Genomic DNA, 54955 nt, shown 5'->3' with positions numbered 1-54955 from the left:
CTGGCTGGTTCCTGACAAGCAGCGCCCGGACTGGGTGACGGGCGCAAAATCCCGCGTGGTGCTGCAAGGAACCGGGGATTGGCTGATGTCGCTCTTGCCTGATGACCCCGAGAACACCATCTTAAAGCGGTTCAAGAAAAACAAACCGGAAGACGATCAGACTGACGCCGAACCCACCGCGCCGGCGTCGGGCGATGGCTATAGTAAACCTGCCCGCGACAGCCTTAAAAAGCTGATCGAAAAACCCGCGGGCCGTTAAACCTTGACTTAGGCCCGCTGGGCTAAACTCAGCACAGGCCACAAAGAAAGGCGATGAACGCGATGCAATCCCCTTCCGATCACGCCGAGCAGCTTGACCCGTATTCTTCCGGGCCCATCGAATTGCAGGATGATCTCGAAGGCGACACGCTACGCGAAGAGTGCGGCGTGTTCGGCATTTTCGGTCACCCCGAAGCCGCCACCATCACGGCGCTCGGATTGCACGCCCTCCAGCATCGCGGCCAGGAAGCTTGCGGCATCGTCACCTTCGACGGCAGCCGCTTCCACTCTGAGCGACGGCTCGGCCTGGTCGGCGACACCTTCTCCCGCCGCGAAGTGATCGAACGCCTGCCCGGCTCGACCGCAGTCGGCCATGTCCGCTATTCCACCACCGGCGCCACCATCCTGCGCAACGTGCAGCCGCTGTTCGCCGAGCTCAACGCCGGCGGCTTTGCGGTCGGCCATAACGGCAACCTCACCAACGGGCTGTCGCTGCGCCGCGAGCTCGTCAAGAACGGCGCGATGATGCAGTCGACCACCGACACCGAGGTGATCCTGCACCTGGTGGCGCAGTCCAAGCGCAGCCATTTTGTCGATCGCTTCATCGAGGCGCTGCGCGCGATCGAGGGCGCCTATTCGCTGGTCGCGCTGACCAACAAGAAGCTGGTCGGCGCGCGCGATCCGCTCGGCATCCGGCCGCTGGTGCTCGGCGACCTCGACGGCCGGCCGATCCTGACCTCGGAGACCTGCGCGCTCGACATGATCGGCGCCAAATATGTCCGCGATATCGAGCCGGGCGAGATCATCGTGTTCGATGAGGAAGGCGCGCACACGCACAAGCCGTTCCCGCCGAAGCCGCCACGGCCCTGCATCTTCGAGTACATCTATTTCTCGCGGCCCGACTCGATCGTCGGCGGCCGTTCGGTCTACGAGGTCCGCAAGGCGTTCGGCGCGCAGCTTGCGCGCGAGAACCATCCGGATATCGACGTCGTGGTGCCGGTGCCGGATTCCGGCGTGCCCGCCGCGGTCGGCTACAGTCAGTATTCCGGCGTGCCGTTCGAGCTTGGCATCATCCGCAACCACTATGTCGGCCGCACCTTCATCCAGCCGACCCAGAGCGTGCGCGAGCTCGGCGTACGCATGAAGCATTCGGCCAACCGCGCCGCCATCGAGGGCAAGCGCATCCTCCTGATCGACGACTCGCTGGTGCGCGGCACCACCTCCAAGAAGATCGTGCGCATGATGCGCGACGCCGGCGCCCTCGAAGTGCATTTCCGCCTCGCTTCGCCGCCGATCCTCTATCCCGACTATTACGGCATCGACCTGCCCGACCGCGGCGGCCTCTTGGCGGCGACGCATACGCTGGAGGAAATGCGCGACATCATCGGCGCGGACTCGCTGGCCTTCCTGTCGATCGACGGCATGTATCGCGCCATGGGCTATCCCGACGGCCGCGATCCCGCCAACCCGAAATTCGCCGACCACTGCTTCACGGGCGCTTACCCCACCCACCTCACCGACCACAGCGAAACCGAGCCGCAGCCGCGGCAATTGTCGCTGCTGGCGGAGGCGAGCTGAGAGACTATCGCTCCTGCACCCCCATGGCCGGGCTTGTCCCGGCCATCCACGTCTGTAATACCGCGCCAAGAACACGTGGACGCCCGGGACAAGCCCGGCCATGACGAACACTTGGACAACCATGACAAAACCCCTCGCCTCCCGCATCGCCCTCGTCACCGGCGCCTCGCGCGGCATCGGCTATGCCACCGCGCTCGCGCTGGCCAAAGCCGGCGCGCATATCGTGGCGGTGGCGCGGACGCAAGGAGGGCTCGAGGAGCTCGACGACGAGATCCGGCAAAGCGGCGGCAGCGCCACGCTGGTGCCGCTCAGCCTCACCGATTCCGACGGCATCGCCCGCTTGGGCGCAGCGCTGCATGAGCGCCACGGCAAGCTCGACATCCTCGTCGGCAATGCCGGCGTCGCCGGCCCTTCCTCGCCGCTCGGCCACATCGATCTGAAATCGTGGAACGACGTGATGGCGGTCAACGTCACCGCGAACTTCCAGCTCATCCGCTGCATGGAGCCACTCTTGAAAGTGTCGGATGCCGGACGCGCGGTGTTCATCACCTCGGGTGCAGCCAACAAGGCACTCGCCTATCTCGGCCCCTATGCGGCGTCGAAGGCCGCGCTGGAAACGCTGGTGCGCGTCTGGGCCAACGAGACCGCGACCTTGAGGCTGCGCATCAACCTGTTCAGCCCGGGCCCGATCCGCACCCGCATGCGCGCCGCGGTGTTTCCGGGCGAAGACCCGATGGATATCGATACGCCTGAGCAGGCGGCGGAGTTCATCGTGCCGATGTGTTCGCCGGAGTGGACGGAGACCGGCAAGTTCTACGATTATCCCTCGCGCAAGCTGATGAGCTTCCATCCGCCGGCGTGATTTTCTCGATCATTGCGAGGAGCGCAGCGACGAAGCAATCCGCGCCTCCACTTGTGGCGCTATGGATTGCTTCGCTCCGCTCGCAATGACGGGCGATTGACTCAACTCCCTCGGCGCGATTGACTGCTACCTGAGCGGGCAAACCGCCAAGAAAAATCTCGGGAGGCAACCATGACGGCGAGGCTCAATCGCGCGCGCACCCTTTTCGGATTCATCTTAAGCTGCATCGCCTGCTTCTGCCTGTCGGCGCCGTCGCATGCCGGCGACATTCCGACCTTCGCGGTCGATGCAGCCTGGCCGAAGCCGTTGCCGAACAATTGGATCCTCGGACAGGTCGGCGGCATCACCGTGGATTGGCAGGGCCATATCTGGGTGATCCATCGCCCGCGCTCGCTGACCGATGACGAGAAAGGCGCAACGCTCAATCCGCCGCGTTCGAAATGCTGCGTCCCCGCACCGCCGGTGCTCGAGTTCGACGCCGACGGCAATCTGTTGCGCGCCTGGGGCGGGCCCGGCGAAGGCTATGAATGGGTCGGCCGCGAGCACGGCATCGAGGTCGACGAGCGCGGCTTCGTCTGGGTCGGCGGCAATGCCGACAATGACAACGCGATCCTGAAATTCACGCTCGACGGCAAGTTCGTCTCCCAGATCGGCAAGATCGCGCCGAGCAAAGGCTCTAACGACACCACCCAGCTCGGCAAGCCCGCGGAGACCGCGATCGACAAGGCGGCCAACGAGATCTACGTCGCCGATGGTTACGGCAACCGCCGCGTGATCGTGTTCGACGCCACGAGCGGCGCCTACAAGCGGCACTGGGGCGCCTATGGCAACAAGCCGGATGACGACAAGCAGGCCGCCTATGATCCCAAGGCGCCGGTTGCCCAACAATTCGGCAATCCCGTGCATTGCGTGAAGCTCGCGGGTGACGGGCTGGTCTATGTATGCGACCGCATCAACAACCGTATCCAGGTATTCAAGAAGGACGGCACTTTCGTCAAAGAGTGGTTCTTTGAAAAGAACACGCTCGGCAACGGCGCGGTATGGGACATCGCGCTCTGGCCCGATCCGAACCAAACCTATCTCTTGAGCGCCGACGGCGAGAACAACGAGATCCGGATCATCAGGCGCGACGATGGCACGGTCGTCGGCAGTTTCGGCCGCAGCGGCCGCAATGCCGGGCAATTCCACTGGGTCCACGCCATGGCCGTCGACGCCAAGGGCAACGTCTATACGGCCGAGGTCGACAACGCCAAGCGCATCCAGAAATTCAAACTGAGCTCCGATGCGCTACGATAAGCGCATTGCCGGAAGGCGCGAGACAGGATAAGCGGGAACCCGAGGATCGGGTCACCCCCGACCGCGCCGCTGGTGAAAGGCCCCAAAAAAGAGGGCCGCGCCGGCATTAACAGGAGGGAACACATGAAAACGACGCGCGCGCGGCGCTACGCCGCGCTATTCGCTTGCGCCGGATTGGGTCTTGCGACCCCGGCTTTCGCCCAAGACAAAACTCAAGACAAAACCGTCAAGATCGGCGTGTTGAACGACATGTCGAGCCTTTACGCCGACATCGGCGGCGCCAATTCGGTCGCCGCGGTCAACATGGCGGTCGAGGATTCCGGCCTGCGCAACAAGGGCTGGAAGATCGAGGTGCTGAGCGGCGATCACCAGAACAAGCCTGATGTCGGCGTCAACATCGCCCGGCAGTGGATCGACAATGAGAAGGTCGACGTCATCGTCGACACGCCGAACTCGGGCGTCGCGCTCGCGGTCAGCAACCTCGTCAAGGAGAAGAACGCGGTGCTGCTCAACTCGGGCGCGGCCACCGCCGATCTCACCGGCAAGGCGTGCACGCCGAACACCATCTCCTATACCTACGACACCTACATGCTCGCCAACGGCACCGGCAAGGCGCTGACCAAGGCCGGCGGCGACAGCTGGTTCTTCCTGACCGCCGACTACGCCTTCGGCCATGCGCTGGAGCGCGACACCACCGCGGTCGTTCTCGCCAATGGTGGCAAGGTGCTCGGCAGCGTGAAGCATCCGCTCAACACCTCCGACTTCTCCTCCTTCCTGCTGCAGGCGCAGTCGTCGAAGGCGAAGGTGGTCGGGCTCGCGAATGCCGGCGGTGACACCACGAACTCGATCAAGCAGGCGTCGGAATTCGGCATCGTCTCCGGCGGCCAGAAGCTTGCGGCACTCCTGCTGTTCATCACCGACGTGCATTCGCTCGGCCTGAAGACCGCGCAGGGCCTGACGTTTACGGAATCCTTCTACTGGGATTTGAACGACAAGACCCGCGAATGGTCGAAGCGTTTCGCCAAGGTGTCGCCGAAGGGCATGATGCCGTCGATGACGGTCGCCGGCAATTACGCGGCCACCCTGCATTATCTGAAGGCGCTGGAAGCGATGGGCGGCAACCCGCATGACGGCGCCAAGACCGTCGTCAAGATGAAGGAACTGCCGACCGACGATCCCCTGTTCGGCAAGGGCCCGCTGCGCATCGACGGCCGCCGCATCATCCCGGCCTATCTGTTCGAGGTGAAGAAGCCGGAAGAGTCCAAATATCCCTGGGACTATTACAAGCTGATCGCCACCATCGCGCCGGAAGACGCGGCCAAGCCGCTCGAAGCCAGCGAGTGCCCGCTGGTGAAGAAGTAATGGCGTGATGCGTAGGGTAGGCAAAGGCGCGAAGCGCCGTGCCCACCATCGCCTGCTGTGCTCGCGATGGTGGGCACGCTGCGCTTTGCCCACCCTACGAAGCCTGCGCTTTCCTCGCGAGCGTCAGCGACGCAACCAATAGCGCCAGCAGCAACAATGCTGCTGCGAGGAAGAACGGCGCGCCCGGCAATTTGAACGGCGCGCTTGTGCCGATGAAATACGCGAATGTCAGCGTGAACAGGAAGGGACCCACGAGCTGGGACACGCTCTGCACGCTGGTGGTGGCGCCCTGGAGCTGGCCCTGCTGGTCGGGCGCAACAAGCTGCGTCATCAACGCCTGGATTGCCGCGCCCGCGACGCCCCACAGCGCCATCACGGGAATGCCGAACCAGGACAGCGCTCCGGTCGGCGCGCTCGCGAAAATCAGAAAGCCGATCGCGCCACAGGCGAGGCCGAACAACAGTGCCCGCCGCTCGCCGAAGCGCTTGACGATCGGGCCGATCGCCGCGCCCTGCACGATCATCTGGCAGAGGCCGACCAGCGCGAGCGTCGCGCCGACGGTGGCGGTGTCCCAGCCGTAGCGATAGGTCGCATAGAGCACGTAGGTCGAGGGCAGCACGACATGGGCGAGCTGCGCGAAGAAATTCGCCAGCGAGAGCCCTGCGAGCACGCGGTCCGAGCCCAATAGATGCAACGCGCCGACCGGATTGGCGCTCTTCCAGCGGAACGGCGAACGCCGCTCTCGCGGCAGCGACTCCGGCAGGATCAAGAGGCCATAGAGTCCGTTGGCAAAGCTCAAGCCCGCCGCAACCCAGAACGGCAATCGCGGATCGAAGCCGCCGAGCAGACCGCCAAGCGCCGGCCCCAGGATGAAACCGGCACCGAAGGCGACGCCGATCTTGCCGAACATGGTGGCGCGCTGCTCCGGCGCGGTGACGTCGGTGATGTAGGCAAAGGCGGTCGAGACGCTCGCCGAGGTGATGCCCGAAATCAGGCGGCCGATGAACAGCCAGACCAGCGATGGCGCCAGCGCCATCAGCACATAGTCGGCGGCGAGACCGAAGTTCGACAATAGCACCACCGGACGCCGCCCGAACCTGTCGGACAATCCGCCGAGGATCGGCGAGAAGAGTAATTGCATCAACGCCCAGGCGGTGCCGAACAGGCCGAAGATGCGCGCGGCGCTCGCGGTATCATTATCGACGAAACCCTCGATCAGTTTCGGCAGGATCGGAATGACAACGCCGAGCGCCAGCATGTCGAGCAGGACGGTGCCGAAGATGAAGATCGCGGCGCCGCTCCGCCTCGGCGGAGCATCGATGACGGCCGCCTCTTCGCTCATGACGGCCGCTTGCGCTTGTGGGCGAACGGATTGGCTTTTTCGCGCAGCGTGATCCGCACCGGCGTGCCCGGCAGGTCAAAGGTCTCGCGCAGCGAGTTGGTGAGATAGCGCAAATAGGATTGCGGCACGGCGTCGGCGCGCGAGCAGAACAGCACGAAGCTTGGCGGCCGCGCCTTGTTCTGGGTGATGTAGTTCAGCTTCAACCTGCGGCCGGAGACGGCGGGCGGCGGGTTGGCCGCGATCGCCTGCTCGAACCAGCGATTGAGCGCGGCGGTGGGAACGCGCTTGTTCCAGGTGGCATAGGCCTCCTCGATCGCCTTCATCAGGCGATCGACGCCCTCGCCCATCAGCCCGGACACCGCAACGATGGGCACGCCCTTCACCTGCGGCAGCCAATGATCAGCATCGGCGCGGAGGCCCGAGATCAGGTTCGGCTTACGCTCGACCAGGTCCCATTTGTTGACCGCGAGCACGATCGCGCGGCCCTCGCGCTCGACCAGATCGGCGATGCGCAGGTCCTGCTCCTCGAACTTGTTCTGCGCGTCCATCATCAGCACGACGACTTCGGCGAAGCGCACTGCGCGCAACGCGTCGGCGACTGAGAGCTTCTCAAGCTTCTCTTCGATCCGCGACCGCCGCCGCAAGCCCGCGGTATCGAACAGGCGGAAGTCGCGGCCCTGCCAGTTGATCTCGACCGCAATGGAGTCCCGCGTTGTGCCGGCTTCCGGACTGGTCAAGAGCCGCTCCTCGCCAAGGAGATGATTGATCAGCGTCGACTTGCCGGCGTTGGGGCGGCCGACGATGGCGACGCGGATCGGACGTTTGGCGACGTCCTCCTCGGTTTCAGGCGCATCATCCTCGAGGTCGTCGTCTTCAGCGGGCGCCGGCATCAGCACGCTCAGCGCGTCATAAAGCTCGCCCATGCCCTCGCCGTGCTCGGCGGAAATCTGCACGGGATCGCCAAGGCCCAGCGCGTAGGATTCCATCGCGCCGAGCTCGCCATGTTTGCCCTCGGCCTTGTTGGCGACAAGCACCACGGGCTTGTTGGCGCGGCGGGCGAAATCGGCGAAGGCGCGGTCGGTCGGCGTCAGCCCCACCCGCGCGTCGATCACGAACATCAGCGCGTCAGCAAGGCCGATCGCGGTTTCGGTCTGCTCCTGCATGCGCGCAGTCAGCGAGCCCTTGGCGCCCTCGTCGAGACCGGCGGTATCGATGATGGTGAATTCGAGATCGCCAAGCCGCGCCTGCCCCTCGCGGCGGTCGCGCGTTACGCCGGGCTCGTCATCGACCAGCGCGAGCTTCTGCCCGACCAGACGGTTGAACAGCGTCGACTTTCCGACATTGGGCCGGCCGATGATGGCGATCGTAAAGGACATGGATCATCAAAGCGCTGTTCGCGGAAACGCGTGTCGGTCAATAGAGTCTAGCAGGAACTAGCGCGTAAAACTGCCGCTCGGCATTGGAGCCGGGAATGGTGCGGAGGATTGCTGCGTGGGCTGTGCGGGTTCCGGCTGAGCGGCCGGTTGGGCCGTCGTCTGATCGGGCGGCGGCGCGGTGGTGCGCTTGCGCGCCATCCTCTTCGCCTTCGGCTCCGGCGGCAGCGCAGCGGATGCGCCCTCCTCGGACGGTGCGGCATTGGGATCGGCGGCGGCCGGCTCGGCTGCGGGCGCCGTGCTCGCGGCAGCCGCCCTGCCCTTGGCCGACCGCTTCGACTTCGCCTGCTCCGGCGGAGGCTGTGGCGGCGGAGCAGCGGCGGCGGCAGCCTGCGCGTTCTGCTCATCGATCTGCTGTTGCTGCGAGCCCTTGTAGAGCTCCTTCGGCACGCCCTGCTCAAGGCCCGGCACGCCATCCGGAAACACCGGCTTGCGCTCACCCGGCAGCTTCTTCTTGGTGTCGAGGAAATCGAGCAGGTCCGACGGGTCGAAATTGGAGAGGCCGCCGCCCCCGCAGCCGGCCAGCACGCTGCAAAGCGCAATGGCGACAGCGGCTGCGATCAGACGTTGCGAGCGGCGCATGGGCAATCCCTCACTCAACTCGTTAGCCTCTCAATCAGCTCTTGGCGACAGGCGGCAAGAGCGCCTGCAGCGCCTCGGCGCGCGAGCGCAGGCTCGGCGGCGTCTCGGCATCGTTGGCAATCAGGTCGAGCCACTGCCGCGCCGCGGCCGCATCATTGGCGCGGTAGGCCGACAATGCCAGCAATTCGCGCGCGGTGTGACGGAAGGTCGAGTTCGCCGCGGTGGCGGGCTCGAGCCGCTGCAGCATGTTCTGGTAGGTCGCGGTTTCCAGCAGCAATTGCGCGGCCCGGATCCGCGCCAGGTCCTGATCCGCCACACCGACGCTGCGGTCGGCCGCGATCTCGTCATACATCTTCGCGGCCGCCTGCGGGTCGCGGGCTGCGATTTCGGCAGCCAGCCGCAGTCGCGCCAGCACCCGGTAACCGGCCGGCGCCTTCGCAGCCAGGTCGGCGAAAGCGGCCTCCGCCTCGGCGCGCTTGTTCTGTTCGGACAGCTCGACAGCCCGGTCGAATGCGGCCCCCGCCTCGGCCGCCTTCTGGCCCTGGAGGTATTCGTAGCCGCGCCAGCCGCCGACGCCGGCGACGATCAGAATCGCGACCGCAATGATCAGAAGCGAATACTTGTCCCACAGCTTCTTGAGCTGCTCGCGACGTAGTTCCTCGTCGACTTCACTAAATAATTCAGACACTTAAGGCTATCCCATCCCCGGAGGGCGAAGCAAAACGCTCAGGCGGCAGGCGCGCCCGATCCCCACATCGCGGCGGCGTTACCTTAATGATATGGCGGTGGCAAGGCAAAGCGAGGCGGATCAAAGCGTTAACGGTGGAAGGCTGCCTGCTCCCGGAGAGCCTAGAGCGTGATGATTTTTCTTCGAATCATCATCTCGCTCTATCTTTTTGTTTGAGCATGATCTCCGCGCAAACGCTTCGCGTTTGTCGCGAGGGAAAACCGGTACCCACTTTTCCGGATCATGCTCTAAAGCCGGGCAGATCGGTTACGGTGAAGGATTGAGCGCGAGCAGCGGCGGGTCTGCACTCGCCGCAGTTGTCCGCTTCAACGTTCCCCCGTGAAGGAGCTTGCCATCCGGCGCCGCAACCTCGATCAGTTCTGCCGCAAGGAAAGCGTGTTGATCGGGTTTGAATTGGAAACTGTGGTTGCCGCTTCCAAGATCGGCGTTTTCGAGATCCTGTCGATAGCGGTCGGCCAGAACGCTACCGACCAGCCTGCCGTCAAAATAGAGTTCCACGCGAAGCGGGATTTCGGGATAGTCGACGCACTGAGCCCAGCCAGCAATGGTGTGAGGCTTTATATGATCGACGTAACCTCGCAGCGTGCCACCCTTCAAGATATCCTGGACGCCGTCTTCGATCGCGGCGAGATCCTGCCGGCACAGATCACGTGATAGCGCGAGGCTGAACTGATCCGTGTCAAGCGCCCGAGAGAGCAGTTCCTTTCGGTGAGCCTTCATCTCCAACAGCGCCGTCACATTCTTCAGTCTGACATAGGCGCCAACGACCTGCTGGATTCCCTGGTTCATCGCCTTGCGAAATCCCTTAAAAATCGTTGGGGAAATATGCCTTGGCTGCCAGGCTGGGTAAAGGTTGTCCTGACAGCCACAGCGCATTCGCAGGGCAGCGATGTGACCGTGGTAGCGATGGAACCCATTGATCTCGGATACCTGCGTTAAGGGAGGTTTGTCGTGACGCCGCAATATCTCTCCAAAGTCTATCGAGACTACATCACCTGCTTGAACGCGCAGGACTGGACGAATTTGGGACGGTTCGTCAACGATGACGTACGCCACAATGGCCGGCAGATTGGATTGTCAGGCTATCGCCAGATGCTCGAAAATGACTTTCAGCAGATCCCGGACCTCTCGTTCAATATCCAGCTCTTGATCGCGGAGCCGCCTTACGTGTCGAGCCGCCTGCTCTTCGACTGCACGCCGAAAGGAGAATTTCTCGGGCTCAAGATCGACGGGAAACGAGTTTCGTTCGCCGAGAACGTTATTTACGAATTTCGGGAAGGTAAGATCGTCGAGGTTTGGTCGGTCATAGACAAGCCGGCCATCGAAGCCCAGTTGCGACGCTCGCAATGACGCCCATCACTACCGTCGCTTGTGATGTGCTCCGCCGCAACCGCTTGCTCGCGCCGCAACGCCTCCCTGTGGTTATGGGTACCTGCTTTCGCAGGACGACGGGAGAGGTTGGGCGTCCGCCAGCGCTTCGCGTAACTGTCGCTTGATCACCTTGCCGTTGGCATTGCGCGGCAACGGGTCGCGCGTGATCGCCATTGTTTCCGGCACCTTGTAGTCGGACAACCGCTCGGCGCACCAGGCGCGCAAAACTTCTGCGCCAACCTCGTCGCGGGTCACCACCACCGCATGGACGCGCTCGCCCAGCACCGGACAGGGCTTGGCGATGATCGCGCTCTCCACGACTGCGGGATGGCCTGCCAGCACCGACTCGACTTCGGCGGAATAGATCTTCAGGCCGCCGCGGTTGATCATGTCCTTGGCGCGATCGAGCACGCGGACAAAATCGCGCTCGTCGATTGAGCCGAGATCGCCGGAGTGCCAGAAGCCGGCGGTGAAGCTCTCAGTGGTCGCCTGCGGATTGTTCCAGTAGCCTTTGATGACCGAGCCGCTGCGGATCCAGATCTCGCCGATCTCGCCGCGCGGCAGCTCGCGGTGATTGCCGTCCATCACGATGATCTCCGCGCCGGGGCACGGCAGGCCGACGCTGTCGATATGCGCAGCCGTCAATTCGCCCGGCATCAGGGTCGAGGGCGATGTGGTCTCGGTGGCGCCGTAGCAGTTCGCGAGCTTCAGTCCGGGCAATTTCGCGTCCAATCGCTCGATCGTCGCAACCGGCATCGGGGCGCCGCCGAAGCCGCCGATGCGCCAGCTCGAGAGATCGTAACTGTCGAAATCCGGCTGCAGCAGGCAGAGATTGTACATCGCCGGCACCATCACGGTGTAGGTGACGCGCTCGCGGGAGGCGACCTTCAGATATTCCGCCGCCTTGAACTCGGGCATGATGATCAGCGCGCCGCCGCAGCAAGCCATGGTCGTGATATTGGCGACCGCGCCGGTGACATGCGCCAGCGGCACGGCCGCGATCGAACGATCCGCCGCTGTGAGTTTCAGGGTGGACACGAACACCATCGAGGAATGGATGACGTTGCAATGCGCGAGCATCGCGCCTTTCGGCCGTCCCGTGGTGCCTGATGTGTAGAGGATCATCGCGATATCCTCTTCGCCGACCATTGCGGGCGCTTCGGATGGCGCATTGTCCAGCAGCGCCGCGAATTGCGAGGTGCTGTCATCGCTGACCGAAATCCGATGCTCCAGCGCGGGGACATCGGCCGCGTCCGGCACACGCGCGGCAAGCGTCGCCTCGTGGATCAGGAGCCTGGCGCCGCAGTCGCCCAGGACATAGGCGATCTCCGGCTTCTGCTGCCGGGTCGAGAGCAGCACGGTCACCAGGCCCGCATGCGCGGCGGCGAACATCGTCAGCACGAATTCGATGCGATTGCCGAGCAGCACCGCGACACGATCGCCGGCGCGCAGGCCGAGCTTCTGCAATCCGGCGGCGACCTGCGCCGATTGCTGCACGACCTCGCGCCAGCTCATCCGCCTGTCGCCGCAGATCAGCGCCTCGCCGTCAGGGTTTCTTGCGGCGGCGTCCGATATCATTGCCCAGATGCTGTTCGGCCGCGCGCAAAACACCGGCACGACGCGGTCGCCGAAACGCGCTTCAAGCCGCATGTCCGGAATCGAATGGCCTGACCAGTCCATCTGGCTAGCTCTTTTTCATGTCGTAGACATGCTCGGGCCCGGGGAATTTGCGCGTGCGGACGTCGGCGGCATAGCCTTCGATGGCCGCTTCGATCGAGGGCCCGAGATTGCCGTAGCGGCGGACGAATTTCGGGGTGCGCGGCGACAGTCCGAGCATGTCCTCGAGCACCAGCACCTGGCCGTCGCAGGCGGCGCTTGCGCCGATGCCGATGGTGGGAATGGCGATCTCTTGCGTGATCTTGCGCGCGAGCGGCTCGGCCACGGCCTCGATCACGACCGAGAAGGCGCCGGCTTCCGCGATCGCCTTGGCGTCGTTCTCGATCGGCGCCCAGCCCCTCTCGTCGCGCCCCTGCGCGCGGAACGAGCCGAGCGTGTTGATCGATTGCGGCGTCAGCCCGATATGGCCCATCACGGGAATGCCGCGCTCGGCCAGGAACGCCACGGTCTCGGCCATGCGAGCGCCGCCTTCGAGCTTCACCGCGCCGCACTCGGTCTCCTTCAAGATCCGCACCGCGGAATGAAACGCCTGCTCCTTTGACGCCTCATAGGAGCCGAACGGCATGTCCACTACGACAAGCGCGCGCTCGGAGCCGCGCATCACAGCGCGCCCCTGCAGGATCATCATCTCCAGCGTGACGGGCACAGTAGTCTCGAGCCCATGCATGACGTTGCCGAGAGAATCGCCGACCAGGATGACGTCGCAGTAGCGGTCGACCAGCGCCGCGGTATGCGCGTGATACGACGTCAGCATCACAATCGGCTCGCCGTTCTTGCGGGCACGGATATCGGGTGCGGTCTTGCGCTTGATGGCTGATTGTACGGACATTGTTAAGCTCCAACGACGGGAACGCCAATCACGACCGGATGGAACGCGAAGGCCAGTGCGACATAGGCAATGACGCCGACTGCGACCGCGATCGCATCATTGCCGGCACCGCCGACCGGAATAGGCGGGCCGCCGGCGTCAGTGCGATGTTTCAGCGAGATGCGGTCAAATACTGCCCAGGCCAGGAACGAGCCGAACAGGATGATCGAGCCGAGATCGCCATTGGCGAGCAGATGCGCCGCCGCCCATAATTTGATGCCGGCGAGCATCGGATGTTTCAGCGTCGTGTAGATGCGGCCGCGGATGTAGGAGGCCACCACCAGGATCACGGCGGGCAGCATCAGCGCGATGGTGATGTGCTTCAGGAATGTCGGCGGATACCAGACGTCAATCCAACCCGTCGCGCGATAACGGGCAAATCCCCAGATGATCAGCGCGAGCCCGACCGCAGAGACCACCGAATAGGCGATCTTGTAGCCGCCCTCGCCCATTGCATCGATGCAGCGCGCGCGCAAGCCGCGCTGGGTCGTGAGCGTGTGGACGGCGAAGAACAGGATCAGTCCCAGGATCATCACCAGCAGTCCCACGATGTCCCTCCCTCGGCGTGGTGCGGTTATTGAGCCTCGCGTATCATTTTAGCCGCATGGAGTGCAATGCGCCAAAATGGGCGAGCCCTTGGCATCGACCCTCCGCGCGTCATAGGCGGGCTTGACCCGCGTATCCATCTTCCGCGCAGCGGACAATAATGATTCTCTTGAGGGATGGATTGCCGGGTCAAGCCCGGCAATGACGACGGTCAGGGGCTTACGGCTTCTCCGCCCGCTTGCCCAATTCGCGGTTGTCGACATAGCGGATCGCGATCGGGCGGCCGGCGAGCGCGCCGCCGAGGCCGCTAGTGAATTTGAGCGGCAGGCAGCCTTTCAGCGAGGCGTCGATCGCGTTCAGGTAGGTGGTGCGGGTATCCGCGGGAACGCCTGAGGTGGCGAACGTCATGCGCGGCGCTCCGATCATCTCGCCGGATCGCTTGAAGCTGAAACGGACCGACATCTGCATGCCCTCACGCCCGTCGTCGGCCGGCGGCGGCGTCCAACAGGAGCGCAGCGCCTGGAAGAGATCGCCGATGGTATCGAGATCGTGATCAGGCTTCTTGTATTTGGCCGCCTGATCCTGCGGCGGCACCGTCATGATCGTGAGCTGCAGGTTCTCGCCATAGGGGTAGTTCATCTCGGGGATGCACGGCCAAGTGCTAAACACGCCGCAATAGGACGGCGTGCAGGGTCCTTCCTCGAGCACGCTGCAGGGCGTATGCGCGAACGGCACGGGGTTGATCTGGTGCCGAAGCCGCTCGGCGGCATGGCCCGCGGAAATTCCGAAGACGACGAGGGCGATGCAGATCACGACGCGTCGCAGCATGAGAGAAGCCCTTTGGATGCCGCCTCGATGAAAATGAGGGGCGCGAGGGACGTCATCAAGCTCGCACGCGTTCACTTCCTTGCGTGCGCGGCATGGAGGTTCCGCCCGTACCGCTGTCATCGCCCGACTTGATCGGGCGATCCAGTATTCCAGAGACGATCGTGCTTCACGGAGAGGCCACGGCGTACTGGGTCCCCCGCCTTCGCGGGGGACGACGGCCGGTGCGACGCCGCCCCTACCCCTTCCGCTTGACGTCCTTGACGTTGGAGAAGGTGATACCCTCGGCGCGCTCCTGGGTGTAGCCGAGATAGAATTCGTTCCTGGCCATGAACACGGGATCGCCGTCGACATCGTCGGCGATGGCGGAATTGTTGGCGGCGACGAAGGTGTCCAGCTTCTTGCGGTCGTCGGAGGAGATCCAGCGCGCGAGCTGGAATTCGGACACTTCGAATTCCACGGGCAGCGAGTATTCGGCATCCAGCCGTGCCTTCAGCACGTCGAGCTGCAGCGGACCGACCACGCCGACCAGGGCCGGAGCGCCGTCGCGCGGGCGGAACACCTGCACGACGCCCTCCTCGGACATCTGCTGCAAGGCTTCCTTCAATTTCTTCGCCTTCATCGCGTCCGTCAGCCGCACGCGGCGGACGATTTCCGGCGCGAAGCTCGGCACGCCGACGAAGGTCAATTCCTCGCCTTCGGTGAGCGTATCGCCGATCCGCAGCGTGCCGTGATTGGGAATGCCGACGACGTCGCCGGCGAAAGCTTCGTCCGCCACCGAACGGTCCTGGGCGAAGAAGAATTGCGGGCTCGACAGGCTCATATTCTTGCCGGTGCGCACCAGCTTGGCCTTCATGCCGCGGCTGAGCTTGCCCGAACAGAGCCGCGCGAACGCGATGCGGTCGCGGTGGTTCGGATCCATGTTGGCCTGGATCTTGAACACGAAGGCGCTCATGCGCGGCTCCGATGCCTCGACCTTGCGCAGGTCGGAATCCTGCGCGCGCGGCGCCGGCGCGAACTGACCGAGACCTTCCAGGAGGTCGCCGACGCCGAAATTGCGCAGCGCGCTGCCGAAATAGACCGGCGTCAGATGGCCCTCGCGGAACGCGTCGAGCTCGAACGGCTTGCAGGCTTCCGACACCAGCGCGAGCTCGTCCTTGATCTCGGCGACGTCGAGGTTGGGATTGCGGCTGGCGAGATCGGCGATGTCGATCTGCTCGGCCTGCCCGGTCTTGGCGCCGCCGCCCTCGAGCAGGCGCACGCCGCCGTTCCTGACGTCATAGGTGCCCATGAAATCGCGGCCGCGACCGACCGGCCAGGTCATCGGCGTGGTGTCAAGCGCCAGCGTCTTTTCGATCTCGTCCAGGAGGTCGAAAGTGTCGCGGCTCTCGCGGTCCATCTTGTTGATGAAGGTGATGATCGGGATGTCGCGCAGGCGGCACACTTCGAACAGTTTTCGCGTGCGGGCTTCGATACCCTTGGCGGCGTCGATCACCATCACCGCCGAGTCGACTGCGGTCAGCGTCCGATAGGTGTCTTCCGAAAAGTCCTCATGGCCCGGCGTGTCCAGGAGGTTGAACACGTGGTCCTGGAACTCGAAGGTCATCACCGAGGTGACCACCGAGATGCCGCGCTCGCGCTCGATCTTCATCCAGTCGGAACGCGTGTTCCGCCGTTCGCCCTTGGCCTTGACCTGGCCGGCGAGATTGATGGCGCCGCCGAACAAGAGGAGCTTTTCGGTCAGCGTGGTCTTGCCGGCGTCCGGGTGCGAGATGATCGCAAACGTGCGCCGCCGCGCCACTTCATCGGCAAGCGGGGAACGAGACGGCGATTCGGCTGTCAGGGCAAGGTCGGACATGGCGGGAGCGTTTGGCAGGGAAACCAGTGTCAATCAAGCCTATATGGTGATTGCGGAGCGCCAAAGCCAGCCCCATATTCGCGCACAGGAAGGACGACCTTCCTGTTCGCGATAATAGCCGCGGGGACGACCCTGCCTTATCAAGGAGGGTCGTCATGGCCTGGACTATCTTGCTCATCGCCGGTCTGATGGAGATCGGTTGGGCGATCGGGCTCAAATATACCGAAGGTTTCACAAGGCTCGTTCCATCGGCGCTGACGCTTTTGAGCATGGTCGGCAGCATCGTCCTGCTCGGGCTCGCGCTGAAGACACTGCCGATCGGAACCGCCTATGCGGTGTGGACCGGCATCGGCGCGGTCGGAACGGCGATGCTCGGCATCGTCCTGTTCGGCGAACCGGCCACCGCGCTTCGGCTGTCGAGCATCGGGCTGATCGTGGCCGGCATTGTCGGCCTCAAGCTTGTGACCTGATCAGCGCAGCGCCAACACCACCCAATAGGTAACGGCCGCAACCGCCGCCGCGGCCGGGATAGTGATGACCCAGGCATAGACGATCGAGCTTGCGACATTCCAGCGCACCGCCGACATCCGGCGCGCCGCACCGACGCCGACGATGGCGCCGGTGATGGTGTGGGTGGTGGAAACGGGAACCCCGAGGAAGGTCGCCATGAACAGGGTCGCCGCCCCGCCGGTCTCCGCGCAGAAACCCTGCATCGGCGTCAGCTTCGTGATGCGGAGGCCCATGGTGCGGACGATGCGCCAGCCGCCCATCAGGGTGCCCATCGCCATCGCCGCCTGACAGGCCAGCACCACCCAAAATGGAATGTGAAACTCCTCGCCGAGACGCCCCTGCGAATACAGCAGCACGCCGATGATGCCCATGGTCTTCTGCGCGTCGTTGCCGCCATGGCCGAGCGAATAGAGCGAGGCGGAGACGAATTGCAGGGTGCGGAAGGCGCGGTCGACGGCGAACGGCGTCGACCGCACCGAGAGCCAGGACACGATCGCAACCAGCACCAAGGCCAGCAGGAAACCGATCAGCGGCGACAGCACGATTGCGAGCAGCGTCTTGGAGAGCCCGCTCCACACCGCCGCCGAGATCCCCGCCTTCGCCATGCCGCCACCAATCAGGCCGCCGATCAGGGCATGCGAACTCGACGAGGGAATGCCGAGCGCCCAGGTGATCACGTTCCAGACGATGGCGCCGACCAGCGCGGCGAAGATCACGGTCACATCGACGACCTCGGGCTCGATGATCCCGGTGCCGATGGTATTGGCGACATGCAGGCCGAACACCATGAAGGCGATGAAGTTGAAGAACGCCGCCCAGAACACCGCGTACTGCGGCCGCAGCACGCGCGTCGAGACGATGGTCGCGATCGAATTCGCGGCATCGTGCAGGCCGTTCAGGAAATCGAACAGCAGGGCGACCGCGATCAGGATCACCAGGATCGGAAGACCAAGCGTGGCGTCCACGTAAACCGCCCTACTTTATTTTCTTGAGCATGATCTGCGCGCAAACGCTGCGCGTTTGTAGCGGGGAAAACCGGTGCCCACTTTTCGGGATCATGCTCAGACCTGTTCGATCACGATCGAGTTGATCTCGTTGGCGACGTCGTCGAAGCGGTCGGCGACTTTTTCGAGGTGATCGTAGATCTCGGCACCGACGATGAAATCCATCGTGTTGGCGTCGCGATGCTTGAGATAGAGCTCCTTCAGCCCGATGTCGTGGAGATCGTCAACCCGGCCCTCGAGCTTGGTCAGTTCCTCGGTGATCTGCGTCAGCATCGCGACGTTGCTGCCGATCGACTGCAACAGCGGCAGCGCGCGCCCGACCAGGTCGGCGCATTCGACGATCAGAGTGCCCATTTCGCGCATCGGCGGCTCGAACGCGCGCACCTCAAACAGCACCACCGCCTTGGCGGTCTGCTGCATCTGGTCGACGGCATCGTCCATGGCCGTGATCAGGTTCTTGATGTCGCCGCGGTCGAACGGGGTGATGAAGGTGCGGCGGACGGCAGTCAGAACCTCGCGGGTGATGTTGTCGGCGTCGTTCTCGAACTGGTTGACGCGCTGGCAGTGGACCGGCGTCTCGTCCCCACCCTTCAGCATGTCCTGCAGCGCCATCGCGCACTGGACCGCGGTCTTGGCATGCCGGGCGAACAGGTCGAAAAACCGCTCCTCCTTGGGCAAAAAGCTTCGAAACCAGCGCAGCATAGGCTCAAAATCCATCTTTCCGGAGGACGCTCCGGGATCACCTGTCACAAAACTGTCATAGAACATTTTGTACAGGGACGGCCAGCGCTCCGCGGGCGGAACCGGGTCATCCACCGCTTTGTAGCTCGTGGCTCCGATGCCTCCGACGGCCCAACGCAACAGTGTGGCGTTGGGCTCCAATCGAGCGGGCCGGCCGATGGTGCTACAGCGACCGCCTCAGCAAACGCGCGACCTCGCCGATGATGCCGCGGCGGAAGGTCAGCACGCAGGCGACGAAGATGACGCCCTGGATCACGGTCACCCACTGGCCGTAACCGGCCAGATATTGCTGCATGGCGATGATGATGAAGGCGCCGACCACGGGACCGAAGATGGTGCCGAGGCCGCCAACCAGCGTCATCAGCACGATCTCGCCGGACATCGACCAGTGCACGTCGGTCAGCGAGGCGTTCTGGGCCACGAACACCTTGAGCGAGCCGGCAAAGCCCGCCAGCGTGCCCGATAGAATGAAGGCGAGCAGCTTGTACTGGTCGGTCTTGTAGCCGAGCGAAATCGCCCGCGGCTCGTTCTCGCGGATCGACTTCAGCACCTCGCCGAAGGGCGAGTTGATGGTCCGGTAGATCAGGAGGAAGCCGCCGAGGAAGCCGGCGAGCACGACGTAATAGAGCACTGTCGGCTTGGCGAGGTTGAAGACGCCGAACAGGAAGCCCTGCGGAATGCCCTGGATGCCGTCTTCGCCATGGGTGAACGGCGCCTGCAGGTAGATGAAGTAGAGGAGCTGCGACAGCGCCAGCGTGATCATCGAGAAGTAGATGCCCTGCCGGCGGATCGAGATGTAGCCGGTGATGACGGCAAGCCCGCAGGCCGCGGCCGTGCCGATGATGATGCCGAGCTCCGGCGGCAGCGCCCACACCTTCAGCGCATGCGCCGAGACGTAGCCGGCGGTCCCCAGGAACATCGCGTGGCCGAACGACAGCAGGCCGCCATAGCCGACCAAGAGGTTGAAGGCGCAGGCGAGCAGCGCAAAGCACAGCGCCTGCATCACGAAGAACGGATAGATGCCGGTGAGCGGCACGATGGCCAGCAGCACCGCCATCACGGCGAAGGCAACCATCTCGTCACGCATCGCGCGGGGCGTGACCGGCAGGGTATCGTCGGTAAGTGCTGACATATCAGGCCGCCCGTCCAGTCAGTCCCGTCGGCTTCACAAGCAGGACCAGCACCATCAGAACGAACACGACGGTGTTGGAAGCCTCAGGGTAGAAATACTTGGTCAGTCCCTCGATCACGCCGAGCGCAAAACCGGTGATGATCGATCCCATGATCGATCCCATACCGCCGATCACCACCACCGCGAACACGACGATGATGAGGTCGGCGCCCATCAGCGGTCGGACCTGGTTGATCGGCGCCGACAGCACGCCCGCGAGCGCCGCAAGCCCGACGCCGAGGCCGTAGGTGAGCGTGATCATCCTCGGCACGTTGATGCCGAACGCGCGTACCAGCGTCGGATTTTCGGTCGCAGCGCGCAAGTATGCGCCGAGCTGCGTCTTCTCGATCAGGAACCAGGTGGCCAGGCATATCACCAGCGAGAAAACGACCACCCAGCCGCGATAGATCGGCAGGAACATGAAGCCGAGATTGATGCCGCCGCGGAGCGCGTCGGGAATCTGGTACGGCAGGCCGGAGGAGCCGAAATAGTTCTGGAAGATGCCCTGGATGATCAGCGCGATGCCGAAGGTCAGCAGCAGGCCATAGACGTGGTCGAGCCCGGACAGCCATTGCAGCATGGTCCGCTCCAGGATCATGCCGAAGATGCCGACCACGATGGGCGCGATGAGCAGCGCCCACCAATAGTTGATGCCGGCGATGTTGAGCAGGAAATAGGCGCAGAAGGCGCCCATCATGTAGAGCGCGCCATGGGCGAAATTGATGATGTTGAGCATGCCGAAGATCACGGCAAGCCCCAGGCTGAGCAGCGCGTAAAACGAGCCGTTGATCAGTCCCACAAGTAGCTGTGCGTAGAGAGCCTGCATCGCGTTGGCCTTCGCCCCCCTCCCCCCAAATGGAGCCCGCCGGCTTCACCGCCGGCGGGCGATGATAGTTACTTCTTGAGCAGCGCGCACTTGCTTTCGGAAAGCGGCGTGAACGCCTGGTCGGCCGGAACGGTGGCGACCAGCTTGTAGAAATCCCAGGGCCCCTTGGATTCCGAAGGCTTCTTCACCTCGAACAGGTACGCCGGATGGATGGCGCGGCCGTTCGGCTGGATTTCGCCCTTGCCAAACAGATCGTCCTCGGTCGGGATCGACTTCATCTTCTCCACGACCTTGACGCCGTCGTGCGGATTGCCGCCAAGCGCTTCCAGCGCCTTGAAATAGTGACGCAGGCCCGCATAGACGCCGGCCTGGACCATGGACGGCATGGCGTGGTTCTTCGAACGCTCGCCGAAACGCTTGGCGAACGTCCGGGTCTGGTCGTTCATGTCCCAATAGAAGGTCTCGGTGAAGTTCAGGCCTTGCGCGACATCGAGCCCGAGCGCCTTGACGTCGGTGAGGAACAACAGCAGCGCCGCCAGCTTCTGGCCGCCGGAGACGATGCCGAATTCAGCCGCCTGCTTGATCGAGTTGGTGGTGTCGCCGCCCGCATTGGCAAGGCCGATGATCTTGGCCTTGGACGATTGCGCCTGCAGCAGGAAGGACGAGAAGTCCGAGGTGTTGAGCGGATGCTTGACGCTGCCGAGCACCTTGCCGCCATTGGCGGTGATGACGGCCGTCGTGTCGCGCTCCAGCGCGGCGCCGAAGGCGTAGTCGGCGGTGAGGAAGAACCAGGTGTCACCGCCGGATTTCACCAGCGCCTGTCCGGTGGAATGCGCCAGCATGTAAGTGTCGTAGGTCCAATGCACCGTGTTCGGCGTGCACTGCGCGTTGGTCAGGTCCGAGGTCGCCGCGCCGGAGTTGATGTAGACGCCGTTCTTCTCCTTGACGACGTTGTTGACAGCAAGCGCCACGCCGGAATTCGGCACGTCGACGATGATGTCGACCTTGTCGACGTCGAACCACTGCCGCGCAATGGTGGAGCCGATGTCGGGCTTGTTCTGGTGATCCCCGGAAATGACGTCGATCTTCCAGCCCTTGGCGAGCAGCCCGGAGTCCTCAACCGCCATCTGCGCCGCAAGCGTCGAGCCGGGCCCGCCGAGATCTGAATAGAGCCCGGACTGGTCGGAGAGCGCACCGATCTTGACGGTCTTGTCCTGCGCAAGCGCGAGGCCAGCCGTAGCGAACGCCAGGGCGGTGCCAAGCAGCAGCGCCGAAATCCTGTTCTTCATATGATTGTGGTCCTTCTTGCTTTTCTTGAGGTCGGCAATTCAGACGCCGAGATAAGTGTGGAGCTTGTCCATGTTGGCGGAGAGCTCCGAATTGGCAAAACCGTCGATCACCTTGCCGTGCTCGACAATGTAATACCGGTCAGCGACCGTCGACGCGAAACGGAAATTCTGCTCGACCAGCAGAATGGTAAAGCCCTCCGATTTGAGCCGCGCGATAGTATGGCCGATCTGCTGGATGATGACCGGCGCGAGCCCCTCGGTCGGTTCGTCCAGCATCAGGAAACGCGCGCCGGTGCGCAGGATGCGCGCAATCGCGAGCATCTGCTGCTCGCCGCCGGACAGCTTGGTGCCCTGGCTGGTGAGACGCTCCTTCAAATTCGGAAATAGGTCGAAGATCTGGTCAAGCGAGAGGCCCCCGGGGCGCACGGTCGGCGGCAGCAGCAGGTTTTCGCGAACGTCCAGGCTCGAGAAAATGCCGCGCTCCTCCGGACAGAAAGCGATGCCCATCCGCGCGATCCTGTCGGAGGGCGCGCGGATGATCTCCTGATTCTCGAAGCGGATCGAACCGGAGCGCTTGCCGATGATCCCCATCACCGACTTCAGCGTGGTGGTCTTGCCGGCGCCGTTGCGCCCGAGCAGCGTGACCACCTCACCGGCATTCACTTGAAAATTGATGCCGTGCAGGATGTGGGACTCGCCATACCAGGCCTGGAGGTCCTTCACAGCCAACACCGGCGCGGCCGCAGGCTTTGCGGCCGGAGCTTCAGCCATTTTCAGCTCAGGCATGACCGGCTCCCAGATAGGCTTCCTTCACGCGCTCGTCCTTGGAGAGGTCGGCATAATGGCCCTCCGCGAGCACCTGCCCTCGCGTCAACACGGTGATGATGTCGGAAAGATTCGCCACCACCGAGAGGTTATGTTCGACCATCAGGATGGTGTATTTCGCGGAGATGCGCTTGATCAAGGCGGCAATCTTGTCGATGTCCTCATGGCCCATGCCGGCCATCGGCTCGTCCAGCAACATCATCTCCGGGTCGAGCGCGATCGTCGTTGCAATCTCCAGGGCGCGCTTGCGGCCATAGGGCATCTCGACGGCGGGAATGTTGGCGAACTCGCTCAGGCCGACATCGTCGAGCAGCTCCAGCGCGCGGGCGTTGTAGCGGTCGAGCACGCTTTTCGAGCGCCAGAAATCGAAGGAATTGCCGTGTTGGCGCTGCAAAGCGACGCGAACATTCTCCAGCGCAGTCAGATGCGGGAAAACCGCCGAGATCTGAAACGAGCGCACCAATCCGAGACGCGCGACATCGGCCGGCGGCATCGCGGTGATGTCCTGCCCCTTATATGCAATCCGGCCGGCAGACGGCTTTAGGAATTTTGTCAGCAGGTTGAAGCATGTCGTCTTGCCGGCCCCGTTGGGCCCGATCAACGCATGGATGCTGCCGCGACGCACTTTCAATGCGACGTCGCGTACGGCAAAGAAACCCGCGAATTCCTTGGTCAATCCGTGGGTCTCGAGAATGAACTCGTCGGCCAAACAATTTCCCCCGTCGGCCTCGCTGCGATTGCGAGCGCGGCCAATCTTTTCCTGATCCGGTTGGTTTTCCGCGACCCCGGAAAACCATCCCGGACCGCCGCCTCCGGCGGCGGAATATGCCGATGCGACAAGGGTTAGGCAAGGTGGAAAGCAGAGCACTGTGGACGCACCGGTACCGGTTCCGCCTGCTCCAATAGTCCAATTGCGGCCACGCCCGATTTATCGCTTCGGAAAGTCGCCATTAACGGTGTTTTACTGCGCAGCCAAGCCTTCATAGAATATTTCCCGATCAAGCCGATGCTCCGGCCATCTGGTCCTGGGACGGATTTTCGACCTTGGAATTCGAGAGCGCCAATTCATCGATCATTAAATCGATCCGGCAGCGCGATCTGCTGAACACCTGGCTCAGGCTTTATGCCCGTGACCAATCGACGCCCCGCGTCGATGAATATGAGCCGGAACGATTAGAGGATGAGAGGCTCGACCTCGTCCACTACGCGGTCGAAGCCGAACCGCAGCCGCCGCGATTGACGATCCAGAGCGAGGGCACGCGGATGGCGCATGCCTACGGGCACACCGGAAAGGGCCGCGCTCTCGACGACTATCTGGGCCCGCGCCTCGCACCGATCATTATGCCAGTCTACCACGAATGCATCGCGCGCGGCCTGCCGGTCTACACGATCGCACATGTCGACGACATCTACGGACGGCCGGTCGCCTATGAGCGGCTGCTCCTGCCATTTGGCGAAGACGGCCGGATCAGCCGCATCATCGCCTCGCTCAAGACGATCTGCGAAGACGGCCATTTCGAGATCAAGAACCTGATGCGCGGCGGCGACAAGCTGCCGGCGCCAAAGCTGTGCGCGGTCATCGATCGCGATCTCTTCCACCGCACCCCCGGCCGCCTCGCAGCCGCCGACGTGCTCGAATTCGATTAGGGCGGCACGCATAAACGCCGGCGTCTGCTTTGAGACGCAAACCGGAAACCGTTCGCTCTGAACCTTGCCGCTTTGACGCGAAACGGAAGTCACACCGTCGCCTATCGAATCGCTTGTTCAACCAGCCAACGCGCACCTTTCGCTACCGCTGAGATCGAGTCCGTCGGGAGCGCGCCTACTTCGGCGGAGACTTCAGAAGCGCGCGGATCTTGTCCGCGTCCGCGGGCGTTGCAGGATTGTAGATCACCATATTGAGGTCGGGCCGGCCATCGACGGCGAAAGCAGAAAACTCCATCGAGAGTGGTCCCGCGGTGGGATGATGCAGGACTTTCACGCCATCGCCATGCCCTTGCACGTCGTTGTCACGCCACATTGCCGCGAATTCGGGGCTTGTCGCGCAGAGTTCATCGACCAGCGATTGCACATTGCGCGCCGCACCGGCGCGCGCCACGTCCGCGCGGAAGGACGCCACCACATAGCGCGCAACACTTTGCCAGTTGGACTGCGCTGCGCGCACGCGGCTATCGCGGAACATCATGCGCAGAACATTGCGCTGCCCATCCGGCAGTTTGCTGTAGTCGGTGAGCACCGTCGCGGCGGCCCTGTTCCAAGCGATCAAATCCCATGTCGCCGTGCGAATAAAAGCGGGACTGTACTCCAGCGTATCGAGCACGCGTTGCAGACGGGGTGAGATACCTTCGGGCGCGTGATAGCGGACTTCGGGTGGCCGGCCCAGGCCGAGCAGAAACAGATGTTCGCGCTCGACGTCGGTCAGCATCATGGCGCGAGCAATGCGATCCAGCACATCGGCGGAAGGCGCGCCGCCGCGCCCCTGCTCCAGCCAAGTGTACCATGTGGCGCTTACATTCGCGCGCTGCGCCACTTCTTCGCGCCGAAGTCCCGGCGTTCGCCGCCGCCTTAGCGGAAAGCCGAATGCCGCAGGATCGAGCTTAGCGCGACGATCCTTGAGATAAGCCCCGAGCGAGTTCGCGTCCGTCATCCTGTTAGCGATTATACCTGTATAATCTCACTACTTTACCCGAATGATCAGCTTAGCAATATCCCGGCATTCTGAACAGGGAGTGCTTCTCATGCGCGTATTCGTCACCGGCGCCGCCGGATTTATCGGCACCGAAACTACAAAAGAACTCATCGCAAACGGGCATCAGGTTGTCGGCCTCGCGCGCTCTGAAGCGAACGTCCAGACGCTCGAGAAACTAGGCGCGGAGGTTCATCGCGGCTCGCTGCAGGACCTGGAAAGCCTGAAGCGCGGCGCAAGGGATTCGGACGGCGTGATCCATCTGGCCTTCATCCATGATTTCACGAAATTCGCGGAGAATGGCGCGATCGACAAGGCCGCCATCGAAGCCATGGGCGACGTGCTGGCTGGCACGAACAAGCCTTTCATCGTGACCTCGGGAACGGGCCTCATCGCGCCAGGTGTGGTGATCACCGAAGATATGCGACGCGATTCAAGCCCGCATGTTCCGCGCGTATCCGAGCAGGCCGGTTTGGCCTATGCGTCGCGTGGCGTGCGCGCGATGGCGATACGCCTGCCGCAAGTGCATGGCGCCGACGGAAAAGCTGGGCTGATCACTTATCTGCTCGAGCTCGCGCGTCAAAAAGGCGCCGCCGCCTATGTCGGCGAAGGCGCCGAACGCTGGGCTGCGGCGCATAGGCAGGATGTCGCCCGCCTATACCGGCTTGCGTTGGAGAAGGGCGCGGTAGACGGAATTTACCACGCTGTTGGCGAAGAAGGCGTACCCATGCGCCAAGTCATCGAAGTGATCGGCCGCGCGTTGAATGTGCCGGTTGTTTCGATCAAGAAAGAAGAGGCGGCCGATTATTACGGGCCACTGGCAATGTTCGCCGGTTTGGACATGCCGGCCTCCAGCGCGTTGACGCAGCAGCGGTTGGGCTGGACGCCCACGGGGGCTAACTTGATCGCCGACATCGGCCAGCCGGGTTACTTCAAGGTTTGAGCGATCCGAGAGGTTTTCGAACACAAGCTCGAATACCAGCGCCCTAGCGTCTGCCGGCCGATTGACGCAAATACTTCGCTCTGCAAACCTCGCCCCCTTCGCGAGATCGGAGGGCGCGAGCGTGCTGCGTAGAGCGACACCGGAGCGACTGAGCACGTTCTCGGACGGCGTGTTCGCCGTGCTCATCACAGTGCTGGTCTTGGAATTGAGACCGCCGGAGCGGCCCACTTTCGAGGCGTTGCTGGCTCTCTGGCCGACGTGGCTAAGCTATGCCGTCAGTTACCTCTTCATCGCCATTGTCTGGGCCAATCACCACTACCTGATGCGCTACGCCGATGAGGCCACGCCGAGCCTGTTGTGGTTCAATTTCGCGCACCTGTTTTCGATGTCGCTGCTTCCCCTCTCCACGGCCTGGATGGCAGTGAGCGAACTCGCGCCGCAGCCGGTGGCGTTCTACGCGGCCGTTTTCTTCCTGGTGAACGCGACCTACATCGCGCTGATCTGGGAGCTCATCGATCGGACCCCCGACGGGAAGATTCCACCAAAGGTGCGCAGGATCATGCGCGTGCGGTCGCTGGCGACATTGTGCCTCTTCGGTGTGTCTGCCGTCGTGGCCTTGAGATATCCGCTCGTCGGCCTCGGAATCTGCATCTGCTGCCTCATCGGCTATCTGAGACCAGATCCGCCATGGACTCCGCAGCGCGATGGAACCGCGGACTCAAAAATCGACAACGACATCGCCGATCGGTCGTGAGCAGCAAACCAGAACGTTGCCGTCAGCAGGCTTATCGAGCGGTTCCGGTCCATAGGCGACCGCGCCTGAAACCAGGCCGCTTTCACAGTTGTGACAAACACCGGTCCGGCACGACCAACGAACCGGCACGTTGCACGCCTCGGCCAGCTCCAAGATGCTCTGATACGCCGACGCTTTCCAGTGTGCGGCAACGCCGCTTCGCGCGAACGATACCAGCGGACCGGTGTTGGCGTCGTCCTCCGGTGGATGAGGCGCACGCATCGGTGCGCCGACGATGCCGGGAGTCATCGACTCGCTGCCATTGAAAATTTCGACGTGAAGGCGCTCCGGCGGCACGCCAAATGACGCGAGCGCGGTTTTCATGTCCGCCATGAACCGGGCCGGGCCGCAGAGGTAGACCTCCGCCTCTCGCGGAACGCCGACCTCGTCAAAGATCGATTGCGACAGATGACCGGTCGCGTCGAAGTCCTCGCCGATCTTATCGCCCGAGCCCGGTCTGCTGTAGCTAACATAGCTGCGGCCGCGGGTGAGCCCGAGCATGAGGCGGCGGACTTCGGCGGCAAATGGATGATGCTGTCGGTCGCGAGCCGCGTGCAGCCACACGACTTGCCGTGTCGAGCGGGCCTCCGCCAGCGCGTGCAGCATCGCCAGAACAGGCGTCGCTCCGATTCCCGCGCTGAGCAACACCACGGGCCGCTCCCCGGACTGCAGAATGAAGCTTCCACGCGGCGAGCTGACGTCGAGCACATCGCCCACCTGGAGATGCTTCCGCAGGTAGGTTCCGGCCACCCCATTCGGCTCGATCTTTACGCTGATCCGATAGCGCTCCGTCGAGAGAGGACCCGAGAGGGAGTAGCTGCGAAAGAGTGGCGGGCCGTCGGTCGGTCGAAGACGTAAGACGAGGTACTGACCTGGCAAGGCCAGTTGCAGCGGCTGACCATGCGGATCCTGCATCGACAGCGAGAGGACGTCCGCGGACTCCTGATCGATCGCCGCCACGGCGAGTGGCCGAAATCCCGGTGCAACCGGATGCAAAGCTGCTGCCGGCGCGAGCCCCGCGTTTCCGCTCCCCGCAGCAGTCGTTTGGCTCTGCAGCAATGCCTCAAACGACGATCGCCATCCAGGCGAAAGCGCCTCGATGCGCAAGGCGCGCTCCAATCGGTCACGCGCGTGATCGGGCGAATAGAGCAGCGCATTGATCTCGGCGACGGTCATTCGCTCGTTCGCCTCGCCCACCTTCACGATTTCGTCGCCGGCACCCACCTCCCCTTCCCTTAGGACGCGGAAGTAGAACCCCGGCCGTCCGCTGGATGTCAGCAATGCCGGCATCCGTGGCTCGTTCATCCGAATGCCCACGCGATAACAGGTCACGCGAGGCTGAGTGACCTCGAACAGCGCAGTGCCGATCTGATAGCGATCGCCGATGCACACGGCGTCGTCAGGCAACCCGTCGATCGTGAAATTCTCGCCGAACTGTCCGTGGACAAAGTCGGTCCGGTTCAGTTGATCCTGCCAATGGCGATACGACTCGGTCTGGTAGACGAAGACGGCTCGCTGCTCACCTCCGTGGCCGGCCAGGTCCCCTTGACCGTCTCCGTCCAGATTCAACCGGCCTGCCCGACAGCGGCCGCGCACCGGATTTTTCCAGATCCCGGTGTGTACAGTGCGCCCCTTCCACGCGATATCGCGCGGAAGCCCGACGTTCACCGATAGCAACCGCGCCATGTCCTGCTCCGCTTTTGTGGGGACCGGAAGTTTCCTAGCCGCTCTCAGCCGCGGGGCCGCTATCGGGTGACCGCTGATGCCCATTTGCAGGGCGAACCACCTCGGCGAGGTCGAGGTTGCGATCGGCGCCATGCGGGACCACCGTCTGACCCGGCTCAAGATGGAGCTGGGTGCCATCGAGAAGGACCGTGACGAGATCAGGTTCGAACGACACCAGGTTGGAGATGCGGCGCACCTCGGGATAAGCATCAGGATAGAACCAGGCCGCCTGGCGTGCGTCACCGATGCTGTAGTAGCTGCACAGTCCTTTGTACGGGCAGAAGGTCTGGAGTTTCACCGGAGCGAGAGCGGCCTCATCGATATCAGCGCGTGGAACGTACCAGCGCGGCGCGAAGCCGGACTCGTAGAGGACCAGCGGCCGCTTGGTGTCGGCGATGATCCGTTCACCATGGCGGGCAACGAGGTTACGCGAGGCCTGGCGAATGTCGATGCGGTGGTAGGGGTCAGCGGCATGGCCGAGGATTCTTTCGTCTTCTTCGTAGAATGCATCCATGGCCCGCCAGGCGAATGCGACGCGCGCCTGCAGTTCGCTCGCGTGGGCGGGCAGACCGGTGTGCTGCCACGCTCCTCGCGGCGCGATGTGTTGTTCGTCCGCCCGAACGCTGTACCAGGACGTGGGCCCGAGATCGGGATGCTCCGTGGTATGCTCGGTGCGCTCCAGGACGTGTGGCGAAACATCGCTCTCCGGGAGATAGGCGACCGGATACCGGCCCGGTTCGAAGAGCAAGAGGACATGCTCGCTGTCAGCGATCCAGATTTCCCCGAAGCGCACGCGCATGCGCCGGCGCAAACGCTCTACGTATAACAATCGCTTCGGCAGCGGTTCGGGCACGAGGAACCGGCCAAATGCTCCCGTTGAGAGCGGACCTTGTTGCCAGGACAGTCCCACTGCTCTCTCCCTCAAGGGTTGATGATCGAGGCCGGTTGACGTCCGGAAGTATATCTACCCTGGAACGGCGACCTGCAGCAAGGTTCCATGAACCTCCTGCCGATCAAGGCGACGCCTCACTGCCGATCTTGAGCACCGCCTTCATGTTGGGATGGAAGCGGCAGTAGTAGTCGACCGTGCCCGCCTTCTTCAGGACGTAAGTCACGGTCTTCCTCGGCGGTATCGTCACGTCGAAATCGCCGTTCTTCGCGGTCGCAGTGTGCGCGACCACGTCCTTGTTCACCCATTCAATGGTATCGCCGAGCTTGGCCGTGGCCTCGGCCGGCGAGACCACCAGATTCTCCATCACGATCGTGATCGTCGCGGCATGCGCGGGGACCGCCATCGCCGCAAGGGAAAGCACGCCGGCGATCAGACAGAGGCGTCCGGGCTGCATGGGCAGCTCCCCTACAATGTTATTTCAGCTCTGCGGCGACATGCTCGGCGTGCTGCTCGTGGCCCTGAAAGATCTTCAGGCCGGTCTGCAGCAAGCTCTTCAGCTCGGGGTTGCTGGCCGATGGGATCAACTTCGTTTCCAGCGCGCTGTCGACGATCTTGTGATAGGCGACCTCGTTGGCGATGTAGGCCTTGTCGAAGGCGGCGCCGTGGAGCTTGCCGAGCTCGGCGAGCTTGTCGGCCGCCTGCTTCGACAATGCCTTGCTGGTGTCGTTGTCTTCGGGCGTGACCTGGAGCTTCTTGACGAGGTCGAGCGCTTGCTTGTTCACGGCCTCATGGTCGCGCACCATGTCTTCCGCGAACGCCTTGACGTCCTTGTTGCTGGCCTTCGTCAGCGCCTGCTTGGCCGCCGCGATGTCGATATTGCCGGCGGTGTACGCGACGTGGGCGATCTGTGGATCGGTGAGCTTGCTTTCGGCAAGCGCTGGGCTGCTCAACAACATCACCGCGGCGATCGCCGCTCCCAATTGAGCGAACATATCTGGTCCTCCTGTGGCGCCTCGGGTTCCCGACGGCGCATTTCGCTTGCACAGGAGTTGGATGGCGATCGGTGGGCGAGGTTCCCAAAATTCTTCAGATGTAGTCGAGCCGTTGCAGCACGGCTTCGGTCAGCCGGTCGCAGCGGCGGCCGGCGAACGGGAACATCTCCATGATGACAGGACCAATCTTCTTCTCGACATTGTCGCGCAGCATGGCGCGGGCGCGGTGCAGCCGCGTCTTCACCGTCTCAGGCCTCAGGTCAAGAAGCTCGGCGGTCTCCTCGACATTCATGCCCTCAACCACGCGCGTGATGAAGACGAGGCGAAACGCCTCCGGCAGTTCGTCGATGGCGGCCTCGACAACTCTGTGGATTTCGCGCTGAGCCATGGATTTTTCAGGATCGTCTGCAGTGGACATCAGGGGAAACTGGATGATCTGCGCTTCCAGCGCGCCTTGCGGCAGTGACGAAATTTCGACCCCGGGCCGCTCGCGGCGCAGCCGTCCCAGCGCCTCGTTCATCGTGATCCGCGACAGCCATGTTGACAGGCTGGACTCGCCGCGGAAATCGGCAAGATGCGTGAAGGCCCGGACATAGGCTTCCTGGACGACGTCCTCGGCCTCGCTGTCGTTGCGCAGGATGCCGCGCGCCAGCCGATAGAGCCTGCGATTGTTGGCTTTAAGGATGGCGCGAACGGCGGCCTCGTCGCGCGCCAATGCGCGCTTGACGAGTTCGACGTCGCCGGCCGCAGCCGGCGCAGACTTGGGTGTGGTGGCCGATTGCATAGCGTTCTCGCCTTCATTCCAGCGGATACCAGAATTAGATGCGGCCGAGGCGCAGAGGTTCCCGAAAATCGCCCCCGCCCTACCCCTTGCGGCCGCGCGACTTCACTTCCTTGGCGTAGACCTCCTCCTTGAAGCCGACTAGGAGCTTGCCGCCGAGGTCCAGCACCGGCCGTTTGATCATCGACGGCTGCGCCGCCATCAGCGCCAGGGCCTTGCGCTCGTTCAGGCCTTCCTTGTCGGCGTCGGGCAATTTCTTGAATGTGGTGCCCGCCCGGTTGAGCAGCGTTTCCCAGCCGACCTCGTCGCTCCATTGCTTCAGCTTGTCCTTGGCGATGCCGGCCGCCTTGTAGTCGTGGAAATCATAGGCGACGCCATGGCCGTCGAGCCAGGCGCGCGCCTTCTTCATGGTGTCGCAGTTCTTGATGCCGTAGATGGTGATGCTCAAAGCCATTCCTCGGGTGCGTTGCCACGAGAAAGTAGCTGCGCAATCGCTGTTGCGCCAGATTGGGCACCACGCCTCCTGTGAATTCCTCAGCGTCCATATCGCGTGAAGACGAAATCGTGATCCTTCGCATGGGCTTCGTGGCAGGCGAAGCAGGTCCTGTGCTGGGCCTCGTCCACGGGCTTGCCGTCGATGAACCGGCCAAAGCCCCAGCCGCCGGTGGAGGCGTATTTGGCGGAGTCCTTGACCATGATCTGGACGGTCGTGGGCGAGCCGGTGATGAAGGCGCCGTCGAGGCCTTCGACCGGGACATGCTTCCAGGCTAGCTTGACGAAGGTCGTGCCGTCCGGAAACGGCAGCGTGCCACCCTTGCTGGCCTTGACCGCGGTGGCATTGCCGAGGACGCCCCGCAGTTCATCGAGGCCGACCTCCTGTCCGACCGCGATCAGCTTCCAGTCGCGATAGCCTTCGGGAATCCTGACACCGAAGATCGGCGACGCCCCATCGTCGGCAAGGCTGGCGGCGAAGGGCACTGCCGTCGTGGCGCACGCCACCATGAGAGCCGCCAGGGCCCATTTCAGATTCTGTCGCATCAGTTTGATACCGTGTTGCTGTTCGATCAGGCGTTATCGACATCGATGACGGCCTGCGCGAAGGCCTGCGGGGCCTCCTGCGGCAGATTGTGGCCGATGCCGCCGGTGATGAGGCGGTGCTCGTACTTGCCGGAGAATTTTTTGGCGTATGCGCCCGGCTCCGGATGCGGCGCGCCGTTGGCATCGCCTTCCATGGTGATGGTCGGCACCGTGATAACAGGGAATGTCGCGAGCTTCTTCTCCAGATCGTCGTATTTCGCTTCGCCTTGGGCGAGGTCGAGCCGCCAGCGGTAGTTATGGATGACGATGCGGACGTGATCGGAATTGTCGAAGGCGGCCGCGCTGCGCTCGAAGGTGGCGTCGTCGAAATTCCACTTCGGCGAAGCGAGCTGCCAGATCAGCCTGGCGAAGTCGTGCCGGTACTTGTCATAGCCCTGCTGCCCGCGCTCGGTGGCAAAATAGAACTGGTACCACCATTGCAGTTCAGCCTTCGGCTGCAGCGGCATCTTGCCGGCCTCCTGGCTGCCGATCAGGTAGCCGCTGACGGAGACCATCGCCTTGCAGCGCTCGGGCCAGAGCGCGGCGATGATGTTGGCCGTGCGCGCGCCCCAGTCGTAGCCGGCAAGCGTCGCCTTCCCGATCTTGAGCGCATCCATCAGCGCGACGATGTCGACCGCGAGCGCCGCCGGCTGGCCGTTTCGCAATGTCGCATCGGACAGGAAACGCGTGGGGCCATAGCCGCGCAGATAAGGGATGATCACGCGATAGCCGGCGGATGCCAGTAGCGGCGCGACGTCGACATAGCTGTAGATGTCGTAAGGCCAGCCGTGCAGCAGGATCACTACGGGACCACCAGCAGGCCCTGCCTCGGCATAGCTGACATTGAGGAGGCCGGCGTCGATCTGCTTCAACGGGCCGAACGACGTATGCGCCCCCGGCCGCGCCGCGGGCAGCGTCACCTTCTTGGCGCCCTGCGCATAGGCGGATCCGATCAGGCCGAACTGGGCGGCGGCGAAGGTTCCGGCGGCAACGCCGAAGAAGCGGCGGCGGCTCTGGTTGATATCCTGGGACATGGCGATCTCCGTTTCGAACTGGCGACCTTTTGCCCCCTCCCGACCGTGAGCGCTTGGAGACTATCTGGATTTATCCTTCAGATGGCTTTGATTTTTGCCTCAGCCGCCTTGTGCTAGGTTCGCTGCGACTCCCGTCACAGCCGGCAGGCCCTATAAATTGCTCTATCATTTCAACGACTTCGTTCTGGACACCGACCGCCGCGAGCTGCGCCGGGACGATGGGCTCGTCGCCGTCGAGCCGCAGGTGTTCGATCTGTTGGAATTCCTGATCCGTTCACGCGAGCGTGTCGTCAGCCGCGACGACCTGTTAGCCGCCGTCTGGCACGGACGGATCGTCTCGGAGGCGACGCTGAGCAGCCGGTTGAACGCCGCACGCGCGGCGATCGGCGATAATGGCGATGAGCAGCGGCTGATCCGCACGCTCCCCCGCAAGGGCATTCGTTTCGTCGGCGAGGTCCGCGAGCAAGCCGCCGACGAGAGCACGAGCCTGCCGGTTGCCGCCTTCGAAGGCCCGTCGATCGCGGTGCTCCCGTTCACCAATATGAGCGGCGATCCCGAACAGGAGTATTTTGCCGACGGGATCGCCGAGGACATCATCACGGCGCTGTCGCGCTGCAGCGGACTGTCCGTGATCGCGAGAAACTCCTCCTTCACCTACAAGGGCAAGGCGGTCGATATCCGCCAGGTCGGCCGCGAGCTCGGCGTCGGCTACGTGCTGGAAGGCAGCGTTCGCCGCGGTGGCGATCGGTTGCGGATCACGGGACAGCTCATCGACGCGAATTCGGCCGTCCATCTCTGGGCCGACCGCTTCGACGGCGACGCGAGTGAGGTCTTCGACCTGCAGGACCGCATCACCGAAAGCGTGGTGGCCGCGATCGAGCCGACGCTGCATCTCGCCGAAGCGGAGCGCCGCAGGTCCTCTCCCCCAAGCCGGCTCGACGCCTACGATCTGCTGCTGCGCGCCTACAGCCTGCGTTATGAGTTCACCGCTGAGAGCATTGCGGCGGCGATCGATTGCCTCGACCAGGCGCTGGCGATCGATCCGGCCTACGCGCCGGCCATGGCGGCTTCCGCCTATTGCCATGCGCTGCGCCATTTCCAGGGCTGGATCGGGCCGGACCAGGACTATCGCAGCAAGGCCGTCACGCTGGCCTGGCGCGCGGTCGAGCTGGGGCCGAACGATGCGCAGGTGTTGTGGATGGCGGCGTTCGCGATCTGGAACATGGCCGACGAAATCGAGCCGGCGCGCGAATTGTTCAGCCGCTCGCTTGCGATCAATCCGAATTCCGCGATGGCGTTGACGCTCGGCGGCTGGATCGAGGCGATGCGCGGCAATCAGGGCGCCGGGCGTGCCATGATCGAGCGGGCGCAACGGCTCAATCCCCGCGACCCGCGCGGCTGGTTCGCTTCCGGAGCGCTCGCGATCTGCGCCGTTTTGGATGAGAATTTCCCTGAAGCGATTACCTGGGCGGAAAAAGCGCTGGCGCAGAACCGCCGCTTTGCGGTGGCGCTGCGCGTCCTCACGGTGGCGCTGGTGAAGACCGGCGAGCGCGACCGCGCAGCGCAGGTCGCTCGGGAATTGCTGAAGGTCGAACCGGAATTTTCGATCGCGGGATTCCTGTCCCGAATCCCCTTCCCGGTCGAGCCCATGGCGCAAACCTATGCCGAGGCGCTGCGGGCGGCCGGCGTGCCGGAATGATGCGTCTTCGCTGACTCCTCAAGCCTTCTTTGGTTTCTTCTGAGAGCGATTCAGTTCCACGGCCGCGCGAATGAGAGCCTTCAACGCTGCTTCGTTGATCTTGTCGCCCTCATGGATGTCGATCGCACGCCTGGTGTTGCCTTCGAGGCTGGAGTTGAAGAGGCCTGAAGGGTCCTCCAATGAGGCGCCCTTGGCGAAGGTCATCTTGACGACGCTCTTATAGGTCTCGCCGGTGCAGATGATCCCACCGTGCTCCCACACTGGAACCCCTCTCCACTTCCACTCCTCGACCACTTCAGGGTCGGCTTGCTTGATGAGATTGCGGACTCGAGCAAGCGTCTCGCCCCGCCAGTCACCCAGCTCCTCGATCCTCGCATCTATCAGCCGAGAAGGAGAGTCTGCTTCCTTCGAGCCGCTTTTCTTCATGGTGGCTGTAGCCTTCTTGTCCGCTATCGTTCGTCCTCGCACCCGCCGCTCACATCCATTCGCCGGGCATTTCGCTGGCTTGCTTCACCCAGGCGGCGAACTGCGCTTCGTCGAGTTCGTCGTCTTCATGAATGTCGAGGTAGCGCGTGTCCTTGCTCTTGGACTCGCCAGGCGGAACAGGACGCAATGACCTGCCGCGAAAGAAAGCCACCTTGACGTACTTCGTGAAGCAATGGATGCCGAGGAACCAGCCCTGGCCCTCGACGCCATAAAACGGAGAGTTCCATTTGACCGCCTTGCGCACGCCGGGGACGGTGCGCACGATCAACGCATCGAGGCGGCGTCCGACATCGCTTTTCCACCCCGGCATGGCGGCGATGTAGGCCTGCACCGGGGCGTCGCCGTCCGCCTTCGCGATCTGTGGGTTGCCTCCTGTGAGGAGAACAGGCTTTGCGTCCTTGCCGGACTGCAACGTCGGGGCCGCCGCCTTGCGCGGTTTGGCCGCTTTCGCCGCGCCCGGCTTGGCCGCCTTTCTCGCAACTTTCGTTGACTTGCTGGACGTCCTGTTGGCCATTGTGTTCACCCGCAGAGCTCACTCTGTCCGCCCCAACACCTGCTCCAGATTCGCAAAGAACTGCTGCCACCCGGCGTTGGCGCCGCCGTAGGCCTGCTTCTGATCGGGACGGAAGCCCGACTGCTCCATACGCAGATGAGTGCCCGTGCTCGTTGGCGTGAGCGTGAAGGTCACCACGCTCTTCAGGTTGAAGGCTGCATCGTCGTGCACAAAATTCCAGGTGTAGGACAGCGCCTTGTTCGGCTCGATCGCGAGGACCTCGCAGTCCAGCACACCGCCCCACTCGCCGCGAAGATTGAAACGGTGACCCACGACTGCCTTGAAGTCGTTCTTCATCAGCCATTCCTCGATCAGATGCGGTTGCGTGAGCGCGCGCCAGATCTTTTCCGGCGGATGAGGTATCTCGCGTTCGACAATGACGGAGCGCGTTTCGGTCGCAATGTTGGTCATTGGTCCATCCTTTTGAGCAGATCTTCGAGGTGGTCGAACCGGCTTTGCCAGAAGCCGGCCATCTGGCTGGTCCAGTCGATCAGCGGGGCTAACGCGCCGAGCTGCGCGCTGTAGTGCGTCTGGCGGCCTTCGTGGCGGTCGCGCACGAGTCCCGCCTGCTTCAGAACGACAAGGTGCTTCGAGACGGCCGGTTGCGAGACCCCGGCCAGAGCCGTCAGAGCCCCGACCGTCTGCTCTCCTTCGCGGCACAATCGCTCAAAGATGGCCCGCCGGGTCGGATCGGCGAGCGCCCTGAAGAGCTCATCGTGAGCGTTTGGCATTTGGGATCGATAACCCGTTGGCTATTGATCGATCTATAACCGGCGAGATATGCGTCAGTCAAGCGGGCACGTGGACCGGCGCCCCGGTGGCCATAGCGAGCGTGCCACACGATTTTTTTGCTATATCCGGCTGGTTATGCATCATGGCGTCGCTACGAGCCCCCGCCCGGCTCGAGCGCCTCGCCGAGTTCGAGGGGGTTTGCCATGGTCTCGTGCAGCTTCGCCTTGTCGAGCTCGCCCTCCGAGAGACTGATGACGACGCAGGCGACGCCGTTGCCGATCAAATTGGTGAGCGCGCGGCACTCGCTCATGAACTTGTCGATGCCGACGAGGATGGCGAGCGACTGGATCGGGATGTCAGGCACGATGGACAAGGTTGCCGCCAGCGTAATGAAGCCCGCCCCGGTGACGCCGGACGCCCCCTTTGAGGTGATCATGGCGATGCCCAGAATGCCGAGTTCCTGCCAGATCGTCAGAGGCGTGTTGGTCGCCTGTGCCAGGAACAGCGTCGCCAGCGTCATGTAGATGTTGGTGCCGTCGAGATTGAAGCTGTAGCCGGTCGGGATGACGAGGCCGACCACCGGGCGCGAGGCACCGAGATGCTCCATCTTCTGGATCATCTGCGGCAACACCGTCTCCGACGACGAGGTGCCGAGCACGATCAACAGCTCGTCCTTGATGTAGCCGATGAAGCGGATGATCGAGAATCCCGAGAGCCGCGCGATCGAGCCGAGCACGATCAGGACGAACAGCGCGCTGGTCAAATAGAAGGTGCCGATCAGCGCCACCAGATTCCAGAGCGAGCCCAGCCCGTAGGCGCCGACGGTGAACGCCATCGCACCGAACGCGCCGAGCGGCGCGACACGCACGATGATGCGGATCACACCGAAGAACACTTTGGCGGCCTGGTCGATCGCATACGCGATCGGCTCGCCGGCCTTGCCCATGAAGGCGATGGCAAAGCCTGATAGAATCGAGATCAACAGCACCTGAAGGAGGTCGCCGCGCGCCAGCGCGCCGAAGAAGCTGTCGGGAATGATCGCCATCAGATGGGCAACGATCCCCTCCTCTTTCGCCTTGGTCACGTAGGTCGCGACCGATTTGGCATCGATTGAGGACGGATCGATGTTGAAGCCGCTCCCGGGCTGCAGGGTCCTGCCGACGATGAGGCCGACCGCCAGCGCCACGGTCGAGACGGTCTCGAAATAGATCAGAGCCTTCAGGCCGACGCGACCGACGCGCTTGAGGTCGCCCATCGAGGAGATGCCGTGCACGACGGTGCAGAAGATCACCGGCGCAATCATCATCTTGATCAGCGCGATGAAGCCGTCACCGAGCGGCTTCATCTCCTTGCCGAGACCGGGATAGAAATGGCCGAGCAGGATGCCAAGCGCGATCGCGATCAGGACCTGGATGTAGAGGACCTTGTACCAGGGATGGTGATGGGCGGCGGGGCGAATCGCTTCTGCTGTCATGGAGGCTCCGCGGATGGAGGGATCAGGATGACGCCATCATGGATGAGGTAGCGCCGCGAACAATGCACGTTCCTGTTCATGCTGCTTTGCGGAATAGTCGACCTTAACCCTGCTACCGTAGCACGTTGTGCGAGCACAATCTTTCAAGAAAACCCGATGCCCGCTTTTCCGGATCATGCTCTGGTGTACGGTTGGGCTTGGCGTGACGAGCTCGCGCAGCATCCGCCGTGTTAGCGGCCGACGCGCTGCACAACCATGTCGTGCTGATCTCGGGCGGCGAACGCTCGAAAGCACCTCGCACTGATCGAGAGCATCGCGGCTGCGCTAACCGCACCGAGGCCCAATTGACCCTCCTCGTCACGCGTGAAATATCGTCGTGACGAGCAAAGGGAGAATCACGGCAGATGGCCGCGGACAGGCGAACCCCACGAGCCCGCACCAGCAAGACTGCCAGGTCCAGGAAGAGCGAGCCAGACTCGCGCGACGTGCCGCCTAGCGTCGACCTCGAACGCGACGAGCGCGATCAGGCGACGTTGACCGACCGCGCCTATCGGCAACTCGAGGAACTGATCGTTACCCTTGCCTTGCCGCCCGAGACCATCCTGTCGGAACAGTCGCTGGCGGTGAAACTGGGCATCGGCCGCACCCCGATCCGGGAGGCGCTGCAGCGGCTGGCCCGCGACGGCCTCGTCGTCATCCTGCCGCGACGGGGCATCCTGGTGTCGCAGATCAATCTCAGGACTCAGATGCGTCTGCTGGAGGTACGCCGCGAGCTCGAGCGGCTGATGGCGCGCGGCGCTGCCGAGCGCGCAACGCCGGAGGAAATCGCTCAATTTACGACTATCGCCAGGGACATGCGCCGCGCCTCCGATGAAGCCGACGACATGACCTTCATGCGGCTCGATCGCGCCTTCAACGAACTGGTCAGCCAGGCCGCGAGAAACGAGTTCGCCTCCCGTGCCATGGGCCTGATGCACGGCCTGTCCCGACGCTTCTGGTACCAGCACTATCGGGAAGTCGGCGACCTGCCGCTGTCGGCGCGCCTGCATGCCGACGTCGCTGAGCGGATCGCCGCGCGCGATCCGGAAGCCGCGGCGAAAGCGTCCGATCGCCTGCTCGACTACATCGAAAGCTTCACCCGCAAGACCATCGAGACCTGATCACAACACCACGACGCTGCGGATCGCAGCGCCGCGTCGCAGCGCCTCGAAACCCGCGTTGACATCTTCGAGCGAGATGCGCGCGGTGATCAACTGATCCAGCTTGAGGCGGCCGTCGAGTGCGGCCTGCGCCAGCATCGGAAAGTCGCGCAGCGGCCGCGCGCCGCCATAGCTCGAGCGCCGCATGCGCTTTTCCTGCATCAAGGAACCCCATCGAAACGCGACGTCCTGCGCGACATCGATCTTGCCGAGCCAGATGACCTCGCCGCCTGGCCGCACCGCCTCACTCGTCATCCGAAACGCACGCGCACTGCCGGCCGACTCCAGAACGAGCTCGACGCCGCGGCCATCGGTCAATTGACGCGAGAGATCGATCACGTCCTCTTTGGCGGCGTTGATCGCGTGCGTTGCCCCGAGCTGCTTGGCCAGATCGAGTTTGTTGTCGTCGAGATCGACGGCAATGACGATGCCGGCGCCGGCCATACGCGCGCCTTGCACGGCCGCAAGGCCGACCGCGCCGCATCCGATCACCATCACGCTGTCGCCGTAGTGGATGGACGCGACATTGAGCGCGGCGCCCACGCCGGTCATGACGCCGCAACCGATCAGGCAGGCTTGATCGAAGGCAAGCTCCTTCGGCACCACGATCGCCTGTTGCGCCGGCACGATGCAGTATTCAGCGAGCGCGCCGAGATACATCAAATGTTTGAGCTCACGCCCGTCGCCCAGCCTGGCGCGACTGCGTCCGTCGAATTGCACCGCGAGCGGCGCCTGTCCCAGGTAGGATTCGCAGAGGATCGGCAGGTCGCGATCGCAATAGAAGCAATGCCCGCAATGCGGATTCCAGGAGAGGACGACGTGGTCGCCGACCGCGACGCCGCGCGCATTCGGCCCGACCTGCTCGACGACGCCGGATGCTTCATGACCGAGCAGGATCGGCATCGGATTGCGCAGGCTGCCTTCGATCACTTCGAGATCTGTATGGCAAAGCCCCACCGCCTTGACGCGGACGAGCACGTCGTCGGCCGCGAGTTCGCCCGCCTCGACCGTCTCGATGACGAGCGGCGATTTCGGCGCGTGCAGCACCGCCGCCTTGTATTTGAGCCCCACTTCCAGATCTCCCGCCCTGCCCTGTTTCAGGATGCGGCCCGAAAAGCACCACTGTCTTTCCGCAGCGCCGCCAGCGCTGCGTCGATATCGGCGGAACTCATTTCCCACTCGTTGCCGAAATTGGCAACCACCGCCTTCATGAACGGCTCGACCAGCGATTTTGCCGTGGCGTCATCGTTCAAGTGCTCGGCCAGGATCGCCAGCGCCAGTTGTCGCGGCTCCTCCCCCTCGTAGCTCCATTCAAAACCGTTCGCGGTGTAGCGGTGCAGATCGAGCCTCTGATCGAGCGGCCGGCCATCCACCGTGACCACGACTCCATCGATAGTGCGGTCTCCGCAAAACCTTTTCATGCGTGGTTCCTCCCGACACCTCAGAGTCTTAGCATGATCCTTTCGGAAAACCGGTTTCCACTTTTCCGGATCTTGCAGCAATGATAGATTAGTGATATATCACACGCTAATTCAAATGTCATCCAAGTTCGACATCGGGAGGTCGGCCATGGAACTCGCATCAACCGCCATGTCGGATCGACAACGCCGCTACCGTGAAACTTATCGCGAGCGGGTCGCCGGCTGGTACAATGGCTGGCTGCACGTCTTCATCATCTACGTGATCGGCTTCACCGCACTCTACATCTACCTCGCCAATGTCCGCGACCTGCGCGCATGGGAATTGCTGATCGTCCCCGTGACTTTCCTGGGCGCGAATTTCTTCGAGTGGTGGATCCACCGCTACGTGATGCACCGCCCCTCGCAGATCAAGGCGTTCCGCGCGATCTATAACCGCCACACCTTGATGCATCACCAGTTCTTCACCGATCAGGAGATGCGCTTCGCCGACCATCATGATTGGCGCGTGACCTTCTTCCCGCCTTACGCCCTCGCGACCTTCACCCTGATGTCGATCCCGCTCGCGATTGTCGCCGGCTATCTCATCTCGGCCAATGTCGGATGGCTCCTGATCGCGACGACGACGTCGATGTACCTGATCTATGAGTTCATGCATTTCTGCTGCCATGTCGAGGAGAACTGGTTCGTCCGCAACGTGCCGATGGTGAACACCATCCGCCGTCATCACACCGCCCATCACGACCAATCGATCATGATGGAGCGTAACATGAACCTCACCTTCCCGATCATGGACTGGCTGTTCGGCACGTCCGATCTCGATCGCGGCCTGCTCGGTCATCTCTTCAACGGCTACGAGACGCGCTTCGTCAAGCGCAACATGCGCAAGACCGCGCGTACCCCGCGGATCGATCCGGCCGTAAGCTCCGTGCCGGCGGAGTGACCACCATGGCCGGCATCGAGCCGAATGGCCTCGCGCTGGTGCTGTTCGCGGCAGCCTTCGCAGCCTGCTGCCTCAGCTTCTTCACGCTGGTCGGCATGTTTCCGCCAAGTGCCAGGCCGCAATCGATCGCGGGCGCCGCCGGCGGGGTGCTCGTGCTCGCCAATCTCGCGTTACTCGTGATCCTGCTCGCGGGTGTGATCTTGTTCGCACACGAGATGCTGCGCTGGACCTCCGTCGTGGTGTTCGGCGGCCTGATCTTCCTGTTCATTCCCGCGGTGTTTCAGGTCATTCCGGGTGCGTGGCGCGACAGCCGCAGCGGGCTCGCCGTCCTTGGCCTAGTCCAGATCGCCGCGCTCGCGCTGATGCTCTCCCCGCTGCAGGGGTTTACCGCCTCATAGAGGAGTGTGCCGATGCCCTTCCCGATCAAGACAGCCCTATCGATCATCGTGCTGCTCGTCGCTTGCGCCGCCTATTTCTACCAGGACTCGATCGGGCAGCATGGTCCGAAGATCGCGATCATGGTGCTCGCTCCGTTCATGGTGATCGCGATGTGGATCTTCCCGGAGGTTACGCGGAAGTGAAGCGCTTGGTTTCTCAGTAGTTGATCTCCATTCGCAGGCCGCGAACGTCGATCTCATCGCCGCCGAGCCGCGCGTTGCTGTCGCGGGCTGCCGCCGCGCAGGCACAGGCATCGATCAGATCGTCGCGTCCGATCCCGGTGCCGCGACGTTGCGCCAGCCAGCTTGAAAGCTTGACGAAGCCCCGCTCGGCCAACAGTTTCAAGCGCTGCTCGCGGCCTCGCTCCGACTTCTTGCCATCCAGACGGATCTGCTTGCCGAGATTTCGGAAGATCAGTTCCGGATGTGCCTCGCCGATGGTCGCCTGACGCTTCGGCGTGATGAAATCGTCGACCTCCCTGATCTTGTCCCTGATGTTCCAGAGCTGGCAGGACACGCCCATGCCCGGGCCCTCGTGATGCCAGTAGTACCGATTCGCCGAAGCCTGGTCCGCAAACTCCCAAAGATTGCGCCGCGCGCCGAGAAACACCGAAGCGCCGACCAGTTCGCGGGCACGCAGATCGCAGGTCCGGTGCCCCCTCATCGTCAGGCCAATCGGCATGTCGATCATGGCGCGCTTGTGCGCGGCCGCGAGAAGCCGATCCAGGCGCGGCGAATAGTCGAAGCCGTGACTGCCCTGATCGTCGATCCAGGCCACCACCCAGCCGCCGCGAAAGCCGTCGAGACCGAGATAGCAGGACACGTCCGCTCCTTGTTTGTTGCGGTTACATTCTACGATGCAACTCTTGATCTTCAATACCAGCATATGCAGCTAATGTAATTGCGAGCATCTGCAGACGATCGCCGCGGCGGACGCGACGAAGTCGCATCGGATAACAGGAGACGGACATGCCCCTCGTTCGCATCGATCTTCGCAAGGGCAAGGACGCGGCGTTCCGGCAGGAAATTGGCCGCATCGTATATGACGCACTCATCAGTGTCGGCGTGCCGGAGAAGGACCGGTTCCAGCTCCTCAGCGAGCATGACGCAGATGGCTTCCTGTTCGATCCCGATTATCTCGGCATCCACCGCACCAACGATCTCGTGATCATCCAGATCACCTGGAACGAAGGCCGTACCACCGCGCAGAAGCAGGCGCTCTACAAGGCGATCGCCGACGGCCTGCACACCGCGCTCGGGCTACGCCGTGAAGACATCTTTATCAACCTCGTCGAGGTCAAGAAGGAAAACTGGTCGTTCGGCAACGGCATCGCTCAATACGCGAGCTGACACGACCGCGTCGTCGTCAGACAGTCTTTCCTGTTCGGCCTTGCACCCGCCCCGTTTCGCTATTCCTCGAACAGCGCACGCACGTCCTCTTCGGTGAGTGCCGCGCCGATGCGTCCCTCGCGATCGAACAGGCTGTCGGCCAAGGCGCGCTTCCGCGCCTTGAGCTCGTCCATCTTCTCCTCGATCGTACCCGATGCCACCAGCCGATAGATGAAAACTGGCTTGTCCTGGCCGATACGATGAGCGCGATCGATCGCCTGTTCCTCGACCGCCGGATTCCACCAGGGATCGAAGATGACCACCGTATCGGCCGCCGTCAGGTTGAGCCCGACGCCTCCGGCCTTCAGGCTGATGAGGAAGACATCGCTGTTGCCGTCCTGGAACGCTTCGATCGCGCGCTTGCGATTGGTCGTTTGTCCGGTCAGGACGCTGTAGCGGATAGCTTCCGCATCGAACCTGCCCCTGATCAGGTCGATCATCGAGGTGAACTGCGAGAAGACGATGATCTTCCGGCCCTCGCTCAGGAGTTCGACAACCATTTCCATCAGCCGCTCAAGCTTGGCCGATGGGCGCTTGGCGCGATCGTCGAGCTTCAGCAGCGCCGGATCGCAGCAGGCCTGGCGCAGCCTGAGCAGCGCTTCGAGAACGATGATGTGGCTCTTGGCCAGGCCGCGCTCCTGGATCGCCTTACGGACCTTGTCCGACATCGACAGGCGAATGGAATCGTAGAGGTCACGCTGACTGCCTTCCAATGCGATGCGCTCGACGATCTCGCTCTTGGCCGGCAATTCCTTAACCACCTCCGCCTTGGTCCGGCGCAAGAGAAATGGTTTCACGCGCTGCGCCAGCGCTGCTGCGCGTCGCGTATCCGTGCGCTTCTCGATCGGGATGCGCCAGCGCCGGCTGAAATCCGCCTTGTCGCCAAGATATCCCGGATTGGCAAAGCTCATGATGGACCAGAGCTCGCCGAGATGATTTTCCACCGGCGTCCCGGTCAGGCAGAAGCGATGCCGCGCTTTGACGCCGCGCAACCAGCGGGTGGTCGCGGCATTGGGATTCTTGATCGTCTGCGCCTCGTCCAGCACGGCCATGTGCCAATCGCGAGACAACAGGACATCGTGATCCCGCGCAATCAGCGGATAGGTAGTCAGGACAAGATCATGGTCCGCAATGGCGGCGAAGCTCTGCTTGCGATCCGAACCGTGAAGCACGAGCACCCTCAAATCCGGCGCGAACTTCTGCGCTTCGTTGAACCAGTTCGTCGTCAGGCTGGTCGGCGCAACGACAAGGGCGGGCTCGCTGAGATGACCGCGCGCCTTCTCCAGCGACAACAGCGCCAGTATCTGGACGGTCTTGCCGAGCCCCATGTCGTCGGCCAGCACACCGCCAAGACCGCTCTCGCGCAGCAAGTCGAGCCAGCCCAACCCCTGCGCCTGGTACGTCCGCAGTTCAGCGCGAAAATTTGCGGGCAACGGCGGATTCGACAATTCGCGATCCCGAAGCAGATTGGCGAGGCGCCGAAGACTGTCGGCGCCGCGGAAAGCAAATTCGCCATTTTCAAGCGCCAGCAGCGGCACGACATCCGCGCGCGAGAGCCTGATCTTTCCGGATGTGTCACCGAAAAGGCCGCTCAAACTGAGGCTATGAAGCGCAAGCACGAGCGGCAGGAAGCGATCTGCCGCGAGCGACAGGTGGCGGCCGTCGGCAAGCGGAAGATAGAAGTGGTCCCCTGCCTCGGCGAGCTGCTTGATCCGATCGGGCGTGAAATTCGGTGTCGCAACCAGGGCGGCCAGGACCGGCGCCAGATCGCGTCGCTCGCCGTCGATTTCGACGCCGAGCGCCAACTCGAACCAGTCGATACCGCTGGATTCCAATTCGGCATCGAAGACGCCCTGCGACTGCACCAGCCGATACGGAAAATCATCATCGACCAGCACATCGAAGCCTTCCGCGCGCAATTCGGAAACGCCGAACTCGAGAAAATCGAGCCAGGCGTGAGGCTCCCCGAACGTCAGATCGTCGACATGACCGGCATCGAGAAACGGGTGGATCAATTTCGCTTCGCGGAAATCGAACTCTGACAGCCGCTTGCGCGTGCCTTTCTCCTTCGACCGCCGCCGTGTGATCGTGTAGACCTCGCCGGCCTGAAATGCTTCGAGCGGATTTTCCCTTTCCCTGGGCTCGATCTCGATCGGGCCGTAGCGGAAACTGAGATGGGCAACCGCGGTCCGTTCGGGCCTGTCGTGGAAAAAGTGGGCACTTGGGCCCTCGCGTCCCCGCTTAAGCCGCAGGATCGGAATCGGATCGTCGTCGATCTTCACCGCCGCTGCCGGCGTTCCCGGCAACAGGCCACGATGAAGCTGCGGCAATCTCTCGCCGAGGCGGCGCGCCACTTCCGCAACTTGCGCGCGCGGGATGACGGGCGCCGACAAGAGCTGATAGGAAAGTCGAGGCGGCAGGCCCAGTTGGACCGGGCCGATCACGCCTGCGGCCTCATCCATATAAACCGGCGGCTCGGCGTTGAGGGCCGTCGCTCCCCGCACGGTCAGTTGCGGGGAAACTCCTTGCTTGCTGGCCTGCTGCCAATCGATGCGCCCCTCGCGCGCCTCGCCCCACTGTAGCGGCCGCCCCTTGTGATCGCGCCAGAACGCACGTCCGGTCGCGATGATTTGCTGCAGGAGCGCGAGGGATTGCAACCGAGGTGGGTGATAGTACGCCCCTCGCTCTCTCGTGAGCCGCATCAGAATGTCGATGTCGGTATCGCGAAAATACTTCGGTGCACGTTCGGCCGAGAAACTGGAAATGTTCGGACGCGTGGGACTGCTCCCGAACGTCCCGTCCTTGCGCATCTGGACCGAGAGTAGCGACACTCCCAGCAACGGCAATTGCGTGCCCGCTTGAGCGGGCTGCAGGCAGTAGAGCAACCGATGCGTCACATCGACGGGATAATCGTCGCCGCGCACGGCGGCGCCGATACTGTCGAGCCATGCGGTGACATCGTAAGGCAGAATCGACACGGAGCGGACGGGCGTCTTGCCGATGTCCGTTTTCTGCTCGGACGGCAATACACCGCTCAGCGCCTGGAGCATCGTCGCCACGACATGCTTGCAATTGGCTCCGATCGGACAACTGCACGTGCCGTCGAGGTCGATTAGACGCCCATGGTCGAATTCGAGCTCGATGTCGACACGATAAGGGCTGGGCTCACCTCCACGTACCTTGCTGCGAATGCGCGTGAGGTCGTCGCTGATTTCCAATCCCGTGACGCGCCCTTGGGCCTGATAGGCGTAGCCCTTCTCAAATGCAGAACGGCTGAAGAAGCTGTAGATGTCCTTTGTCTTCACGACATCCGGGAGCACCTGACCAAAATCCTCGACTACAGACATTTGCTGTGATCCGGCAATAAGGAGCGGGATCCGTGACTTTTCGCAATCACGCCCGCCCGAACAGCTTGGTCATAGTAGTGCGCCGAAGTCGTGGTGCAAATTTGCCTGGCGCGGCCGAGCCCCACCGCGCCGGTTCATTGCGAAGGTCCGGTTCTTTTCAACAGAAATTTTGGTGAGTCGAGACTTGCTTGGAAAGGAGTACCATCGCGGTCGGTTCCCGCCTCTCGCCCCCTGTCGTGGGTAGCCGTGCGTTTCTCACGCCGTTCTCTGAACTGCGCTTCAGGTCGCAGCGGCGGAGGCATCCGCTTCCATCGCCGAGATCTTGCCGGTGTTGAAGTCGACGACGAATGTCACGATACTGGATTTCACGGCCGCCGTGGCCTGCACCGCGCTTCCGCTCGCATTCTGCGCCGCGGTTGCCGACACGGCGGCGCTGTTCATGGCGAAGGTGAATATCTGGCGGTTGCCGACCTTCGCGCTCGATATCATCGTGTATTGTTTTCCCGTGCCGCCGCTGCCAACTCCGGCGGAACCGCCGAACAGCGTCGACGATGCGCTGGAGCCATCGGGGCTGTAAATCTGGACGTCGCTGTTGTTGGTCAGCGCGTTGCCCGTGGCGGGGACGTGGAAGCCATTGAAGGAGAACGTCTCCGAGAAGCTGCGCTTCTGGAGGATCGTGCCGGACGGCGGCGCGTCGCCATTCGCGTCAGTCGAGGCCGCATTGCGGTTGCCGGCAGTCACCGTCACTTCGGTGGTGCTGGTCAGCGAAATCCCTGCGAGTTCTTCGAAGCTGACTGGCTTACCGCCTGAAGAGGACGGTTGTGCCTTGTCGGACGAAGAATGCAGCGGCTGCGGCTTGCCCGCCGCTCTCAGCGATTGGACCAGGGCCGACAGCGTGTCGGCCGCGACCTGCTCTATTTTTGACTGGGCCAAAACCTGCTTCGCGCGACCGGAGAGATCGACAATGTCGGCCGGATCGCCCGAGGACTTCGTGTCAGATGACGCGGCGCTGTCCGGCTGAAGATCGTCCGCCACGGACGGGACATGGCTACAGTCACACCACTTCGAGCGGCACGAATGGTCCATCGGGCAACCGCACGACAATGGCATCGTCCGGCCGCACCTCGCCGCCTTCAACGACAATGCCCATCACGCCGCCCTTGCGAACGAGTTTGCCGTCAACGCGCGCGATGATCTCGCGCAGCATCCCCGGCTGAAACGTATCGATCTGCACGCAACAACTGCGCAAGCCGGTGATCTCGACGACCGCATCGCGCCCGATGTGCAGCCGCGTGCCCACTGGCAGCGCCATCAGGTCGATCCCGCACGTAGAGATGTTCTCGCCGAGGTCGCCGGGCTGCGCGACGAAGCCCTTGCTGGTCAGATCCTCGATGAGCTCGGCCTGGATGAGATGAACCTGCCGCAAGTTCGGTCGCCTGGGATCACGCGCCGCATCGAAGCGATGCTTGACCAGCGGCCCACAATGCGCGTCGCCTTCGATGCCGAGCCCCTTGCGCAGCACGACGACGTCTTGCCGATGTTTGGTGAAGCTGTGCGTGCCGCTGAGGAAAACACCGAGCACGAAAGGCGTCTGAATTTCGGTCAAACCAGGCATGGCACAAACTCCCGTTGTGCTGACATGCGTTGGTTGACGTTAACGCCTACGCGGCAAGCTCGACGAGCAGACCGTCTGCTTGTTGTTTTTCACAGCGAAAACAGATTGGCAAGCCTAACTATCAGGCATGAGGTGCCTAAGCCGGTTTGCCGTCGTCGAGACTGACGATGACAGCGGCGTTGGCGATGATGATGGCATCGCTGCCCTGCTCGGCCGGAATCTCAAGCCCGCCCTTGACCGCGGTGACGGTCACCGTGCCGTAAGGCAATTCCTTCGCGACCACAGCGGTGTCGACCGCATCGGGGTTCGGCACGGCGATGGTAACATCGACGAACATGTCGTTGGCAGTCTTGCCGAGCATGCGGAAGAAGCCGAGGCTCGAGTGACGGATCGCGTCCGAGACCGCGCGCCGCGCCGCCTTGGTCGCATCCTTGCCGTGAACATCGACGCCCATGCCCATCTCGGTGATACAGCGAACGCGTGCCATTGGATTTCCTGTCAGTTCGACTGCAGGGAACCAATCATATTCCCGGTTCGTAAGCAACCAGTGCTCTTGAAGCATGACATCCCGCCACGACTCTCGACAGCGATCGGCGAGGCTCTTTGTCAGTGATCAACTCCTGAGCCGAACAGGAACCTCTGTCGCAAGCACTGGTTCTGACCGCAAAGGCCGACACCTGTCGGCCCATGGTGCACGGTCGACCAGACGGAGACGTCCATGACAAAGTACTCGGAGGGCAAGGAGCGGTTCTTTGCGAATGGCTACGAGAGACGCGTCCTTCCCGATGTAGGACATTTCATCCCGCGCGAAGCGCCAGCCGAGGTTCTCACCGCCATTCGAGAGCTGTTGTCGGCCCGTGCGCTTTACAAAGCCATTGGTTAGATCATCGCGGCCCGCGTGCGTGGTCAGCGAGGGCCGCCGCTACCAGACCGACGGGACGAACCGATAGCGCACGTGCGAAGCATACTCCTCGTAGCCTTTCAGCTCCGCCCTCAGCGCGCTTTCCTCATGCAGGGTCCGCCAGGCGATGCCGAGGATAAACACCACCGACATCGCAAGACCGATCCAGGAACCGAGCAACAGCGGCAGGCCGACGATAAGGAGCAAAGCACTCGCATACATCGGGTGGCGGACGATGGCGTACGGTCCGGTATCGATCACCCGCTGATCCTCCTGGATCTTCACCACGGGCGCGGCAAAGGTATTTTCCCGAAACGTCCACCACACGCCGAGCAGATAGAGCACGGTGAGGACACCGCCAACCACCTGCAGCCAGACCGGCACCGCGCTAAAACCGGTGCGTGCGGCATCCCATGACATGAAGATCATCCAGGCGCAGAACAGCACGATGAAGAGCGTCAGCCAGATCCGGTCCCACGGCTTTTGGTCGCGCTGCACCGGTGAGCTCATGCGCTCGCGCAACAGCCGCGGATTGCGCTTGGCGAGCCACAGGGTAATCGCAAGGCCGCCGATCGCGAATATGGCGAGGAACGCCCAGCCTCCGGGATAAGCCAGGGTGCCGGCCGGCCACAGGATCATAGCGCCCATGATCGCGGTCCAGACCACGATCTGAAGAGTGACTTTCACCATGACATGCTCCGTCGCGTCATCCCTCACGCCGGCACTGGCGCCGCCTCGGCCTTGACCTTGGCAAACGGCCTGAACGTCAGCGCGATCAGGAACGCGCCAAGTCCAACCGCCCAGGAGCCGATGTAGAGCCAAGCGTAACTGGCGAAGGTGTCGTAGATCAGACCTCCCGCCACCGGCCCTGTCGCCATGCCCAGGCTGCCTGCCATGGCGGTTCCGCCGATCACGGTGCCCATCATCCGCAACGGAAAATTCTCCCGCGCAAGCACGGCATAGAGCGGCATGGTGCCGGCATAGATGAAGCCGAACACCGCCGCAACGGCGTAGAACGCGGAGAGCTCCCGCACGAAGGCATAGGCGAGCGCGCCGAAGGCCTGCGCGAACAGGCCCGAAACCAGCACGCGCTTGGCGCCAAAGCGGTCGCCGAGCAGGCCGAACGCGATACGGCCGCCCATCCCCGCCAGACCCTCGACGCTATAGATCGTGACTGCGGCGATCATCGGTATGCCGCAGCTTATCGCATAGCTCACGGTATGGATGATTGGCCCCGAATGGGTCGCGCAACAGAAGAAATTGGTCGCAAGCAGCACGATGAACTGCGGCGAGCGCAGCGCTTGCGCCAGCGACATCGCCGGTTGCGGCTCGCCTTCGCCGGCGGCAGGGCCGTGTTCGCGTTCGAGCGCCGGCGGGCGGCGCACCAACAGCGATACGGGAATCATGATGCAGGCGACAGTAACGGCAAGGATCTGAAGCGAGGTTCTCCAGTCATGGATCGAGACGAGCCAGGCCGCGAGCGGCGACATGGTCATGGGCGCCATCCCCATGCCTGCCGAAACCAGCGACACGGCAAGGCTGCGATGGGTATCGAACCAGCCGGTGACGCAGGCCATCATCGGCGCGAAGATCGCGGCGGCCGCGCCGCCCACCATCAGGCCGAAGATGAATTGAAACGCGACCAGCGATGAGGCAAGGCTGGCCAGCCCAAGGCTTGCCGCAAGCACGATCGAGCCGGTCAGCACCACCGGCAGCGGCCCGAGGCGGTCGGACAAGGTCCCCCAGATCATGCTGGTGAACGCCATCGCGATGAAGCCGATGGTCATGGCGCTGGACACGCCGGTGACCGACCAGCCGGTGTCCCGCGTAATCGGCAGGAGAAAAACCGGCAGCGAGAACATCCCGCCGATGGCAACGCAGCCCAGAAGCCCGCCGGCTCCGACAATCACCCAGCGATAGTGAGCATCCTTCATTCCGTGTCTCCACTGCAGCTATCCCTGGCTCCAAGACGAACGCGAGGCGCCAAAGACGACATGCAGGGGCTCACTTTTTTGCGAGGTCGCAGAAGGCGCTCAGAAAGAACCTGGCGCCGTCTTCAGTGGACATGATCGATCTCCGTTCGGCGCGAGCCTTTGCGGGCAGTCAGACGCGCGTGAAAGTCGGCGCTCAGCACCGCCAGGGTAACTTCGCCGAGACGCGCGAGCAGGAGCGCCTCCGCATCGTGAAACGCCTTGTCGAGCGCTGCATTGACGGCCTGTTCGACCAGGCAATCCGGCGCGTCGGTCCGATTGCCTATCGCAAGCAATGACGGGCAGCCCAGCGCATCATAGACATCGCGCAACGTCACCTCTTCGAGATCGCGCGCGAGCATCCATCCGCCGCCATGGCCCTTTTCGGATCGGACGTAGCCGCAGTCGCGCAGGCCGGCCATGATCCGCCGGATCACCACCGGGTTGGTGCACATCGCTTTCGCCAGCACCTCAGATGTCACCGGCCCGCCGTGCTCGGCCATGTGCAGCAGCACGTGAAGCACCCCAGATAGTCGGCTATCTCGTCTCATGTAACTTCAAATAGTTCGTGATGATTCATTGGTCAACCACCGCCTCGCCTACCTCGGCTTGACCAGCGGCAGGAACACGGTGTCGACCCAGGCTTTTCGCAAGGCCGGCGGCGGCGCCGAAAAGTTCATGATGACGTGGTACCGAAACAGGTCGCCGAGCAGAGAAGCCACCGGAGGCGTCAGCTTTGCCGCATCGATCTCGCCGCGCTTCACGGCGCGTTCCAGAATCGCCGAGAAAGGTCGTGCTCCACCTTCGATGAGAGCGGCGTGCAGATCCTTCGGTGTCGACCAGTTCTCCGAGAAATAATTGCTCGAAAACAGGGTGAAGGCCGCCGCCGTTCCGGCGGCGCGATCAGCCGCACGCTTCAGAAACTCCAGCAGCTCCGTCCGGACATCGCCTCGATCCGGCACCTCCAGCGGGTGCTTCGCCATTTGCTGCCGAATGGCCGCGACGGCAAGCGGCGCCTTCCCGTCCCATCGGCGCGCAAGCACGGGACGGCTCGTCCCCGCCCTTTCCGCGACCGCCTCCATCGTCAACCCGGCATAACCGCGCTCGGCCAGTTCGAGCCACGCGGCCTCCAGGATTGCCTCTTCCAACTCCGCGCCGCGCCGCCGCTCGCCCATAACTATGCTCACTCCAAATAAGATGCATTAATGTATCTTGACTCCGCATCACGGTTCCGACTAGATGCGTCAATGCATCTTATGCCCGGAGCCACGCTGTGACAAGAACGCCCCATTCGTGGCTTCGAACTATATCTCTGCCATTCGCTCTGACGGTTGCCGGATGCGCTTCCATGCCTCAGAAAACGGCGGGCACGCTGGCAACCTACAACAATCTGGGAGAGCAGAAGGGCATGCTCTCGAAGTCGAGAAATTACGTCGACGCCAACGCATTGGCGTCGGTGAAAACCGTACGCATCGTTCCGACGACGTTTGCCCATGGCGCGTTGGCGCAGGTGAAGGCGGCGCAGGATCGCGCGCTGGTCGCAAACGCACTTGATCGCGAGGTTTGTGTCGCTTTGAGCGACAAGTTTCAAATCGTCTCGCCACGTGAACATGCCGACCTGACCGTTCGAACTGTCGTCACCGACGTGCTGCCGACCGACAAGGCCGCGGCCGGCGTGTCGACAGCGGTGACCTTGGGCACCGGCGCAGCCTTGCCGGTCAGCGTTCCGCGTCTTCCCATTGGCCTGGGCGGCCTTGCCGTCGAGGCCGAAGCCGTCGACCGGAGCGGCGTGCAGCGCGCTGCGATGGTATGGGCCCGCGGTGCGAATTCGATCATGGACAACCCTCGCGTTTCCGAAGTCGGCGACGCCTATGGCTTGGCAACCAAGTTCGGCAACGAGTTCTCGCGGATGCTCGCCACCGGCAAGGAGCCGGGGGCCCTGGATATCTCGCTGCCCTCCGGTCAGCGCGTGCAGTCGTGGCTGGGCGGCGAACCGAAATATGCGACGTGCGACAATTTTGGCCGCGCGCCCGGTCTGGCGGGACTTCTCGCCGGCAAGATCGGCGCCCCGCCGGAGTGGACCGACAAGACTCCGCAAGTCGCCCGCGACTCCGGAAGGCCGTAGGATGGGTAGAACGGAGCGAAGCCCATCGCGGTGGAGCAAGTCGCGCGAATGATGGGTTTCGCTCCGCTCTACCCATCCTACGATGTCGTCCCTGCGGTCACTCTCCGCCTCCGCTCTTCGAGCTGCGGCGCAATCCGCCCTTCGCTCGCTCATTGCAAATCAGCCATCTCGTATAGCGGCCGGATTTCGATCTCGCTCGGTCCGGGCATGGGATTGGGGCAACGCTTTACCCAGGCGACCGCCTCGTCCATGTCCTTGACTTCCCAGAGCCAGAAGCCGGCTACCAGCTCGCGGGTTGCGGCGAAAGGCCCGTCGACGACCGTCCGGCTGGGACCATCGAACGCAACCCGCTTACCCTGCGAGGACGGTTTGAGGCCGTCGGCGGCGAGCATGATGCCGGCCTTACGCAGCTCATCATTGAATCTGCCCATCGCCTCGAGCATCTCAGTCGCCTCGGGCGTGCGGACAAAGCCCTTTTCGCTGTCTTCGGTAGCCTTCACGAGCACCATCACACGCATCGCCTGTCTCCTTGTTGTTCGAGCCGGCCTCATCGGCTTGGCATCAGAACGACGAACGGGATCTTCGTAGGCCGACATCGTCTCGCGATTTTTTTGACGGTTGAAAGAGGATACGAGTTCGCATTCTCGCGGCGCGTTGCGTCCGAGCTTTGCGTCACTTTCCACCCTCCTCGATAGCAGAGGGCGCAGGGAAAGCCGGGTGCCGGCTGCACCCGTGGGTCCCGTGCAACAAAAAGCACGGGGGTAGGACCACA

The 54955-nt window shown here is 63.1% G+C and carries 61 protein-coding genes (1 of these 61 cut by a window edge); 18 read left to right on the top strand and 43 right to left on the bottom strand.

Going from position 1 to position 54955, the window contains the following annotated elements; translation table 11 throughout:
* The 5 genes from AC5ZGW_RS28350 to AC5ZGW_RS28330 all read left to right on the top strand — a co-directional run.
* Window positions 1–259, top strand: the final stretch of a protein-coding gene (locus AC5ZGW_RS28350; RefSeq protein WP_028166053.1) for a CvpA family protein. The gene continues 371 nt to the left of window position 1, outside the view; the window shows 259 of its 630 coding nt (coding positions 372–630); the start codon falls outside the window, past its left edge; its stop codon occupies window positions 257–259.
* 62 nt (window positions 260–321) lie between these two features.
* Window positions 322–1836, top strand: coding sequence for an amidophosphoribosyltransferase (purF, locus tag AC5ZGW_RS28345; RefSeq protein ID WP_130230308.1), 1515 nt, complete (start codon window positions 322–324; stop codon window positions 1834–1836).
* 121 nt (window positions 1837–1957) lie between these two features.
* On the top strand, window positions 1958–2698 hold the full coding sequence (locus tag AC5ZGW_RS28340; RefSeq protein WP_130230304.1) for an SDR family NAD(P)-dependent oxidoreductase: 741 nt from the start codon (window positions 1958–1960) through the stop codon (window positions 2696–2698).
* A gap of 171 nt (window positions 2699–2869) precedes the next feature.
* Complete coding sequence (locus AC5ZGW_RS28335; RefSeq protein WP_130230302.1) at window positions 2870–3994, top strand: NHL repeat-containing protein; 1125 nt, start codon at window positions 2870–2872, stop codon at window positions 3992–3994.
* Between the two features lie 123 nt (window positions 3995–4117).
* Window positions 4118–5356, top strand: a complete 1239-nt coding sequence (locus tag AC5ZGW_RS28330) for an ABC transporter substrate-binding protein (RefSeq protein WP_028166049.1) — start codon at window positions 4118–4120, stop codon at window positions 5354–5356.
* A 94-nt stretch (window positions 5357–5450) separates the two neighbouring features.
* Here the strand turns inward: AC5ZGW_RS28330 and AC5ZGW_RS28325 are convergent, their stop codons facing one another.
* The 5 genes from AC5ZGW_RS28325 to AC5ZGW_RS28305 all read right to left on the bottom strand — a co-directional run bounded on the left by AC5ZGW_RS28325 (window position 5451) and on the right by AC5ZGW_RS28305 (window position 10424).
* Window positions 5451–6698: a TCR/Tet family MFS transporter gene (locus tag AC5ZGW_RS28325; protein ID WP_130230300.1), complete on the bottom strand. Its 1248-nt coding sequence runs from the start codon at window positions 6696–6698 to the stop codon at window positions 5451–5453.
* Complete coding sequence (der, locus tag AC5ZGW_RS28320; RefSeq protein ID WP_130230298.1) at window positions 6695–8074, bottom strand: ribosome biogenesis GTPase Der; 1380 nt, start codon at window positions 8072–8074, stop codon at window positions 6695–6697. The genes AC5ZGW_RS28325 and der overlap by 4 nt, the downstream gene beginning before the upstream one ends.
* Window positions 8075–8131: 57 nt before the next feature.
* Window positions 8132–8713, bottom strand: a complete 582-nt coding sequence (locus AC5ZGW_RS28315) for a hypothetical protein (protein ID WP_474419662.1) — start codon at window positions 8711–8713, stop codon at window positions 8132–8134.
* A gap of 34 nt (window positions 8714–8747) precedes the next feature.
* Window positions 8748–9401: a tetratricopeptide repeat protein gene (locus AC5ZGW_RS28310; protein WP_028166045.1), complete on the bottom strand. Its 654-nt coding sequence runs from the start codon at window positions 9399–9401 to the stop codon at window positions 8748–8750.
* Between the two features lie 306 nt (window positions 9402–9707).
* A complete protein-coding gene (locus AC5ZGW_RS28305) occupies window positions 9708–10424 on the bottom strand; it encodes a hypothetical protein (protein WP_130226754.1) in 717 nt (238 codons plus the stop codon).
* Here AC5ZGW_RS28305 and AC5ZGW_RS28300 point away from each other — a divergent pair.
* Window positions 10413–10811, top strand: a complete 399-nt coding sequence (locus tag AC5ZGW_RS28300) for an ester cyclase (RefSeq protein ID WP_130226755.1) — start codon at window positions 10413–10415, stop codon at window positions 10809–10811. The two genes, AC5ZGW_RS28305 and AC5ZGW_RS28300, sit on opposite strands and share 12 nt — an antisense overlap.
* A gap of 72 nt (window positions 10812–10883) precedes the next feature.
* On the opposite strand, the gene AC5ZGW_RS28295 is transcribed toward AC5ZGW_RS28300, so the two are convergent.
* The 5 genes from AC5ZGW_RS28295 to AC5ZGW_RS28275 all read right to left on the bottom strand — a co-directional run bounded on the left by AC5ZGW_RS28295 (window position 10884) and on the right by AC5ZGW_RS28275 (window position 16606).
* Entirely contained in the window at window positions 10884–12512 is a 1629-nt protein-coding gene (locus tag AC5ZGW_RS28295) for a class I adenylate-forming enzyme family protein (RefSeq protein WP_130226756.1), read from the bottom strand.
* 4 nt (window positions 12513–12516) lie between these two features.
* Entirely contained in the window at window positions 12517–13338 is an 822-nt protein-coding gene (gene panB / locus AC5ZGW_RS28290) for a 3-methyl-2-oxobutanoate hydroxymethyltransferase (RefSeq protein ID WP_130226757.1), read from the bottom strand.
* A gap of 2 nt (window positions 13339–13340) precedes the next feature.
* On the bottom strand, window positions 13341–13925 hold the full coding sequence (locus AC5ZGW_RS28285) for an NnrU family protein (RefSeq protein WP_130226758.1): 585 nt from the start codon (window positions 13923–13925) through the stop codon (window positions 13341–13343).
* A 217-nt stretch (window positions 13926–14142) separates the two neighbouring features.
* A complete protein-coding gene (locus AC5ZGW_RS28280; protein WP_130226759.1) occupies window positions 14143–14751 on the bottom strand; it encodes a UCP034077 family protein in 609 nt (202 codons plus the stop codon).
* A gap of 235 nt (window positions 14752–14986) precedes the next feature.
* Window positions 14987–16606 (bottom strand): peptide chain release factor 3, encoded by a 1620-nt coding sequence (locus tag AC5ZGW_RS28275; RefSeq protein WP_028166038.1) that lies wholly within the window; start codon window positions 16604–16606, stop codon window positions 14987–14989.
* A gap of 155 nt (window positions 16607–16761) precedes the next feature.
* Here AC5ZGW_RS28275 and sugE point away from each other — a divergent pair, with 155 nt between their 5' ends.
* On the top strand, window positions 16762–17076 hold the full coding sequence (gene sugE, locus AC5ZGW_RS28270) for a quaternary ammonium compound efflux SMR transporter SugE (RefSeq protein WP_028166037.1): 315 nt from the start codon (window positions 16762–16764) through the stop codon (window positions 17074–17076).
* On the opposite strand, the gene AC5ZGW_RS28265 is transcribed toward sugE, so the two are convergent.
* The 7 genes from AC5ZGW_RS28265 to AC5ZGW_RS28235 form a co-directional block, all read right to left on the bottom strand.
* Window positions 17077–18081: an inorganic phosphate transporter gene (locus AC5ZGW_RS28265; protein ID WP_130226760.1), complete on the bottom strand. Its 1005-nt coding sequence runs from the start codon at window positions 18079–18081 to the stop codon at window positions 17077–17079.
* Between the two features lie 96 nt (window positions 18082–18177).
* Window positions 18178–18822 carry a DUF47 domain-containing protein gene (locus AC5ZGW_RS28260; RefSeq protein WP_028166035.1) on the bottom strand — a complete coding sequence of 215 codons (645 nt, stop codon included), beginning with the start codon at window positions 18820–18822 and terminating at the stop codon, window positions 18178–18180.
* Between the two features lie 202 nt (window positions 18823–19024).
* The gene (locus AC5ZGW_RS28255) at window positions 19025–19993 is read right to left on the bottom strand and encodes a branched-chain amino acid ABC transporter permease (protein WP_028166034.1); all 969 of its coding nucleotides are present in this window, start codon (window positions 19991–19993) and stop codon (window positions 19025–19027) included.
* A 1-nt stretch (window position 19994) separates the two neighbouring features.
* Complete coding sequence (locus AC5ZGW_RS28250) at window positions 19995–20858, bottom strand: branched-chain amino acid ABC transporter permease (RefSeq protein WP_028166033.1); 864 nt, start codon at window positions 20856–20858, stop codon at window positions 19995–19997.
* 68 nt (window positions 20859–20926) lie between these two features.
* Window positions 20927–22147, bottom strand: coding sequence for an ABC transporter substrate-binding protein (locus tag AC5ZGW_RS28245; RefSeq protein WP_028166032.1), 1221 nt, complete (start codon window positions 22145–22147; stop codon window positions 20927–20929).
* Between the two features lie 39 nt (window positions 22148–22186).
* Window positions 22187–22933, bottom strand: a complete 747-nt coding sequence (locus AC5ZGW_RS28240; protein ID WP_130226761.1) for an ABC transporter ATP-binding protein — start codon at window positions 22931–22933, stop codon at window positions 22187–22189.
* Complete coding sequence (locus tag AC5ZGW_RS28235; protein ID WP_028166030.1) at window positions 22926–23681, bottom strand: ABC transporter ATP-binding protein; 756 nt, start codon at window positions 23679–23681, stop codon at window positions 22926–22928. Before AC5ZGW_RS28235 ends, AC5ZGW_RS28240 begins: the two co-directional genes overlap by 8 nt.
* Window positions 23682–24016: 335 nt before the next feature.
* On the opposite strand from AC5ZGW_RS28235, the gene AC5ZGW_RS28230 reads away from it, so the two are divergent.
* Entirely contained in the window at window positions 24017–24619 is a 603-nt protein-coding gene (locus tag AC5ZGW_RS28230; protein WP_130226762.1) for a PAS domain-containing protein, read from the top strand.
* Window positions 24620–24794: 175 nt separating this feature from the next.
* Here the strand turns inward: AC5ZGW_RS28230 and AC5ZGW_RS28225 are convergent, their stop codons facing one another.
* Entirely contained in the window at window positions 24795–25619 is an 825-nt protein-coding gene (locus tag AC5ZGW_RS28225; RefSeq protein WP_130226763.1) for a helix-turn-helix transcriptional regulator, read from the bottom strand.
* A 91-nt stretch (window positions 25620–25710) separates the two neighbouring features.
* On the opposite strand from AC5ZGW_RS28225, the gene AC5ZGW_RS28220 reads away from it, so the two are divergent.
* The gene (locus AC5ZGW_RS28220) at window positions 25711–26601 is read left to right on the top strand and encodes an SDR family oxidoreductase (RefSeq protein ID WP_130226764.1); all 891 of its coding nucleotides are present in this window, start codon (window positions 25711–25713) and stop codon (window positions 26599–26601) included.
* A 121-nt stretch (window positions 26602–26722) separates the two neighbouring features.
* The gene (locus tag AC5ZGW_RS28215) at window positions 26723–27355 is read left to right on the top strand and encodes a TMEM175 family protein (RefSeq protein WP_130226765.1); all 633 of its coding nucleotides are present in this window, start codon (window positions 26723–26725) and stop codon (window positions 27353–27355) included.
* Here AC5ZGW_RS28215 and AC5ZGW_RS28210 read toward each other — a convergent pair.
* From AC5ZGW_RS28210 to AC5ZGW_RS28175, 8 genes are all read right to left on the bottom strand, one after another.
* Window positions 27320–29080 carry an MOSC and FAD-binding oxidoreductase domain-containing protein gene (locus tag AC5ZGW_RS28210; protein ID WP_130226766.1) on the bottom strand — a complete coding sequence of 587 codons (1761 nt, stop codon included), beginning with the start codon at window positions 29078–29080 and terminating at the stop codon, window positions 27320–27322. The genes AC5ZGW_RS28215 and AC5ZGW_RS28210 overlap by 36 nt on opposite strands.
* Before the next feature lie 34 nt (window positions 29081–29114).
* Entirely contained in the window at window positions 29115–29972 is an 858-nt protein-coding gene (locus tag AC5ZGW_RS28205) for a DUF427 domain-containing protein (protein WP_496113993.1), read from the bottom strand.
* Window positions 29973–30132: 160 nt separating this feature from the next.
* Window positions 30133–30465, bottom strand: a complete 333-nt coding sequence (locus AC5ZGW_RS28200) for a cupredoxin domain-containing protein (RefSeq protein ID WP_130226768.1) — start codon at window positions 30463–30465, stop codon at window positions 30133–30135.
* Between the two features lie 19 nt (window positions 30466–30484).
* Window positions 30485–31003 carry a DUF4142 domain-containing protein gene (locus AC5ZGW_RS28195; RefSeq protein WP_130226769.1) on the bottom strand — a complete coding sequence of 173 codons (519 nt, stop codon included), beginning with the start codon at window positions 31001–31003 and terminating at the stop codon, window positions 30485–30487.
* 94 nt (window positions 31004–31097) lie between these two features.
* A complete protein-coding gene (locus AC5ZGW_RS28190) occupies window positions 31098–31787 on the bottom strand; it encodes an RNA polymerase sigma factor (protein WP_130226770.1) in 690 nt (229 codons plus the stop codon).
* A gap of 79 nt (window positions 31788–31866) precedes the next feature.
* Window positions 31867–32238, bottom strand: a complete 372-nt coding sequence (locus AC5ZGW_RS28185) for an ArsC family reductase (RefSeq protein ID WP_474418838.1) — start codon at window positions 32236–32238, stop codon at window positions 31867–31869.
* A gap of 80 nt (window positions 32239–32318) precedes the next feature.
* Window positions 32319–32822, bottom strand: a complete 504-nt coding sequence (locus AC5ZGW_RS28180; RefSeq protein ID WP_130226772.1) for a cytochrome P460 family protein — start codon at window positions 32820–32822, stop codon at window positions 32319–32321.
* A 26-nt stretch (window positions 32823–32848) separates the two neighbouring features.
* Entirely contained in the window at window positions 32849–33895 is a 1047-nt protein-coding gene (locus tag AC5ZGW_RS28175) for an alpha/beta fold hydrolase (protein WP_130226773.1), read from the bottom strand.
* A 157-nt stretch (window positions 33896–34052) separates the two neighbouring features.
* Here AC5ZGW_RS28175 and AC5ZGW_RS28170 point away from each other — a divergent pair, with 157 nt between their 5' ends.
* Window positions 34053–35594 (top strand): winged helix-turn-helix domain-containing protein, encoded by a 1542-nt coding sequence (locus AC5ZGW_RS28170; protein ID WP_130226774.1) that lies wholly within the window; start codon window positions 34053–34055, stop codon window positions 35592–35594.
* An 18-nt stretch (window positions 35595–35612) separates the two neighbouring features.
* Here AC5ZGW_RS28170 and AC5ZGW_RS28165 read toward each other — a convergent pair whose 3' ends face one another.
* From AC5ZGW_RS28165 to AC5ZGW_RS28145, 5 genes are all read right to left on the bottom strand, one after another.
* Window positions 35613–36020, bottom strand: a complete 408-nt coding sequence (locus tag AC5ZGW_RS28165) for a DUF1801 domain-containing protein (RefSeq protein ID WP_130226775.1) — start codon at window positions 36018–36020, stop codon at window positions 35613–35615.
* Between the two features lie 49 nt (window positions 36021–36069).
* Window positions 36070–36594 (bottom strand): DUF1801 domain-containing protein, encoded by a 525-nt coding sequence (locus tag AC5ZGW_RS28160; protein WP_130226776.1) that lies wholly within the window; start codon window positions 36592–36594, stop codon window positions 36070–36072.
* 18 nt (window positions 36595–36612) lie between these two features.
* Window positions 36613–37044, bottom strand: a complete 432-nt coding sequence (locus AC5ZGW_RS28155) for an SRPBCC family protein (protein ID WP_130226777.1) — start codon at window positions 37042–37044, stop codon at window positions 36613–36615.
* Window positions 37041–37364 carry an ArsR/SmtB family transcription factor gene (locus AC5ZGW_RS28150; RefSeq protein ID WP_130226778.1) on the bottom strand — a complete coding sequence of 108 codons (324 nt, stop codon included), beginning with the start codon at window positions 37362–37364 and terminating at the stop codon, window positions 37041–37043. The genes AC5ZGW_RS28155 and AC5ZGW_RS28150 overlap by 4 nt, the downstream gene beginning before the upstream one ends.
* Before the next feature lie 152 nt (window positions 37365–37516).
* The gene (locus AC5ZGW_RS28145) at window positions 37517–38839 is read right to left on the bottom strand and encodes a dicarboxylate/amino acid:cation symporter (RefSeq protein WP_130226779.1); all 1323 of its coding nucleotides are present in this window, start codon (window positions 38837–38839) and stop codon (window positions 37517–37519) included.
* 404 nt (window positions 38840–39243) lie between these two features.
* Here AC5ZGW_RS28145 and AC5ZGW_RS28140 point away from each other — a divergent pair, with 404 nt between their 5' ends.
* On the top strand, window positions 39244–39999 hold the full coding sequence (locus tag AC5ZGW_RS28140) for a GntR family transcriptional regulator (protein ID WP_130226780.1): 756 nt from the start codon (window positions 39244–39246) through the stop codon (window positions 39997–39999).
* Here the strand turns inward: AC5ZGW_RS28140 and AC5ZGW_RS28135 are convergent, their stop codons facing one another.
* Entirely contained in the window at window positions 40000–41109 is a 1110-nt protein-coding gene (locus tag AC5ZGW_RS28135) for a Zn-dependent alcohol dehydrogenase (protein WP_130226781.1), read from the bottom strand.
* Between the two features lie 26 nt (window positions 41110–41135).
* Complete coding sequence (locus AC5ZGW_RS28130; RefSeq protein ID WP_130226782.1) at window positions 41136–41459, bottom strand: DUF6166 domain-containing protein; 324 nt, start codon at window positions 41457–41459, stop codon at window positions 41136–41138.
* Window positions 41460–41607: 148 nt separating this feature from the next.
* Here AC5ZGW_RS28130 and AC5ZGW_RS28125 point away from each other — a divergent pair, with 148 nt between their 5' ends.
* Genes AC5ZGW_RS28125 through AC5ZGW_RS28115 form a run of 3 tightly spaced genes read left to right on the top strand, consistent with a single transcriptional unit; the run spans window position 41608 to window position 42980 of the window.
* A complete protein-coding gene (locus tag AC5ZGW_RS28125) occupies window positions 41608–42399 on the top strand; it encodes a sterol desaturase family protein (RefSeq protein WP_028166010.1) in 792 nt (263 codons plus the stop codon).
* Between the two features lie 5 nt (window positions 42400–42404).
* Window positions 42405–42797, top strand: coding sequence for a hypothetical protein (locus tag AC5ZGW_RS28120; RefSeq protein WP_028166009.1), 393 nt, complete (start codon window positions 42405–42407; stop codon window positions 42795–42797).
* Between the two features lie 12 nt (window positions 42798–42809).
* Window positions 42810–42980 (top strand): hypothetical protein, encoded by a 171-nt coding sequence (locus AC5ZGW_RS28115; protein WP_165421325.1) that lies wholly within the window; start codon window positions 42810–42812, stop codon window positions 42978–42980.
* 13 nt (window positions 42981–42993) lie between these two features.
* Here AC5ZGW_RS28115 and AC5ZGW_RS28110 read toward each other — a convergent pair whose 3' ends face one another.
* Entirely contained in the window at window positions 42994–43659 is a 666-nt protein-coding gene (locus AC5ZGW_RS28110; protein WP_130226783.1) for a DUF429 domain-containing protein, read from the bottom strand.
* Window positions 43660–43805: 146 nt separating this feature from the next.
* Between AC5ZGW_RS28110 and AC5ZGW_RS28105 the strand changes: the two genes are divergently transcribed.
* On the top strand, window positions 43806–44186 hold the full coding sequence (locus tag AC5ZGW_RS28105; protein WP_130226784.1) for a tautomerase family protein: 381 nt from the start codon (window positions 43806–43808) through the stop codon (window positions 44184–44186).
* Window positions 44187–44245: 59 nt separating this feature from the next.
* On the opposite strand, the gene AC5ZGW_RS28100 is transcribed toward AC5ZGW_RS28105, so the two are convergent.
* The 4 genes from AC5ZGW_RS28100 to AC5ZGW_RS28085 form a co-directional block, all read right to left on the bottom strand.
* The gene (locus AC5ZGW_RS28100) at window positions 44246–47572 is read right to left on the bottom strand and encodes a DEAD/DEAH box helicase (RefSeq protein ID WP_165435281.1); all 3327 of its coding nucleotides are present in this window, start codon (window positions 47570–47572) and stop codon (window positions 44246–44248) included.
* A gap of 279 nt (window positions 47573–47851) precedes the next feature.
* Window positions 47852–48607, bottom strand: coding sequence for a hypothetical protein (locus AC5ZGW_RS28095; RefSeq protein ID WP_130226785.1), 756 nt, complete (start codon window positions 48605–48607; stop codon window positions 47852–47854).
* Window positions 48608–48626: 19 nt separating this feature from the next.
* Window positions 48627–49187, bottom strand: a complete 561-nt coding sequence (locus AC5ZGW_RS28090) for an MOSC domain-containing protein (RefSeq protein ID WP_130226786.1) — start codon at window positions 49185–49187, stop codon at window positions 48627–48629.
* A 136-nt stretch (window positions 49188–49323) separates the two neighbouring features.
* Complete coding sequence (locus AC5ZGW_RS28085; RefSeq protein WP_130226787.1) at window positions 49324–49674, bottom strand: Lin0512 family protein; 351 nt, start codon at window positions 49672–49674, stop codon at window positions 49324–49326.
* A gap of 231 nt (window positions 49675–49905) precedes the next feature.
* Here AC5ZGW_RS28085 and AC5ZGW_RS28080 point away from each other — a divergent pair, with 231 nt between their 5' ends.
* Complete coding sequence (locus AC5ZGW_RS28080; protein ID WP_130226788.1) at window positions 49906–50070, top strand: alpha/beta fold hydrolase; 165 nt, start codon at window positions 49906–49908, stop codon at window positions 50068–50070.
* A 39-nt stretch (window positions 50071–50109) separates the two neighbouring features.
* On the opposite strand, the gene AC5ZGW_RS28075 is transcribed toward AC5ZGW_RS28080, so the two are convergent.
* From AC5ZGW_RS28075 to AC5ZGW_RS28060, 4 genes are all read right to left on the bottom strand, one after another.
* Entirely contained in the window at window positions 50110–50778 is a 669-nt protein-coding gene (locus AC5ZGW_RS28075) for a methyltransferase family protein (RefSeq protein WP_130226789.1), read from the bottom strand.
* A gap of 23 nt (window positions 50779–50801) precedes the next feature.
* Entirely contained in the window at window positions 50802–52022 is a 1221-nt protein-coding gene (locus AC5ZGW_RS28070; protein ID WP_130226790.1) for an MFS transporter, read from the bottom strand.
* A gap of 122 nt (window positions 52023–52144) precedes the next feature.
* Entirely contained in the window at window positions 52145–52609 is a 465-nt protein-coding gene (locus AC5ZGW_RS28065) for an RrF2 family transcriptional regulator (RefSeq protein WP_130226791.1), read from the bottom strand.
* 48 nt (window positions 52610–52657) lie between these two features.
* Complete coding sequence (locus AC5ZGW_RS28060; protein WP_207231045.1) at window positions 52658–53245, bottom strand: TetR/AcrR family transcriptional regulator; 588 nt, start codon at window positions 53243–53245, stop codon at window positions 52658–52660.
* Between the two features lie 161 nt (window positions 53246–53406).
* Between AC5ZGW_RS28060 and AC5ZGW_RS28055 the strand changes: the two genes are divergently transcribed.
* Complete coding sequence (locus AC5ZGW_RS28055; protein WP_130226792.1) at window positions 53407–54183, top strand: DUF3313 domain-containing protein; 777 nt, start codon at window positions 53407–53409, stop codon at window positions 54181–54183.
* Window positions 54184–54332: 149 nt separating this feature from the next.
* Here the strand turns inward: AC5ZGW_RS28055 and AC5ZGW_RS28050 are convergent, their stop codons facing one another.
* A complete protein-coding gene (locus AC5ZGW_RS28050; RefSeq protein WP_130226793.1) occupies window positions 54333–54701 on the bottom strand; it encodes a YciI family protein in 369 nt (122 codons plus the stop codon).
* Window positions 54702–54955: the final 254 nt, after the last annotated feature.

Source organism: Bradyrhizobium sp. Crot121, assembly GCF_059512385.1.
Note: the sequence above shows the minus strand (reverse complement) of the source record. Positions and strands in the feature narration are given on the sequence as shown.

Excerpts from the sequence above, each read along its gene's own strand:
- AC5ZGW_RS28275 (WP_028166038.1), bottom strand. The coding sequence starts at position 16,606 with ATGTCCGACCTTGCCCTGACAGCCGAATCGCCGTCTCGTTCCCCGCTT.
- AC5ZGW_RS28105 (WP_130226784.1), top strand. The coding sequence starts at position 43,806 with ATGCCCCTCGTTCGCATCGATCTTCGCAAGGGCAAGGACGCGGCGTTC.
- der (WP_130230298.1), bottom strand. The coding sequence starts at position 8,074 with ATGTCCTTTACGATCGCCATCATCGGCCGGCCCAATGTCGGAAAGTCG.
- AC5ZGW_RS28315 (WP_474419662.1), bottom strand. The coding sequence starts at position 8,713 with ATGCGCCGCTCGCAACGTCTGATCGCAGCCGCTGTCGCCATTGCGCTT.
- purF (WP_130230308.1), top strand. The coding sequence starts at position 322 with ATGCAATCCCCTTCCGATCACGCCGAGCAGCTTGACCCGTATTCTTCC.
- AC5ZGW_RS28250 (WP_028166033.1), bottom strand. The coding sequence starts at position 20,858 with ATGCAGGCTCTCTACGCACAGCTACTTGTGGGACTGATCAACGGCTCG.
- AC5ZGW_RS28115 (WP_165421325.1), top strand. The coding sequence starts at position 42,810 with ATGCCCTTCCCGATCAAGACAGCCCTATCGATCATCGTGCTGCTCGTC.
- AC5ZGW_RS28185 (WP_474418838.1), bottom strand. The coding sequence starts at position 32,238 with ATGGCTTTGAGCATCACCATCTACGGCATCAAGAACTGCGACACCATG.
- AC5ZGW_RS28070 (WP_130226790.1), bottom strand. The coding sequence starts at position 52,022 with ATGAAGGATGCTCACTATCGCTGGGTGATTGTCGGAGCCGGCGGGCTT.
- AC5ZGW_RS28065 (WP_130226791.1), bottom strand. The coding sequence starts at position 52,609 with ATGAGACGAGATAGCCGACTATCTGGGGTGCTTCACGTGCTGCTGCAC.
- AC5ZGW_RS28145 (WP_130226779.1), bottom strand. The coding sequence starts at position 38,839 with ATGACAGCAGAAGCGATTCGCCCCGCCGCCCATCACCATCCCTGGTAC.
- AC5ZGW_RS28125 (WP_028166010.1), top strand. The coding sequence starts at position 41,608 with ATGGAACTCGCATCAACCGCCATGTCGGATCGACAACGCCGCTACCGT.
- AC5ZGW_RS28130 (WP_130226782.1), bottom strand. The coding sequence starts at position 41,459 with ATGAAAAGGTTTTGCGGAGACCGCACTATCGATGGAGTCGTGGTCACG.
- AC5ZGW_RS28325 (WP_130230300.1), bottom strand. The coding sequence starts at position 6,698 with ATGAGCGAAGAGGCGGCCGTCATCGATGCTCCGCCGAGGCGGAGCGGC.
- AC5ZGW_RS28050 (WP_130226793.1), bottom strand. The coding sequence starts at position 54,701 with ATGCGTGTGATGGTGCTCGTGAAGGCTACCGAAGACAGCGAAAAGGGC.
- AC5ZGW_RS28195 (WP_130226769.1), bottom strand. The coding sequence starts at position 31,003 with ATGTTCGCTCAATTGGGAGCGGCGATCGCCGCGGTGATGTTGTTGAGC.
- AC5ZGW_RS28335 (WP_130230302.1), top strand. The coding sequence starts at position 2,870 with ATGACGGCGAGGCTCAATCGCGCGCGCACCCTTTTCGGATTCATCTTA.
- AC5ZGW_RS28150 (WP_130226778.1), bottom strand. The coding sequence starts at position 37,364 with ATGCCAAACGCTCACGATGAGCTCTTCAGGGCGCTCGCCGATCCGACC.
- AC5ZGW_RS28175 (WP_130226773.1), bottom strand. The coding sequence starts at position 33,895 with ATGTCCCAGGATATCAACCAGAGCCGCCGCCGCTTCTTCGGCGTTGCC.
- AC5ZGW_RS28330 (WP_028166049.1), top strand. The coding sequence starts at position 4,118 with ATGAAAACGACGCGCGCGCGGCGCTACGCCGCGCTATTCGCTTGCGCC.
- AC5ZGW_RS28080 (WP_130226788.1), top strand. The coding sequence starts at position 49,906 with ATGACAAAGTACTCGGAGGGCAAGGAGCGGTTCTTTGCGAATGGCTAC.
- sugE (WP_028166037.1), top strand. The coding sequence starts at position 16,762 with ATGGCCTGGACTATCTTGCTCATCGCCGGTCTGATGGAGATCGGTTGG.
- AC5ZGW_RS28140 (WP_130226780.1), top strand. The coding sequence starts at position 39,244 with ATGGCCGCGGACAGGCGAACCCCACGAGCCCGCACCAGCAAGACTGCC.
- AC5ZGW_RS28165 (WP_130226775.1), bottom strand. The coding sequence starts at position 36,020 with ATGAAGAAAAGCGGCTCGAAGGAAGCAGACTCTCCTTCTCGGCTGATA.
- AC5ZGW_RS28280 (WP_130226759.1), bottom strand. The coding sequence starts at position 14,751 with ATGCTGCGACGCGTCGTGATCTGCATCGCCCTCGTCGTCTTCGGAATT.
- AC5ZGW_RS28160 (WP_130226776.1), bottom strand. The coding sequence starts at position 36,594 with ATGGCCAACAGGACGTCCAGCAAGTCAACGAAAGTTGCGAGAAAGGCG.
- AC5ZGW_RS28210 (WP_130226766.1), bottom strand. The coding sequence starts at position 29,080 with ATGGCGCGGTTGCTATCGGTGAACGTCGGGCTTCCGCGCGATATCGCG.
- AC5ZGW_RS28190 (WP_130226770.1), bottom strand. The coding sequence starts at position 31,787 with ATGCAATCGGCCACCACACCCAAGTCTGCGCCGGCTGCGGCCGGCGAC.
- panB (WP_130226757.1), bottom strand. The coding sequence starts at position 13,338 with ATGTCCGTACAATCAGCCATCAAGCGCAAGACCGCACCCGATATCCGT.
- AC5ZGW_RS28155 (WP_130226777.1), bottom strand. The coding sequence starts at position 37,044 with ATGACCAACATTGCGACCGAAACGCGCTCCGTCATTGTCGAACGCGAG.
- AC5ZGW_RS28055 (WP_130226792.1), top strand. The coding sequence starts at position 53,407 with ATGCCTCAGAAAACGGCGGGCACGCTGGCAACCTACAACAATCTGGGA.
- AC5ZGW_RS28260 (WP_028166035.1), bottom strand. The coding sequence starts at position 18,822 with ATGCTGCGCTGGTTTCGAAGCTTTTTGCCCAAGGAGGAGCGGTTTTTC.
- AC5ZGW_RS28220 (WP_130226764.1), top strand. The coding sequence starts at position 25,711 with ATGCGCGTATTCGTCACCGGCGCCGCCGGATTTATCGGCACCGAAACT.
- AC5ZGW_RS28245 (WP_028166032.1), bottom strand. The coding sequence starts at position 22,147 with ATGAAGAACAGGATTTCGGCGCTGCTGCTTGGCACCGCCCTGGCGTTC.
- AC5ZGW_RS28255 (WP_028166034.1), bottom strand. The coding sequence starts at position 19,993 with ATGTCAGCACTTACCGACGATACCCTGCCGGTCACGCCCCGCGCGATG.
- AC5ZGW_RS28120 (WP_028166009.1), top strand. The coding sequence starts at position 42,405 with ATGGCCGGCATCGAGCCGAATGGCCTCGCGCTGGTGCTGTTCGCGGCA.
- AC5ZGW_RS28075 (WP_130226789.1), bottom strand. The coding sequence starts at position 50,778 with ATGGTGAAAGTCACTCTTCAGATCGTGGTCTGGACCGCGATCATGGGC.
- AC5ZGW_RS28225 (WP_130226763.1), bottom strand. The coding sequence starts at position 25,619 with ATGACGGACGCGAACTCGCTCGGGGCTTATCTCAAGGATCGTCGCGCT.
- AC5ZGW_RS28180 (WP_130226772.1), bottom strand. The coding sequence starts at position 32,822 with ATGCGACAGAATCTGAAATGGGCCCTGGCGGCTCTCATGGTGGCGTGC.
- AC5ZGW_RS28085 (WP_130226787.1), bottom strand. The coding sequence starts at position 49,674 with ATGGCACGCGTTCGCTGTATCACCGAGATGGGCATGGGCGTCGATGTT.
- AC5ZGW_RS28090 (WP_130226786.1), bottom strand. The coding sequence starts at position 49,187 with ATGCCTGGTTTGACCGAAATTCAGACGCCTTTCGTGCTCGGTGTTTTC.
- AC5ZGW_RS28295 (WP_130226756.1), bottom strand. The coding sequence starts at position 12,512 with ATGGACTGGTCAGGCCATTCGATTCCGGACATGCGGCTTGAAGCGCGT.
- AC5ZGW_RS28100 (WP_165435281.1), bottom strand. The coding sequence starts at position 47,572 with ATGTCTGTAGTCGAGGATTTTGGTCAGGTGCTCCCGGATGTCGTGAAG.
- AC5ZGW_RS28200 (WP_130226768.1), bottom strand. The coding sequence starts at position 30,465 with ATGCAGCCCGGACGCCTCTGTCTGATCGCCGGCGTGCTTTCCCTTGCG.
- AC5ZGW_RS28340 (WP_130230304.1), top strand. The coding sequence starts at position 1,958 with ATGACAAAACCCCTCGCCTCCCGCATCGCCCTCGTCACCGGCGCCTCG.
- AC5ZGW_RS28240 (WP_130226761.1), bottom strand. The coding sequence starts at position 22,933 with ATGCCTGAGCTGAAAATGGCTGAAGCTCCGGCCGCAAAGCCTGCGGCC.